The sequence below is a fragment of the Microbacterium sp. WCS2018Hpa-9 genome, from assembly GCF_031843745.1.
GTDB lineage: Bacteria > Actinomycetota > Actinomycetes > Actinomycetales > Microbacteriaceae > Microbacterium.
On sequence record NZ_JAVTIY010000003.1, the window covers coordinates 393,835 to 449,767 of the forward strand.

Here is a 55,933-nt window from a genome sequence, read left to right on the forward strand (position 1 = left end):
GACGGCATGAGCGCCCACTCGCTCGTGCACTGGGCGCCCCGCGATCGAGCCGATCTCGCCCGCCGCACCCTCTCCGCGGTGCTCGATGTTCCGGTGCGAGATGTCCCGATGCCAGCCACTCCCGTGCCCGACGCGGCACAGCCCGCTGAACACCCCGCTGAACACCCCGCTGAACACCCCGCACAGCCGGCAGAAACCCTCAGGTAAGGACAGCTCATGGGAGCAGAACGCATGCACGCGGCCTCGGCCGAATCGACGGCGATCGTCGACGCGGTGCTCGACTACTCACGACGACGGATGCTCGCGGCCGATGTGCCTCTCGACAAGCCCCAGTCGCCGGCCGAACTCGATCGTCTGGTCGGAACGACGATCACCGACGCCGGTCTCGGTTCGCAGCGGGCGCTCAGCGTGTTCGAGCACATCCTCGCTCCGGCCTGCCTGACGACGAGCCACCCGTCGTATCTGTCGTTCATCCCGACCGCCCCGACGATCGCATCGATCGCATTCGACCTCGTGGTCTCGGCATCCGGCCTCTACGGAGGCAGCTGGCTCGAAGGCGCAGGCGCCGTGCACGCCGAGAACGAGGTGCTGTCGTTCCTGGCCGCCGAGTTCGGCCTCCCCGACACCGCCGGTGGCGTGTTCGTGCAGGGCGGCACGATCGGCAATCTGTCGGCGCTCGTCGCCGCACGCGAGGCGGCGAAGACGAAGCTGCTCGAGGCGGGCAAAGAGCTCCCTCGTCGGTGGAAGATCGTGTGCAGCGTCGAGGCGCATTCCTCGAACAAGTCGGCGGCGAAGGTCATGGATGCCGACGTGCTGCTCGTGCCCGCGGGTGACGACGGCATGCTGAGGGCGGATGCCGTGCGTGAGGCGCTCGCCGAGCACGGCGACGAGATCTGCGCGGTGGTGGCCACTGGCGGGTCGACCAATTTCGGCATCGTCGACGACATCGCCGGCATCGCCGCCCTGAAAGACGAGTTCGACTTCTGGCTGCACATCGACGGCGCCTACGGGCTCACCGCGATGCTGGCGCCCGAGGCCCGCGGCATCTTTGCGGGCGTGGAGCGCGCCGACTCGGTGATCGTCGATCCGCACAAATGGCTGTTCGCACCCTTCGACTGCTGCGCGCTGCTCTATCGCGACCCCGATGCGGGGCGTCGAGCGCACACGCAGCACGCCGAATACCTCGACACCCTGACCGACGCCGGTGACTTCAGCCCGTCGGACTACTCGATCCAGCTCACTCGCCGCCCTCGGGGGCTGCCGCTGTGGTTCTCGCTCGCGACCTACGGCGTGACCGCCTATCGCGAGGCCGTGAGCGCGACGCTCGCCCTGACTCAGCGGATCGCCGCCGAGATCGCCGCCCGCCCCGAGCTGAGGCTCGTGCGTGACCCGCAGCTCTCGGTTGTCGTCTTCGAACGCGAGGGCTGGGAGCGCGCCGACTACGACCGCTGGTCAGACGAGCTGCTCCACTCGCAGCGGGCATTCGTGGTGCCGAGCTCGCACGCGGGGCGCCCGAACACCCGCTTCGCCATCCTCAACCCGCTCACGACGTTCGATGACCTCGTCGGCATCCTCGACACGATGAAGTAGATCGCCGCGCCCGATCTGCTGCTGAACGTGGCACTGTGTGCAGATCGGGACAAGGCGCCCTCATCGGTTGGTGTGGGCGTTCAAGAAGTCGATCGTCTGCTGCAGCGCCGTCTGGGCGTCGGGCATGTCGAGGTGGAACTGATACTCGTGCGGCAGGGCCGGCTCGTGCGGCGCCGGCCAGAACAGGGTCGTGACATCGACTCCCAGCTCATCGAGGCGCTTGGCCATCGGGATCGACTGCAGCCAGGTGAGTCCATCGCCGTTCCCGCCCGAGATGTACGTCGTCGGGAAGTCCTCGGTCACCCAGTCGATCGTCGACATCGTCGAGCCGGTCGAGTCCTCCGCCCAGGTCTTGGTTCCCGCATACGCCCACATCGACGTCTTCAGGCCCCAGCCGACGACACCGTCGAGCGCCGCGAGTGCCGCGAGGTCGTACACACCGCAGTTCAGCACGGTCGCCACGACCTGCTCGGCCTTCAGCGCCGGGGTGATGTCCATGATCTCGGCATAGTCGGAGCTCGTCATCAGAGTCGCCATCTGGCTGGCCAGCTGGCCGCCGGCGGAGTCGCCGGCGAGCACGATCTGGTTCGGATCGACGTTCAGCTCATCGGCGTGCGCGTCGATGTATGCGAGTGCGTCGTTGAGCTGGTGCACCGCGAGCGGATACACGCCCTCGGGCCCGATCGTGTAGTTCACCGCGATGGTTGTGTAGCCCTCGGCCGCAAGGATGCGCGTGTAGGGATCGACGTTCTCCTTCGACCCCGAGATCCAGGCGCCGCCGTGGATCCAGACGACCGTCGGCAGCGGCCCGGTGGCGGATGCCGGCGTGAAGACGTCCATGGTGGTGTCGGCGCCGCCGTCGGCATAGGCGACGTCGAGCTGCTCGGTGAGCTTCGTGTCGGGGACGTGCTTCTCCATCTCGGCGGCGGTCTCGTCGCCGCCCTTCGTGAACACCGAGCGGATGAGCATGGCAGAAGGCCACGGGGTGAGCGCGCCGATGATCGCCACCACGGCGGTGACAAGGAGGACCAGCCCTACCGCCACCTTCGTGCGGTGCCACGGACGGCGAGCCTTCTTCGGGCCGACGGATTCGTCTTCGTGCGCGCTCGTGGTCATGGAAACCCCTCTCCGCGCATCATCATGGCAGTATTCCGGTCGACATCGACATCGACATCGACATCGACATCGACATCGACATCGACATCGACATCGGCATCCGGCACCGCATCGGCATCCGCTCGCCCGCGTGGTCAGTCGGCCGTGAGCCCGGCGATGATGCGACCCATCGCATAGTCGAACGCCTGGTCGACGTCGCCGCCCAGACGGAACATGCCGGCGAGCTCCATCTGCAGGAACCCGGTCGCCCAGGCGGTGAAGAGGCGGGCGGCGTCGAGAGCATGGTCAGGCCCCACGAGGTCGGCGCAGGAGCGCAGCACGGGAGCGGAGGTGCGGTGCAGGGCGTCTTCGGGCGCGGATGCTGTGAACAGCAGGCGGAACGCCTGGGGGTGCTCGTGCGCGAAGGCGCGGTACGCGGCGGCGAGGAGGGGGAGTTCGTCGCCCGCGGTGTCGAGCCTGCTCGTCAGCGCATCGGCGGAGGCCTCCGCGACCGCCGACAGAAGGGCCTCGCGATCGCGGATCCGCTTGTAGAGAGAGGGCGCCCGCACGCCCACGCGCTCGGCGACAGCCTGCATCGTGAGTCCTGCCGGCCCGGCTGATTCGAGGATGTCGCGGCCGGCGTCGACGATGGCCGCGAGCGAGGTTCGTTCGGGGGTCGGCATCCGAGACTCCTTCATGGCTATTGACAATAGCTATGATAGCTACGTACTGTAGCCATCATAGACCACTGCGAAAGGGATGACCATGAAGCTCGCACCGCACCTGCATCGACTCGGCAACGACGTCGTCGCCTCCTATCTGGTCGACCTGCCCGAGGGGATCACGCTCGTCGACGCGGGTCTGCCCGGTCATTGGAACGATCTCCAGAGAAAGCTGACCGAGATCGGCCGCCCGCTCTCCGACATCCGCGGTCTGGTCCTCACCCACGGCGACGGCGACCACATCGGCTTCGCCGAGCGACTGCGCAGCGAAGCGGACGTGCCGGTCTTCGTGCACAGTGCCGATGCGCATCGGGTGCGCACGGGCGAGAAGCCGAAGACCCCGATGGGGCCGGCCCGCATCGGTCCGACGCTCGGGTTCTTCGCCTACAGCGTGCGCAAGAACGCACTGCGCACGCGGCACGTGTCAGAGGTCGTGACCGTCGCCGACGGCCAGGTGCTCGATCTCCCCGGATCTCCGATCGTCATCGGCATGCCGGGTCATTCGCCCGGCAGCATCGCGGTGCACATTCCTGCGGCGGACGCGGTCTTCGTCGGCGACGCGCTGACCACGCGCCACGTGCTGACGGGGCGTGTGGGCCCTCAGCCCGCGCCGTTCACGGACGAGCCGCAAGAGGCCGATGCCTCTCTCGACCGGCTGGCGGCCGTGTCGGCATCCTGGGTGCTTCCCGGACACGGAGCACCCTGGCGGGGGTCGCCCGCCGACATCGCCGCGGCCGTGCGCGCGATGGGCTAGCGCTCGGCGAGCACCGCGGCCGTGTCGGTGATCGTGATCTGCGGCGGGTAGAGACCCATGATCCGGATCGCGGCTGCGTGGTTCTCGGCCGTCGATCCGGCGCACGCGTCGGCCGCGATCGTCACGTGCGCCCCGGCATCCGCTGCGGCCAGCGCCGTCGAGATGACGCAGCAGTCGGTCGAGACTCCCGCCAGCACGACGTGCGGGCCCCGGCCCACGACCTCTTCGATGGCGGAGCCCCACTTGCCGAACGTCGGCAGATCGAGGGTCGCGTGCGGCGACAGGTCGACCGCATCGGGAACCAGGTCGAACAGTGGGTCGCCGGACGGCTGGTCTGCGAACGGCCACGCGGCGAAGTAGGCGCCCCACGACGTCGAGCGGTCGGCGGTCGGCATCCAGCGCGTCACGATCACGCGCTCGCCGAACGACTCGGCGAGCTCGCGGATGCGGGGCATCACATCGCCGAAGAACGGTGATGCCCAGGCCGAGTCGGGCGAGGCGAAGATCGCCTGCGGGTCGATCACGACCAGCCAGGACTCGGTGCTCACGCAGCGGCCTCCTGGGCGCGGATGCGTCCGGCGCGAGCGAACCAGGTGAAGACGAACGACAGCACCAGCGCGAAGAACACTCCGAGGTTCGCGTAGGCCCAGTCGCCGTCGACTCCGCCGACGAGGCCGAGCAGATAGCCCTGCCAGTTGTTCCACGGGGCGGCATCGGCGAAGCCGTTGAGCACGAAGCCCCAGCCGATGACGCTGGCGACGACCATCGTGCCGATCGAGATCCAGTCCCAAGCGCCGTATCGGCCGCGGCTGTCGAACAGCGCCTCGTCGTCGTAGTCCTTCTTGCGCCGGAGGATGTCGGCGATCAGGATGCCGGCCCACGAGGCCAGCGGCACTCCGAGCGTGATGAGGAAGCTCTGGAACGGACCGAGGAAGTCGGTGGCGAAGAACACCACGTAGATCGTGCCGATCGTGAGGATCACTCCGTCGATCGCCGCGGCCGACGGGCGGGGGATGCGGATGCCGAGGCTCAGCAAGGTGAGGCCCGACGAATAGATGCCCAGCACGGCGCCCGAGACGAGCGCGAGCACGGCGGTGAGCAGGAACGGCACGAGCACCCAGAGAGGCAGGAGCGTGGCGAGGGCGCCGATCGGGTCGGCGGCGATCGCGGCGCTGAGGTCGTCGTCGGATCCCGCGAGCAGCAGACCGAAGACGACGAGGATCACGGGCGCGACCGAGCCGCCGATCGTGTTCCAGGCGACGATCGCCCCATCGGATGCCGTGCGTTTCTGATAGCGCGACCAGTCGGCGGCGATGTTGATCCAGCCGAGACCGAAGCCGGTCATGACCATCACCAGTGCGCCGACGACCTGGCCGAGGCCGCCATCCGGGCGCGCCATGACGGCGGCGAGGTCGATGCTGGGCGCGGCGAGGACGATGTACAGGATCGTCACGGCGCCGGTGACCCAGGTGAGCACCGACTGCAGCTTCATGATCGTGTGATACCCGAGCACCGAGGCCACGACGATCAGAGCGGCGACGATGACGGTGGCGGTGATCTTGAGCGCGATGCTGTCGCCGTCACCGCCCAGCTGCGTGATGACGGTGGCTGTGGCGAGCACGGCCATGATCGCGAGGAAGGTCTCCCAGCCGATCGAGGTCAGCCACGAGACGATGCCCGGCACCTTCTGCCCCTGCACGCCGAAGGCGGCACGGGAGAGCACCATGGTCGGTGCAGAGCCGCGCTTGCCGGCGATCGCGATGAGTCCGCACAGCAGGAACGACACCACGATGCCGATGACCGACACGATCGTCGCCTGCCAGAACGAGATCCCGAAGCCCAGCACGAACGACCCGTACGACATGCCGAACACCGACACGTTGGCCGCGAACCACGGCCAGAACAGGTCGCGAGGCTTCGCCGTGCGCTCGGATTCGGGGATGATCTCGATGCCCGCGCGCTCGATGAGAGCAGGCTTGATGTCCGTCATGCCATCATCCTGGCACTGCGCAGGCCCGGTGAGGGCACTGCGAGGCTCAGCCGGCGAAGAAAGCCCCGGCGACTCGGGTGAGGTCGTGCAGGTCCGAGACACCGGCGAGCTCACGGGCCGAGTGCATCGACAGGATCGGGATGCCGACGTCGACCGTGCGGATGCCGAGACGCGTCGCCGTGATCGGGCCGATCGTCGACCCGCAGCGCACGTTGTTGTTCGACACGAACTCCTGCGTGACCACGTCGGCGCTGTCGCACCAGTCGCGCCAGGCGGCGGAGCCGATGGCATCCGTCGCGTATCGCTGGTTGGCGTTGAGCTTGAGGATCGGGCCTGACCCGAGCACCGGCTGCACCACGGGGTCGTGCTTGTGCACGTAGTTGGGGTGCACCGAATGGCCGACGTCGCTCGACAGGCACCACGACGACGACAGGGCGCGGCGACGCTCGGAGGCGTCGGCGCCGAGCGCGTCGTACACGCGTCCGAGGATGTCCTCGAGCAGAGGGCCGGCCGCGCCGGAGCGCGAGTTCGAGCCGAGCTCCTCGTGGTCGAATGCCGCCAGGATCGCGATCGGTCCGGATGCCGCGGTGTCGATCGTCTCGAGTGCGACCACCCCGGCGTGCACCGACGCGAGGTCGTCGAGACGACCGGAGGCGAAGAACGCGCGATCCTTGCCGAACACCGCCCCGCGTGCCGTGTCGGCGATCACGACGTCGTACCCGCGGATGTCGGATGCCGTGACTCCGGCCGACTCGGCGAGCTCGGCGAGGATGTCCGCCTGCGTCGGGTCGCCGAGGCCCCAGACGGGCTGCGTCTGGAACTGCTTGTCGAGCGCGAGGCTCGTGTTCGCGTCACGGTCGAGGTGGATCGCGAGCTGGGGGAGGCGCAGCAGCGCTCCCGTGTCGGCGAGCACCACCCGTCCGTCGGCGAGGGCCAAGCGTCCCGCGAGGCGCAGTTCGCGATCGAGCCAGGAGGTGAGCAAAGGACCGCCGTACACCTCCACGGCAACCTGCAGCCAGCCCTTCGACCCCGTCGTCGGCTGCGGCTTGAGCTTGAAGCCGGGGGAGTCGGTGTGAGCGCCGAGGATGTGTGCGGGTGTGGTGGCGGTGGCATCCGCCGGCACCGTCCACGCGATCGCGGCGCCGTCCCTGACGACGACGTAGCGTCCGCCAGGGGTCACCTCCCAGGCCTGTTCCTCTTCGAGGCGCGCGAACCCGGCATCCTCGAGTCGCCTGGCCACCTCTGCGGCGGCGTGATAGCTCGAGGGCGAGGCGGCGACGAAGTCGGCGAGATCCTCGGCGTGGGCGAGAGCGTCCGGGGTGACGGGCATGGGGGCCTTCCTGCAGGGGCGGTCCTTCGATCGTAATCGCCGTGCGGACGACGACGATCCCGTCGCGTGGAAGGGGCGTGCCGTTCACCTCCCGGACACTCACGGCGGTTACTGTCGCTCTCGATAGCGCCTAGGGTTCCGGGGTTCGTCCCGTCTGGTCCGAGCGGCGCCACGGCGCCCCTCCGCAGGGGTGCCGTCATCTGACAGGACAAAAGCCCGGAGGACCCTGTTCGTCGCGCCCGCGATGAACGGAAGGGTCTCTCATGTCTCCTCTCGCTTTCGCTCTCGTCATCGCCGCAGCGATCACCCACGCCGCCTGGAACATCGTCGCCCACGGCGTGAGCAAGGCCGGAACGCCGTTCCTGTGGTGGGGCGCCGTCGGCGGAACCGTCGTGTGGATCGGAGTCATCCCCTTCACGGGCGGTCTCGGCACCGATGACCTGCTGGCTTTCACCCTGGGGGTCGGCGTGTCCGGGGTGCTCCATGTGGCATACATGGCGGTGCTGCAGCGGGGATACCGCGAGGGCAACCTCTCGACCGTCTACGCGACAGCCCGGGGAACCGGTCCGTTCCTCTCGGTGATCGTCGCCATCCTGCTGTTCGGTGAGCGGCCGTCCGCCGTCGCCCTGGTGGGCGTCGCCGCGATCATCGTCGGAGTCGTCGCGATCGGGCTCGTCGACCGGGGGCGCCCCGAGCGGGGCCGCTCGCTGGATCTCGGGCTCGTCTTCGGGCTTCTCACGGGTGTGGCGATCGCGATCTACACGATCTGGGACGCGCATGCCGTGCGCACCTGGAACCTGTCACCCGTCGCCTTCATGGTCGGCACGATGCTGCTCGAGATCCCGTTCTACTCGCTGGGCGTTCGCGGCCGGTGGGCGGCAGTCCGCTCGCTCGGCCGCACGCAGTGGCGCCGCATCGTGGCCTTCAGCATCCTGTCGCCGCTGTCGTACATCCTGGTGCTCACGGCCATCCGGATCGCTCCGGTGGCCCTGGTCGCGCCGCTGCGCGAGGTCAGTGTCGTGCTGGTCAGCCTCTTCGGGGTGTTCGCGCTCAAGGAGAGCAGGCCGGGGTGGCGTCTGGCGGCTTCCGCGGTCGTCGCCGGCGGCATCGTGCTGCTCGCCCTCTAGACGCGGATGCGGTGCGCGGTGCGGATGTGTGCGCAGGCTGTGCCCGGCCGGGCGTGCGGGGAGCGGATGCTGCGGATGCCGGTCGTGGTTGGGCTGCTGTGCGGGGTGCGTCGGGTTCTGCGCGTTGCAGGGTGTGCCGCCCGGCTGGGCCCGCTGCGCCTGATGGTTGGATGGATGCTGTGTCAGCGGGATGGAGTCTTCGAGCGAGCGGCCTTTCTGATGCCTCCTGGATGGCGGAGCTGCGAGCGGTCGTGATGAGACCTGACCTCGAGCGACTGGGCCGATATGACCCGGTGCGCGTGCGGCAGCGCTTCCTCGACGCGTTCGTTGCCGAGAACACCCGCGTGATCGTCGTCGACGGCGAAGACGTCGGTCTGGTGGCGGTGAGGAGCGAACCCGACGCGCTCTGGATCGAGCACTTCTATCTCGCGCCGCACTCGCAGGGCCGCGGGATCGGGGCAGCCGTGCTCGCCCATCTGCTCACAGACACCGACGGCACGCGACCCTTTCGGCTCAACGTGCTGCAGGCCAGCGCGGCACGTCGTCTCTACGAGCGGCACGGCTTCGTTTTGGAGAGCGAAGACGCTGTCGACGTCTTCATGAAAGCAGAGCCCTCTCGCCGGTGATGGTGATGGTGACGGTGGCGATGGTGCTCCTCCTTCTCGGCTGTCCTGTTTTCTCTGGCTCTTTCGCCGTTTCGTGACCGCTGGCTGCACGGGGGTGGTGCACTGTGCTGGGAGATCGGAATATCGCTTTCAACTGGGGTAAATACGACCGGTTTCGGGTGCTGGATGTCGGTGGTGGCGGGTTGACTGAGGGGTATGAACAGCACCGCGGACATCCTGGATCGGGTCATCGCCAACCTCGATTCGGTGCTGTCCGACGACAGGTTGGCGGGATTGTCGGATGCCGAGCGAGTGGGAGTTCTCGTGGCGGCGGGGGCGGCGTTTCGGCGGGTGGAGGCGGTGGTCGTCGAGACCGTCGCGACCGGCGAGGTGGGCGGTTTCCCGCACTCCGCGGGCTGTCGCGGTGAGAACGAGCTGTTGCAGCGGACGGTGCTCCTGGATGCGCGGGGTGCGACCCGGGTGGGGAAGGTCGTCGACCGGGTCCGGCGGGACGTGAGTCTGGTGTCGGGGGAGCGGCTTCCCGCAAGGTGGCCGGAGTTGCGGACGGCGCTGCTCGACGGGGTGATCGGGGTGGACGGGTTTCTTGCCGCGACAGGCCCGATCGAGCGGGTGTGGGACCGGCTCAGTGTGGATCAGCGGCTGGCGGCGGATGTGGCGTTGGCGGGGGCCGCACGCGGGCACGGCCTCGAGGTCGACCCCGATCTGGAGGTCGGCCCCGAAGTCGACCCGGACGAGCCGGGTCCGTCGCCGACGACGGAGGATCTGAGAGCTCTGGCCGAGGATCTCGCGTCGATGTTCGACCCCGATGGGGAAGAACCCAAAGATGAGGACGCGAGGCGGCGGCGGGGCATCACGATCGGCCGTCTGAAGGATGGTGTGCACGCGATCCGCGGGTATCTGACCCCGGATGTCGCTGCCCAGTTCCAGCTCATCATCGACGCGTTCCTCAACCCCAAAGGCGACGGCCCGCCCATGCCGGGAGTGTTCTTCACCCCCAGCAGCGGCACGGATTCGCGTGCGGATGCCAGGGCGGATGCGCGTGCTGACGCCGATATGGATGCCGATGCCGATGCGGGCTCAGGAGGGTTCGCCGAGGGCTTCGACGCGGATGCCGGGTCGGACACCTTTCCGAACGCAGGAGGTGACGATGCCGGCGATCCGTTCAACTCGGATGAGCGGAGCGTGCTCGACGACCGCACTGCGGCGCAGAAACGCCATGACGCTCTCGCTGCGGCGCTCGCGATCGCGGCTCGACACAAAGACATGCCCACCCTGGGCGGGGCCTCACCCGTGCTCGTCGTCACCGTCGACGCGAAAGACCTCGCGCACGGGTCAGCCTTCGGTGCAGGTGCAGGTGCAGGTGCAGGTGCAGGTGCAGGTGCAGGTGCAGGTGCAGGTGCAGGTGGTGTTGGTGGCATGGCTGCTGACAACGGCGGGTGGGCGACGATTCTCGGTTCCGGCGCGCACGTCCCCGTGTCCGTCGCGGCCCAGGCCGCGTGCAGCGGGGTGATCCAGCGGGTCTTGTTCGATGAGGGCAGGATCATCGGGATCACGACCACGGACAGGGTGTTCACCGTGCACCACCGGCGGGCGATCATCGCGCGTGACAAAGAATGCCTGATCCCCGGCTGCCACGTCCCCGCGTCCTGGTGTGAGATCCACCACGTCACCGAGCACGCCAGGGGTGGGCCGACGCATACGGATAACGGTGTGCCGTTGTGCTGGTGGCATCACCGAAGTCTCGACACCTCCCAGTGGGAGATCCGCATGACCGACGGACTCCCAGAGATTCGCGGGCCGAGGTGGTGGGACCCCGCACAACGCTGGCGCACCCCGAAACTCAGCCTCCCCGCCGATCGGCTACCGACACGCCTCGCCCGAACGGGTTGACGAGCGACCTGGCCGCTGGCTGTCTCGCGCGCCTGCGGTCCGGTCGAACTTACAGCGGGATCCGAGCAGCGAACAGGTCCCAGCGCAATCCGGCCTAGCGGGACGCGACCGTCGAGTCCGATTTCAGCGCGAGCCTGATCTCAGCAGACCCTGACCTCAGCGGAAGTCGACCAGGCCGGCGTGCGCTGCCGTGACCAGGATCTGCACGCGATCGCGAACGTGCCACTTCGACATGATGCGGCCGAGGTGCGCTTTCACGGTTCCCTCCGACACGATCAGCGTGCGTGCGATCTCAGCGTTCGACATGCCCTGCGCGAGGCGCTGCAGCACTTCCTGCTCGCGATCCGTGAGCGCCTCGAGCGAGTCGTCGCCACCCACCGGCTCGGTGTCGCGCACGTGCTTGATCAGCAGCGAAGCGATGCGTGGTGACAGTGAGCTCGCCCCGCTGTACACCTCCCGCACACCCTCGAGAATGCTCGCCGCGCTGGAGTCCTTCAGCAGATACCCCGACGCACCGGCACTCAGCATCGGAAGCACGGTATCGCTGCCGTCGAGCGTCGTGACGGCCAGGATCTTGACCTCGGGCCAACGCTCACTGATGACGGCAGTCGCCTCGATGCCGTTCATCTCGGGCATCTGCACGTCCATCATCACGACATCAGGATGCTCGCGCCCCACGACCTCGATGCCCTCGAGCCCGGACTCCGCTTCAGCGACCACCGTGATCTCCGGGTCTCGTGAGACGAAGTGAGAGAGCGCGGAGCGCACCAGGGGATCGTCATCGACGATCACGACGCGGATTTGGGACATGGAGGAAGCCTAACCGGGGTGCACCAGCGGTGCGATCCATTAGACCTTTGGCTATCGAGGTCTAGACGTGCGACAGATGTGGTGCGTGAAGATCACCGAGAAGATGAGTACATCGCTAGTCAAAAGTGCAATAAAGGAGGTGAATCTCTATGTCTTTCTGGAACCAGGTTGGACTCTTCTTCGGCTTCTACCGTTAATCTATATGGCGGAAAGGAGATACTGAAGTATGGCCTCAAGTCTTCCGGCGGGTGAACGCGCAGACGTCACCCGACTCGGAAAGGGCGAGAAGCTCAGCACGATCGAACGGATCGCCGTACTGGCGGTCGTCGGAACGATCGTCACCTTCGACATCGTCGGACTGTTCCTTCCTCCGGGATTGGATCCTCTGACGGCGGCACTCGGGATCGCATCCACCGCGGTCTTGGCCCTGTATCTCTGGTCGCCACTGATCGCGACATACGCCCTCGGCGTGGTGTTCGCACTCTCCTTCATCCCCGGCATCGAAGCCCAGGTGCTCACAACCGCCGCTTTCGCGGCAGGCTTGATCGTGCGTCTGGGATGGACCTCCTTGGTTCTGTCCTATGCCGGAGTTTTCCTCCTCGCATCCGCACTGGTCGTCACTGGCGACTCGAGGGATGCCTTCAATATCGCGATCTTCCTGGTCGGCGCTGCAGTATCCGGTGCCGTCGGCTATGCGCTTCGCATGGCGTTCGCTCGAGGGCGGACTCTGGAAGTGCAGCTGGCCGAGAAAGCAGAGCAGGAACGTCAGGCCGTACTCGCTGAGCGACGTTGGATCGCCGGCGAGTTGCACGACAGCATCGCGCACCACCTCACCGTGGTGGCGCTGCACGTGCAGATGCTCGACGACGATCGCACCAGCAGCGAATCGCAGGAGGCGATCCGCATCGCCGCACGCAAGGCGATGACCGACCTCCGCTTCGTGATCGATCTCGCAGACGACGGACCCCGCTCAGAGGGCATGCCCTCGGGTGACCTGGCAGCCTCCGTCGACGAAGCTCAGCAGGAGTTCGAATCCGCGGGCCACGCGGTGGTCGTCGACGGCGACCCCTCTGATGAGCGCATCCCGCGCGCAGCTGAGATCATCCTCGCGCGCATCCTGCGAGAGTCTGCGACCAACGTCCTCAAATACGCGGGCGAGGGCGAAGTCGCCATCCGATTCGACATCGATGACGACGCCGCGAAGTTGACGGTGAGCAGCCCCCTCTCGGCGACGCCGCGTCGCGAGCTCTCATCCAGCCGCACCGGAGTCGGGCGCATGGCCGAACGCGTCCTCGGCGCCAGCGGCGAGTTCAGCGCCGGCGAAGTGGACGGACGCTGGGTCGTGTCAGCGCTCCTGCCGATCGTCTGAACGAACCGATATTCCAGCATCTCGGGGGCGAGATTCACTCGGATTCCCCGACCGGTATTCCGATACTCTGGGAGCAGAACCGCGGAATTCCGCGGTTTTGGAAGCAATGAGTAGACGAAAGTCTAGGGTAGGTCTCGACTATAGACCGTGTTCCATGGTGTAGCCGGGAGCATACATTGGGTATACCCCAGAAATAGCGCATCCCCAGCGCTGTGATCGCGAGCGCGGTCTTGGAATCTGATCCCCAACGCGCTCGCGATCGGCTTCTTCCCTTGAGGAATCGAAGTCGACCGGCAGGCTCCTAGCCGCCCACCGCACGCATGTAGTGCCCGTCCGTCGAGATCCCGGATGCCGCGACGGTGAATCGCACCACCTCACTGAGGTAGCGGTCTTCGGACGCTTCGAAGATGCGTCCGCTCGCATCGCGGGACATGCGGCTGAGCCGAAGGATCGGCGTTCCCTGCGGCACCCGCAGCAGCGCGGCATCCTGATCATCGGCCGCGACCGCGTCGATCTGGTGCTCGAGCCCGACGATCGGGTGTCCGACCGACCCCAGATACTCGGTGATCGAGATCTCGTCGGTGTCGACGTCGAACAGCCGGCGCCCGACGGCCTCGGTGTAGAAGAGGCGTTCGAGCATCGTCGGCCGACCGTCGAGCAGCCGCAGCCGCACGACGCTGACGATCGTGTCGTCGGGGGAGACTCCGAGAAGATCGGCCCGGTCGCCTGCCCGACGAAGGCTCAGCTCCTGCGTCTGTGCGCCGGGAGTGACGCCGAGATCTCGGGCCCACCGCGTGAACGGCACCGACATGTCGACAGCCTGGCTCGCCTTGCGGGAGACGACCCGTGCGGGTCGGCCTCGTCCTGTCTCGATCAGGCCCTCGCTGCGCAAGGCAGCCAGCGCGTTTCGGATGGGACCACGAGACGTGTGCCAGCGTTCGGCGAGCTCTGACTCGGTGGGCACGTCATCGCCGGGGCGCAGAGTGCCTGCCGCGATCTGAGCGCGCAGGTCGTCTGCGATCTGGGTGTATACAGCTTCGGCCACATAGGCATACTACTTGGCTGCCAGGAGGGGAGGTCCAGCGTTCTGTTGACGTTCATTCCAGGAACGTCCGGGTGAACGAAGCTTGAACTCTTGCAAGTTAGGTATATATCTCGGCCAGTGCCCTGTCAGAGTTGCTCGTGGATCACCCCCCTCCCACTCTGAAAGGTCCTCATGAAGCTCCGCGCTCTCCCCGTACTCGCCGGTGCCGCGATCCTCGCGCTCGGCCTCGCCGCCTGTTCCGGCACCGCAGAGGCCACCGGCGCGTCCGGTGCCGACGCATCGTCGACCGCGAGCGGCTTCGCAGTCGACGAGAACACGCTCGTCTTCGGCGTCGTGCCCGACTCGGTCGACACCGAGACGAACTACCAGCCGCTGATGGACTACATCGCCGAGATCACCGGCAAGTCGGTCGAGTATCACGAGTCCACCGACTACGCCGCCCTCATCGAGGCCGCTGTCGCGGGCAAGGTCGACGTCGCCTCGTTCTCGGGCTTCACCTACGTCACCGCCACCAACAACGGCGCCGAGCTCACCCCGATCTCGTCGATCGTCACGGAAGAGGGTCAGGAGCCCGGATACTTCTCGCAGGCGATCGTGCCGGTCGACAGCGACATCTCGAGCATCGAAGACTTCAAGGGCAAGAAGGTCTGCTTCGTCGACCCGTCGTCGACGTCGGGATACCTGTTCCCCTCGTACAACCTGCTCGAGGCGGGCATCGACCCCAAGACCGACATCACCCCGGTCTTCGCGGGAAAGCATGACGTGAGCGTGCAGAAGGTCGGCGAAGGCGTCGAGTGCGAGGTCGGCTTCGCCGAGGACTCCGAGGTCGAGAAGTCGGATGCCGTCAAGGTCATCGACGAGACGATGGTGCCGGGTGCGCCGCTCGTCTACTCGTCGACCCTGCCTGACGACGTCGCGCAGCAGCTCATCGACGGCCTGTCGGAGATCACGATCGACGACATCATCGCCGCCGGCATCGACGGCGCAGACACCGACGCGTTCCGCAGCGTCTTCTTCGCCACGAAGCCGGTCGATGACGCGTACTACGACCTGATCCGCGACATCTGCAAGGAGACCGAAGCGGAGCAGTGCCAGGGCTGACCCCCGGTCGCTGACCCCCAGTCGGCCGAGCGCCCTTCGTCTCATCGCCTCGCTCCAGGCGAGCCCCGAGACGAAGGGCGCTCACCCGCAGACATCGCACCCCACCATCTCCCGAAGCACGCAAGCCCCCCCCAGCACGACCGGCTCCCCCCGAGCACGCAAGCCCCAGCACGACCAGCCCCCCAGCACGACCAGCCCCGAGCACGAAGCGAAGACACTGGAGAACTGACATGAACACGGCATCCGATGCCCTCATCCGCCTGAACGGCGTGACGAAGAACTTCGGCTCGACGACGGCGCTCAAGAACGCGTCGCTGCAGGTCTCGCGCGGCGAGATCGTCGTGCTGCTGGGGCTCTCCGGCTCGGGCAAGTCCACGCTCCTGCGCCACCTCGACGGACTCGAGGTTCCGACCTCGGGTGACATCGAGGTGCTCGGATCCCAGGTGCCGACGCTCAAGGGCAAGGCGCTGCGCCGCCTGCGCAGTCGGGTGGGATTCATCTTCCAGCAGTTCGAGCTCGTGCCCTCGCTCACCGTGCTCGAGAACGTGCTCACCGGATCGCTGTCGGAGGTTCGCGGACCGCGACTCGGGCTCTGGGGCTATTCGAAGGCCGCGAAGCTGCGCGCCCTCGAGCACCTCGACCGCGTCGGACTCCTCGACCGCGCCTACCAGCGCAGCGACACCCTTTCGGGCGGTCAGCAGCAGCGCGTCGCCATCGCCCGCGCCCTGATGCAGAAGCCCGACATCCTGCTCGCCGACGAGCCTGTCGCCTCGCTCGACCCCGAATCGAGCGATCAGGTGATGGCGCTGATCCGCGAGATCGCTGCCGACGAGGGCCTCACCGTCGTCTGCAGCCTGCACCAGGTCGACCTCGCGATCTCGTGGGCCGACCGCATCGTCGGTCTGCGCCACGGCGAGATCGTGCTCGACACCCCCACCGGCGACCTCACCAAGGCCGAGGTCATGGAGATCTACGGCCGAGTGGCCACGACCACCGCAGAGATCCGCGCCGTTCAGGACGAGCTCACCGAGATCGCGGTCGACATCGCCGACATCGACAAGGCCCGAGTCTCGTGACCGTGCTCTCGGACGCACCCTCGGCGCCCGCGGCCCCAGGACGCTCCACCGTCTCCGATCGCGCGCCGCGGCGCCCGATCTCGGCCGAGCGCATCGCCGCCGGACTCACCCTGGTGGCTCTCCTGGTGCTCGGCATCCTCGCGGTCGAAGAGGTCGGCATCTCGATCCCCGCGATGGTGCAGAGCTGGGGCAACGCCGAGAACTTCATGGCCCGTGTCGGCGGACTCTCGTTCCCCGAGCCTGCCGACCTCGCGTGGCTGATCGCCCTCACCGTGGGGCTCGTGCTCGTCGGCACCCTGCTCGCCGCCGTGCTCTCGGTGCCGATCGCGTATCTCGCAGCCTCCAACACGACCCCCGGCGACGGCTGGCGGGCCGCGGCCCGATTCGTGGGAGTGCTCACCCGCGCGCTGCCGGACGTCGTGCTCGCCATGGCGTTCGTGCTCATGTTCTCGCTCGGCACTCTCCCCGGCATCCTCGCCATCGGCATCCACTCGATCGGGATGATCTCGAAGATGTTCGCCGACGCGATCGAGCAGATCGACGAGGGACCCCGGCTCGCGATCCGCGCCGCCGGGGGATCGAAGATGCAGGAGTTCGCCTCGGGGATCCTTCCCCAGGTGCTGCCGAGCTGGGTCGCGACGGTGCTGCACCGCAACGACATCAACCTGCGCGGCAGCGTCGTGCTCGGCTACGTCGGCGTCGCGGGCCTCGGACTCGAGATGTCGTATGCGTTCAAGTCGCTGAACTACGGCAAGGGCCTCGGCATCGCACTGGTCATCTTCATCCTGTGCGTCGCGATGGAGATCGTGTCGAGCCTGGTGCGCGGGGCGATGCTCGGACAGCAGAAGCAGACCCGGTCGTGGATCGATCGCATCATCCACCCTCGGCTCAGCGGCTCGTCGAGCACGAGCACGACCGCACGCCCCGAGTGGGCCGCCAGCCCAGAGACTGCGGTGCGGCGCCCGTGGACGGCAGAGCGCGTGCGCAACACGAGCGGCATCATCGTGGCGGTGCTCGTCGTGATCGGCAGCGTCGTGGTCAGCCAGATCAACTGGCTCGACTTCTTCACCTTCTGGGCCAAGCTCCCCGAGGTCGCCGCGAAGTTCTGGCCGCCGTCGTTCGGCAGCTACGAGGCATCGGCGATGTTCGCCGCCATGCGCGACACCGTTGCGATCGCACTCGCCGCGACCGTGCTCACCCTGCTGCCGTCGCTGATCCTCGGCTCGCTCGCGGCGAGCAACGTCGCACTCAGCCCTGGTGCACGCGGCGTCGCGCGGTTCCTGCTCGTCGGCATCCGCGGCATCCCCGAGCTGATCCTCGCGATCGTGCTCGTCGTGATCACCGGGCTCGGTGCGCAGGCGGGCGTCATCGCGCTCGCCATCGGCGGCATCGGACTGCTCGGCAAGCTGATCGCCGACTCTCTCGAAGAGGTCGACCGCGGCCCCGAGCGGGCGCTGCGCGCGGTCGGCGCCACTCGCCTGCAGACCTACACCTCGGCGACCGTGCCGCAGGGCATGCAGGCGCTGATCGGGCACAGCTTCTACATGCTCGACACGAACATCCGCGCGGCGACGATCCTCGGCATCGTCGGCGGCGGCGGAGTCGGCTACTACCTGCTCAACGCCAGCCAGGGATCGCGCTACGAGACGGTCACCGCGATCGTGCTGATGATCCTCGTCACCGTGCTCGTCGTCGAAGGACTCGCGATGTGGATGCGCAAGGTGTTCCGATGAACGGCACGCAGCACAGCAGCACGCAGCGCAGCGGACTCACCGACAGCGCTGATCTCGTCGTCGTCGGCTCTGGCATCATCGGCCTCGGCGCGGCCTACGCCGCGGTTCGACGGGGCCTCACGGTGATCGTCGTCGACAGGGCGGATGCCCCGGTGGGGGCGACGATCCGCAACTTCGGCCATCTCTGCATCGGCGCGCAGACCGGCGAGGCGCGCCGCTATGCCGACCGCTCTCGCGACCTGTGGCTGCGCCTCGCTCACGACGCGGACTTCTGGCTGCGCGAATCCGGCACGCTGGTCGCCGCCCGTCACGCAGACGAGATCGCGGTGCTCGAACAGGCGGCGGCCGACGGCGGCATCCGGATGCTGGAGACGGACGAGCTGCTGCGTCTCGCCCCGCTCCGTGCCGAGGCGATCGTCGGCGGCGCGCACATCGAGACCGACCTGCAGACCGATCCGCGCACCGCCGCGGCAGCGATCGTTCGGCACCTCGCAGCGCACGGAGTCGACTTCCGCTTCCGCACAGCGGTGACCTCGGTCGCCGGGCGACGCGTCGAGACGACGAGGGGCGCCCTCACGGCCGGCGTCGTGGTCGTCGCGGTCAATCACGACGTCGACCAGCTGCTGCCCGAGGTGGCAGAGCGCGTCGGTGCCGAGCGATGCGCGCTCGACATGATGCGAGCGGCGGTGACGTTGCGGCATCCGCTCGCCGCCCCGCTGCTGACCGGCTGGTCGCTCGTGCGGTACGGACGCTTCGCCGACGGAGCGGCGGCCGTCGCGCTGCGTGAGCGCCTGCATTCCGAGCGCCCCGACCTCGCGGCACTCGACCTCAACCAGATGTACACGCAGCTGCCCGACGGCACGCTCATCATCGGCGACTCGCACGCCACGTCGAGCGCGCCAGAGCCGTTCCAGCCGGAGGCGGCGTTCGCCGCGTTCCTCGCCGAGGCCGAGGCGCTGTTCGACATGCCGGCACCGCGGGTGCTGGAGCGCTGGCAGGGCGTCTATGCGAAGGCGCAGCACGAATTCCTCATCGACAGGGTCGAAGAGGGGGTGCTGGTGCTCGCCGCGACCACCGGCATCGGAATGACCACGGGTCTGGGGCTCGCCGAAGAGAATCTCACCGCCGCCTTCGGGTGGGCACCCGCAATGGAAGGAACCTCATGACCACGCAACTCTCCGCACCTCCGGCACTCGAACTCGTCGTGCTCGACATGGCCGGCACGACCGTGCTCGACGACGGGGTCGTCGAGACGGCGTTCCAGCGCGCCGCCGAGCGCACCGGAGTCGCAGATCGGATGCCGTGGGACGACGCTCTCGCCCACGTGCGCGCGACCATGGGGCAGTCCAAGATCGACGTCTTCACGCACCTCGCGGGTGGCGACCGGGCCGCAGCCGAACGGGCGACGGCGGCGTTCGAGCGCGCCTACGCCGAGATCGTGGCCGAACAGGGCGTCACCGAGATCCCCGGGGCGGCGGATGCGATTCAGGGCCTGAAGGATGCCGGTCTGACCGTCGTGCTCACGACTGGGTTCGCTCCGTTCACCCGCGACGCGCTGATCGACGGTCTCGGCTGGAACGACCTCGTCGACCTGGCGCTCTCGCCGGTCGATGCCGGACGGGGCCGCCCTGCGCCCGACCTCGTGCTCACAGCGCTGATCCGCACGCAGACCTCGTCGGTCGCGTCGGTCGCCGTCGCAGGAGACACCGTCAGCGATGTCGAATCAGGGCGCCGCGCCGGTGCCGGCTTCGTGGCCGGTGTGCTCACGGGCGCCCACGACTCGAGTGCCCTCGAACTCGCCGGCGCCGACGTCGTGCTCGCAGACGTGACGCGTCTTCGCAGCGCGCTGGCCGAGCGCGGGCTGCTTCCGCTCGTGCCCACCGCCTGAGGTCTGACATGGGAACCCTGCTGATCCGACCTCCAGGCCATCGCCGCGACGTCACTCTGCGCCCCGCGGCCATAGCGATGGTGTGGATCGGCGAAGGCCACCCGCACGAGACCATCGCGGTGCCCGGCGTCGCTCTCGGCGAGAACGACGTGCTCATCGCGGTCGAGATGTCGACCATCTGCGGGTCCGACATGCACACGGTGCAGGGTCGCCGATCGGCTCCGGTGCCCCTGGTGCTCGGCCATGAGAGCGTCGGCCGCGTGATCGCCATGGGCGATGCCGGGGCGGTCGCCGTCGACGGCACACCGGTGCGCATCGGTGACCGGGTCGTCTGGTCGGTGACCATCTCCTGCGGCACCTGCGACCGGTGCGCACAGGGCATGTCGCAGAAGTGCCGCACGCTGGGCAAATACGGCCACGACCGCATCGGCGTGCACGGCGATCTCACCGGAGCCTTCGGCACGCACGTCCAGGTGCGAGCGGGCACCGCGATCGTGCGGGTGCCCGAGTCGCTGCCCGCCTCGGTGCTCGCGCCGGCATCCTGCGCGACCGCGACCGCCTGGGCTGCCGTCGCCAGAGCGGCACGCGATCACGACCTCGAGGGCGCAACCGTGCGCATCCATGGGGCAGGACTCGTCGGACTCTCGGCCGCCGCGATCGCCGTCGAACTGGGCGCGACGGTCGAGGTGCTCGACCCCGCGCCCGCACGGCTCGCTCTGGCGGCGCGTTTCGGTGCCGGCCGCATCGATCGCGACCCGGACGTCGTGATCGAGGCCTCGGGACATGCCGTGTCGGAGGCGCTTGCGGGCGTCGGCACCGGGGGCACGGTCGTGCTCGTCGGAAGCGTCTTCCCTGCCGAGCCCGTGCCGCTCGACGCCGAGAGCATCGTGCGTCGGCTGGTGACCGTCACCGGCGTGCACAACTACACCGGAGCCGAACTGGCCGAGGCTGTCGGGTTCCTCGCCGGACGAGGACGCGCCTACCCGTTCGCGGATGCGGTCGGCGAGGTGCGGCAGCTCGCGGCCATCGACGAGGCGATCGCCGCGGCATCCGCTCCCGGTGCGCCGCTGCGCATCGGCCTCGTGCCGGGGCGCTGAATTCGGAGCGATTCGCGGGAGCGCCTCAGCTGACTGCCTCGTCCTGCACGGTCGACGCCGACCGTGAGCGGCGAGGGCCCGCGGGCCTGATCCCCTCGGCATGGAAGGCGAGCAGCCGCATCGCGGTGTCGACCGTCTCGTCGAGCACGTCCTGCGGATCGCCGGTGAGCGCCAGCATCCGATGACCGACTCCGTCGCCCGTCGCCCACCCGATGAAGACGGTGCCGGGGTCGTGCCCGCCCTCGGCATCGGGGCCTCCGACGCCGGTGGTCGAGATGCAGACGTCGGCGTCGAAGAGCCGTCGCGCGCTCTCGGCGAGATGCTCGGCGCACTCGGCCGAGCACGGGTCGGTTCCCGGTGTGAGACCGAGCAGGCTCTCTTTGACATCGGTGAGGTAGGCGACGATGCCGCCGGCGAACCAGTCGCCAGCATTGTTACCCGCGCCGATCGTGCTCGCCAGACGGCCCGAGGTCAGAGACTCGACGACGCAGATGCGCAGCCCGCGCTCAGCGGCGACCTCGCTCAGGTGATCCAGCGACGACTGCTCGGCCGTCACTTCTCCTCAGCGGAGTCGGCGTGCGTCGGCGCGTCCGATTCGATGTTCGCCTCGTCGGAGTAGTCGGGCCGCGGCGGCTGCAGGGGCTGATCGGAGTACTCCCCGCCGAGGCGTCCGCCGAAGGGGCGACCGTGATCGGCGAACTCGTCGCGGGCGTAGACGAGCTCCCACTCGCCGACAGTGAAGCGCGCACCCGTGCGCAGTGTCTGCGATCGGTCACCCGGGTGCGTGGCGGTGGCGTCGGGGTTGCTGTTCATCTCGCCCGCGCCGTGCAGCTCGAGCACGTACTCGTCGCGGTCGTCGTGCGTGATGGTCGCGTGCACGGGGTCGGCGCCCTCGAGTCGCAGCTCGTTGTCGGCGGCCGAGCCGATGCGCACCACGTCGATCTCGAGCGCGAACTCGGAGCGCTCTCCGTCGCGGGTGACCCGCAGGCGGGGGTTGCCCTCGCCGAACTCGGCGTGAGTGGTCGTGGGGGTGTAGCCCTCGTCGGAACGGTCGTCGATGTGTCGTGCGTTCATGGTGGGTCTCCTCGCAGTCCCTGTCAGGATATGCGACCGACGATTCGCACGCAGGGGGTTGACTTCGGTGCCGGTTTCCGCGACGTGATGAGCCCGTCCGTTGACATAATATTCAGGGCGAAGACCCGGACACCTGAGGAGACGCGGAATGGGCAAGTTCATCTACGAGGGCAGCGTGAAGACCGAGATCGAGGACCGCGCTCTCACTCACCTGCAGCTCGTGATGACCGCCAAGCTGCGCCGCGCGGAGCCTTTCCCGTTCAGCTGGCGCGAGGACGCCAGCGTCGGAGGCGGCCGCACGACCGTGTGGGTTCAGCCGGGCAGTTCGCTCGTCTTCAAGTACTTCGGCAGCCGGCAGCCGTCGATCAACCGGGCCTGGATCGAAGCGCTCGCATTCACGGCCAACGCTCCGAGCGGTCTGTATCTGGTTCCCGAGCCGCAGGAGACTCCCGCCGCCACCGGCGAAGACGCGCCGCCCGCTCCCACGGCCTGAGCGGGTCGAGACACCCGTTCGCCTGCCACGCCGCGATCCTCGATCGCGGCGAAGATTGTCAACCCCCTGCCGAGGGCGTCGGGAGGCCGCGAGTCTCGATTGACGCCCGACCCACGCCACGAACGGTGGCCGCGAGTCGCGAGGAAGAGGAGACACCATGGCAGACAGCACGCCCGACCCCCGCAGCCAGCACCGCCAGGAGGAGTTCCCCGCGCAGCAGCAGGACCAGCCGGGGCTGACCGACCAGATGCGCCCGGTTCCCGACCACGGCGAGAAGTCGTACGTGGGTCACGCGCGGCTCGAGGGTCGTCGAGCCCTGATCACCGGCGGCGACTCGGGAATCGGCCGGGCCGTCGCGATCGCCTTCGCCCGCGAGGGAGCCGACGTGGCGATCGTGCACATGCCTGAGGAGCAGTCGGATGCCGATGAGACGATCGAACTCGTCCGCGCCGAAGGCAGGCAGGGGCTGAGCCTCGCCGGGGATCTGCGCGACGAAGCGTTCGCGACGGAGGTGGTCGCAGAGACGAGGAGCAGCCTCGGCGGGTTGGACATCCTGGTGCTCAACGCCGCATATCAGCACGACATCGACGGCTTCGAGAACCTCGAGACCGACAGGATGCGGCGCGTGTTCGAGACGAACCTGTTCGCTCTGCTGTACTCGGCGAGGGCCGCGTACCCGCATCTGGAGCCGGGCTCGAGCATCATCGTGACGTCGTCCGTGCAGGCCTTCGAGCCCTCGCCCAACCTCATCGACTACGCGATGACGAAGGCGGCGCAGGTCGCGTTCGTGAAGGCGCTCGCCGAGGAGGCTGGCGAGCGTGGTATCCGCGTGAACGCCGTCGCTCCCGGGCCCATCTGGACGCCGCTGATCCCGGCCACCGGATGGAGCGACGAGCGTGTGAAGACCTTCGGCTCCGACACGCCTCTCGGCCGCGCCGGGCAGCCGGCGGAGCTCGCCGGCGCGTATGTGTACCTCGCCTCGGCCGAGTCGTCGTTCACCTCCGGCGCGGTGCTCGCGGTCACCGGAGGCAAGCACCTCTGATCGCCCGAATTCGCGGCCACCTCCCTGCGCCGTAGGCTGGCGGGGTGAAGCAGTCCGCGTCGTCTCGCCCGCTCGTGGGCGTGGCACTCGTCGTCTGCTCCTGCCTGTCCCTGCCGTTCGGGGCGGCGGTCGCGGCACAGCTGTTCCCGGTGCTCGGCCCGTGGGGAGTGACCTCCCTGCGCGTCGCGATCGCGGCGTTGCTGCTGGTCGCCATCGTGCGCCCGCGACCGGTGCGCTGGACGAAGGCCCAGTGGCTCGCCGCCTTGCTGTTCGGAGTCTCGCTCGCCGCGATGAACGGCTTCTTCTACGCGGCCATCGACCGCATCCCGCTCGGACCGGCCGTCGCGATCGAGTTCCTCGGACCGCTGGTGCTGGCGGCCGTGCTGACCCGACGCCTCGCCGATGCCGCCTGGGTGGGCGTCGCGTTGCTCGGCATGGTGCTGCTATTCGTCGACGGACTGATCGGCGCCGAGCCGCTCGACCCTCTGGGCGTCATCTTCATCCTCATCGCGGCGGCTTTCTGGGCCATGTACATCCGCATGAGCGCCCGAGTCGGAGCGATCATCCCCGGCACCAGCGGGCTCGCGGTCGGGCTCGTCGTGGCTGCGGTGCTGCTGATCCCGGTCGGGGTGCCGGCGGCCGTCACCGTCGCGGGTGACATGCAGCTGCTCCTGCTCGCCGCGGTCACGGCTGTGCTGTCGTCGGTGATTCCCTACAGCTTCGAGCTCGCGGCACTCCGCCGTCTGCCGCAGCGCGTGTTCGGCGTGCTGCTGAGCCTGGAGCCCGCGTTCGCGACGCTCGCAGGGTGGCTGATCCTCGGGCAGTCGGCGACGCCGCTGAGGATGCTCGCGATCGCGCTGGTCGTCGCTGCGAGCATCGGCACGACTCTCGGCGTGCGGCGTCAGCGCCGCCGCGCCGATGCCGCCGCACGAGACGACGACACCAGCGCGGACGGTGAGGGCCGCGGCGACGAGACCGGGCCGTTCACGGCGCCGATCCCGCTGCCCGAGTGAGCGTCGAACGTCAGGCGCTGACCCCGGCCGGCACGGGCAGGGGATAACGACGCCGCAGCAGCATGCGCTGCACCAGCGTCCAGACGACGGTGACCGTGAGGTAGAGCGCGGCTGCCAGTGGCACGAACACGGCGAACACGGCCGTCAGATAGTGCAGCGCGCTCGTCACCCTCAGCATCGTCGGGGAGTTCAGCGGTGAATCGTCATCGACCGGCGCCGGCCGGAAGACCCGCCGCGTGATCTCGGCCACCGCGATCATCACGACGATCAGGGCGCCGAACACCAGCAGCGTCTCAGGCGTCGCGGTGCCGCCGAAGACGGCCGAGACGAGGCTCGTGCCCAGCGGCGCACCGAACAGGTCGTGTGTGAGCAGGTCGTTGGCGTGCCCCGCGATGTCGGGGCGGATGAACAGCGTGTACAGGATGCCGACGACCGGCGCCTGGGCGAGGACGGGCAGCATGCCGGCGAACGGAGACGTGTTCTCGGAGCGATAGAGCTCGAGCATCTCCTTCTGCAATCGTTCGGGGTTCTTCTTGTGGCGGCGCTGCAGCTCGCGCAGTCGGGGCGCGAGGCGCGCCCTGGTCTGCTCGGCCTTCGCCTGTGAGACGCCGACGGGAATCAGCAGGGCGCGCACGAGAAGCGTCACGAGCACCACAGCGAGGGCTGCGGCGGATGCCCCGGCGAGAGGTTCGAGCAGCGAGGAGAGCCCGGCGAGGGCGCCGTACGCCGCATCGAGGAGGAAGGTCAGGGGTGGGAAGGCGAAGATGTCCATGGAAGTCCGTTCGTGTGTCGGGAAGGGTCGGCGAAAGCCGCGCAGTCCCGTACGAGGACGGACTACGCGGGAACGGCGACTCCCGGCGCACGAGGGCGCGGGTGACCGGCGGCATCAGGATCGCTCTGCGCGAGCAGCGTCGAGACGTCGATCGCGCGAAGCGGATGCGGAGCGGTGCCCGGCGAGGGCGGTGCCAGGCTCAACGCGACGACGATCGTGAGCGTCGTGAGGGCGATCAGCGCGATCGCCACACCGAGGGCAGCGGCATCGGGCACCGCGATGATCCCGAGCGCGGCCGCGACGAAGCCGAGCATCTGCCCGAACCACTCGCTCACGCGCGCCTCCCTGATCCCTCACGCCGAGAATATCACCGGCATCCGAGCACGGGATCGGTCGTCCCCGATCGCCTCGGAGCGGGGGAGCGGGGATAGCCTCGACACATGACTGATCTGCGTGCGCTGCTCGGCATCGAACACCCCGTCTTCCTCGGTCCGTTCGGCGGGCTCTCGTCGGTCGCGCTCGCCGCAGCCGTCAGCGAAGCAGGTGGGCTCGGCGGCTTCGGGCTGTACGGCTACGACGGCGACCGCATCCGCTCGATCGTCTCGTCGTTGCGAGAGGCGACCTCGCGCCCGTTCGCCGTGAACATCTGGCTGCCGACCGGCGACGAGGTCGAGCCGAACCCGCAGCACACCGTGTTCGCGCAGGCGCTGCAGCCGTTCTACGACGCAGTCGGCCTCGAGGTGCCGGCACGCCCCGAGCGATACGTGCCCCCGCTCGACGAGCAGCTCGACGCGATCTGGGAGTCGGCGCCGCCCGTGCTCAGCACGGTCTTCGGCATCCCCTCCGGCGAACTCGTCGAGGAGGCGCATCGGCGCGGCATCCGCGTCGTGGCGACAGCGACGACGGTCTCCGAAGCCGCAGCTCTCGACGAGGCGGGGGTCGACGCCGTCATCGCGACCGGCTTCGAGGCCGGAGGTCACCGCGTGTCGTTCCTGCGACCGGCCGAGGAGTCGCTCGTCGGCACCTTCTCCCTCGTGCCGCAGGTCGTCGACGCCGTCGATGTGCCGGTCATCGCGGCCGGCGGCATCGCTGATCGGCGCGGCGTCGCAGCCGCCTTCGCGCTCGGTGCTTCGGGCGTGCAGGTCGGCACGGCCTTTCTGGCGACCGCCGAGTCGGCTGTGAACCAGGCGCATCGCGACGCCATCCGTTCGACACCCGCCGACGGCACCGTTCTCACGCGGGCGATGAGCGGCCGCCTCGCCCGCGGGGCGCGCAACCGTGCGGTGCGGGCGATCGAGGCGAGTGGAACCATCGCCCCGTTCCCGATGCAGAACTGGCTCACCGGGCGATTCCGGGCTGCGGCGGGCGAGCAGAACCTCGGCGAGCTGCAGTCGCTCTGGATGGGTCAGGGCGCACCGCTCGCCCGCTATGCGACCGCTGCGGAGGCCTTCGCCGAGCTGGTCGCCGGGGTGCCGCAGAAGCCCTGAATCAGAGGATGACGGTCGAGCGGCCGTGCACGATCACACGGTCCTCGGCATGCCACTGCACGGCGCGCGCGAGCACGAGGCGCTCGACATCGGCGCCGCGGCGCTGCAGCTCGGCCGCCGACTCGGAGTGCGTGACGCGCGTGACGTCCTGCTCGATGATCGGTCCCTCGTCGAGGTCGGCCGTCGCGTAGTGGGCGGTCGCCCCGATCAGTTTGACGCCGCGGTCCTTCGCCCTGGCATACGGGTTGGCCCCGATGAAGGCGGGCAGGAACGAGTGGTGGATGTTGATGACGGGGGCGCCGAGACCCGTGATGAAGTCGTCGCTCAGGATCTGCATGTATCGGGCGAGGACGACGAGATCGACGTTGCCGCGGAGCATCTCGAGCTGACGCTGCTCCATCGCCTGCTTGTCGCCCGAGGGGATGTGCACGAACGGCACTCCGAACGAGCGCACCGACTCGGCGAGGTCGGGGTGGTTCGAGACCACCATCGTCACGTCGATGTCGAGCTGGCCGCGCTGCGTGCGCCACAGCAGCTCCATCAAGCAGTGGTCGTACTTCGACACGAAGATCGCGACCCGCTTGCGGCGGGCGGTGTCGTGCAGCGACCACTCCATGCCGAAGCGCTCGGCGATCGGCGCGATGTCGGCCTCCAGCGCCGTGCGGGCGGCTGAGAGCCCGGGCAGGTGGATCACGGTGCGCTGGAAGAACCGACCACCCTCGGAGTCGGTGGAGTGCTGGTCGAGGGAGATGATGTTCGCGCCGTGGGCGGAGAGCACTCCGGCGACGGCGGCGACGATGCCGGGCTGATCGTCGCAGGCGATCAGCAGGCGGGCGGTGTCGGGCTGAGACATGGGGGGCTCCTCGGGGGTGTGCATCGATTCTGCCGTGGATGCGACCACCGGGCGAATCGTCGCTGCCGGGTCGCTACTCTGGGAGCGTGGACGCGGGCGATCTCGGACTGGTGCTGATCCCGCTGCTCGCCGTGGCAGCGCCGCTGCTCGCGCGCGGCATCCGACCGGTCATCCGGGTGCCGATCATCGTGTTCGAGCTCGTGTTGGGGATTCTCGCGGGGCCGGCCGTGCTGGGCTGGGTCGAGCCGACGCCCATCCTCGAGAAGCTCAGCGACTTCGGTCTCGCGATGCTCTTCTTCATGGCCGGGTCCGAGATCGACTTCCGCGCCGTCTCAGGGCGCCCGCTCGCGCGGGCCTCGATCGGCTGGGGCATCAGCGTCGTGCTCGGCATAGCGATCGGCTTCTTCCTCGCACCCGGCGAGGGGATGGTCGTGATCGCCATCGCCCTCAGCTCCACCGCACTGGGCACGCTGATGCCGATCCTGCGGGACGCGAAGGAGACGGACACCCCGTTCGGCCGTGCGGTCACCGTGATCGGGGCCGTCGGCGAGTTCCTGCCGCTGATCGCGATCTCGCTCTTCCTCAGCACCCGCACCACGCCGCTCGCCACCGCGGTGCTGCTGGCCTTCGTGGCGCTGGCCGGGTTCGCCGTGCTGATGGCCCATCGGATGCAGCACGGGCGTCTGCACGCGTTCGTGCGCGCCACACTGCACACCTCAGACCAGTTCGGCGTGCGCTTCGTGCTGCTGCTCATCGCGTCGCTGGTCGGTCTCAGCGTCATGCTCGATCTCGACATGCTGCTCGGTGCGTTCGTCGCGGGAGCGATCTGGCGCATCATCATGGCGCGGGCGCCCGAGAAGGACGCAGCGGCGATGGAGACCAAACTCGAGGCCATCGCGTTCGGCCTCTTCGTGCCGATCTTCTTCCTGTACACCGGCGTGAACTTCGACCTCGAGGCGCTCACCAGCTCGTCGTCGGCGATGCTGATGCTGCCGCTGTTCCTCGTCGCGCTGCTCGCACTGCGCGGCACCACCGCGCAGCTCTCCGCCCCGCCGGGCGCGAGCGTCAGGGACCGCACGGCGCTCGGGCTGCTGGCCGCCACGGGCCTGCCCATCATCGTCGCCGTGACGGCCATCGGGGTGGATCAGAAGATGATCGACACCGGCACGGCCGCAGCGCTCGTCGGGGCGGGGATGCTGTCGGTGCTGCTGTTCCCGCTGCTCGGCATGCTGCTCCGCGGTGACGCAGCGCGCCTGGTCGACCCCACACTGGTTCGCGCGACACCCCAGGGCGAGCTGTGACGACGGCATCCGCGCTGATCGCCGAGGCGGTGCGCGCGCTCTCTGGCCTGCCGCAGGAGGGGCTCGGCGAAGAGCGCGAGTCGCGGTGGCGCGGGCGCCGCATCGTGCGCGTGGGTGCGGCTTGGCACATCGGAGTGCTGCTGCTCACCGATACGCATGCTCTGGCGACCGCCGAGGTGCTGCGCGCTGCGGACCCCGGCCGCCGCGGCTACACGGCCGAGTCCGCGCGTGAGCGCGCCGAGCGACGCGCGCTGGCGCTGAAGGGCGGGTTCGACGAGGGCGACGTCGTGCACGTCGGGTGGTCGGTGATCGACCTCGACGCGGTGGATGCAGGTGGGTCATCGGGCCCGCTCGCGATGATCGACGAGGTTCCTTCGGTGCGGTGGAGCAGCGCCGGAGGATGGATGCCGTTGGAGGCATACCTTCGCGAACGTGTGGAGCTGCTGCGCGGCTGAGGCCGCAGGCCGTCTGGCGCGGGTCGCCTGACGCTGATCCGCTCGGTGTCAGGCTGCGGCGAACGTCTGCGCGAAGCGGCGCAGCAGAGCCGCGCCCTCTGTGACCGATGCCGAGAGCACCTGCCCCTGCACGGCGTCGAACTCGTCGGGGTCGAAGTATCCGGTGGTGCGGTAGAACGTCATCCGATCGGCGAAGTCCCTGGGGGTCGGCTCAGGGTGGAACTGCGCCGTGTAGAGGTGAGTACCGACCCGATAGGCCTGCACCGGGCAGGTGTCGTTCGTCGCGAGCAGCACTGCACCCTGCGGCAGAGCGGCGGCACTCTCCTTGTGGGCGGTGAAGACGGTGAGGGCGGGGGAGCTCGGGCCGAACACCGGATCCGCTGCGCCGGCCTCGGTCGTCTCGATCACGGTGGCGCTGGCCCTCTCAGGGGTGTCCGTGGTGACCTCGCCACCCAGCATCCGCGTCACCACGCCGATGCTGAAGCAGGTGAAGAAGACCGCGATCCGGCCCTCGATGGCTCGTCGAGCGATGTGCTCGAGATCTGCTTCGACGCGGAGCTGCACTGCAGACTTCTCGGCGTCGCTCACGTTGAAGGGCGAGCCGCCGACCACGACACCGCTGTACCGTGCGAGGCGGGCAGGGTCGAGGGGTTCGGTGAGCAGGTCGAGGCGGTCGACGACGTCGACGCCGAGCGCCCGCCGGAACGAGGCGTGCTCGGCATCCGCCGCCCCGAGCTCGGGGCGCACACAGACGTAGAGAAGCGAGACCACCACGAGAGTCTAACGACGACGGGAGGGGGCCGCCGTCACCGTGGTCATCGAGACGTCACGCTCGAGTCATCGTGACGAGTTGGATGTGCGACCGCGCACGATTCCGATGAACGTCTCGACATCGGGGGTCGTGTGGTCGCGGTGCCAGGCCAGGGCGACCGTCGACGTCGGACCGTCGACCAGAGGCCGGTGGTCGACATCCTTGCGATGGTGCATCCGCGCGAGCGACATGGGGACGATCAGGATCCCGGTTCCGGTGGCAGCGGTCGCGATGGCTTCTTCGACCGGCAGCGACGCGAACGACGGTGAGACGGCACCGGGGATGTCGATCGGACCCAGCGGGCCGTCGGTGGGGATCATCACGATCTCACCGGCGAGGTCGGCGATGGTCAGCTCGTCGGCCACGAGCAGGTGCGAATCGATCGAGGCGACCACGACGGGCACTTCGTCATACAGGGTGATGACGTGCAGGGGCTCGTCGGCCAGCGGCAGGCGCACCAGCGCCGCGTCGAGGCCGTCGAGCGCCTCGCGCTGATCGGCGACCTCGATCGGCACGAGTTCGACCGGCACGTGCGGCATGCGCTGCTTCCAGGCGTCGATCCACTTGCCTGGCGTGGCGCCCGGGATGACTCCGAGCCGGAACGTGCGCGGCTCGTCGGATTCGGGTTCCGGCGCATCGAACACGACCTTGGCGGTCTTCTTCGGCGGCTTGGGCGGCGGGAATCGCTGTGCCGGTGCCGCCCTGTTGCGTCGCACGGGCGAGCCTTTGCCGGCACGCCCTGCCGGTCGTCGTCCCTGAGTCGCCATGTGCTCCAGGATACCCGGCGCAGGCGGTGAGACGGTCTGAGATCGCGGCCGTGATCAGGCCGCGAGCCACAGCCCCTTCGGGTCGGTGGCGACCGTCAGTCCGGCGGCGACCGTCTCGTCGTCGCCGATGCGAGCGCCGCGCACGATGCGGGCACCTGCCCCGACTTCGGTGCGGACCCCGATGTGCGCGCCGTCTCCGACGGCAGCGCCCTGGCCGATGTGTGCGTGCGCGTCGACGTGCGCACCCTCGCCGATCACGGCATCCGGTTCGATCCATGCGCCGCGGGCGATGGTCGCTCCCGCGCCGATACGCGCGCCGGGTTCGATGTAAGCGCCCGCCTCAACATGCGCCTTCGGATGGACCTTCGCGCCATGCGCGACGAGACCGCGACCGTTGGCGTGCTTGCGATACCGCAGCGTCGCGCCCTGGTCGTTCTCGATGTCGACGTAGTTCTTGCCCACGATTCCTCCCCGTGTTCCGGAGTGCTCCGGATATATCAATAACCACGGGTGTGCCAGATTCATTCCCGAGCATGGATGCGGGTCATCGCTGACACGCGGGGCACCAGAAGGTGATGCGCTCACGGGTCGGATCCGCACCCAGTTCGCCCCGCTTGATGAGGGTTCCGCAGCGACGGCAGGGCTTGCCGGCACGGCCGTAGACCCACGTTCCCTGGCCGGGTCGATCGACTCCGGTGAAGGTCCGGTGCCGACGGTCGCGGTTTGCTCGGATCGTGCGCACGCCGAGGTCGAGCAGCGCGGGCACGTCGACCTCCGGCGCGGGGGTGGTCGGCAGGATCCCGCGCAGGAACAGGAGTTCGGCGGCGTACTCGTTGCCGAACCCTGCGACGTTGCGCTGGTCGAGCAGGGCGACGTGGATGCTGCGGGAGTCGGCGCTCACGCGTCTGGCGGCTTCGGCGGCGTCCCAGTCGGGGCCGAGGGGATCGGGCCCGAGGTATCCGACGAGCTCGTCTTCGTCGCGGGTCGGCACCACCTCGATCTCGGCGAGGTCGATGCCCACCGCCTCTCGCTGCGCGGTGCCGACGATCGCGCGCACCTTGAACGCCGGATGCCGCCACTTCTCACCCGCCCGGTAGACCAGCCAGGCCCCATCCATGCGCAGATGGGAATGCAGTGTGCTGTCGCCGATGCGCAGCAGCAGGTGCTTGCCGCGGGCGATCGAGGAGACGATCGGCTGACCCGTCGGATCGAGGGTCGCGAAGCGCGGGACGCGGAGGTCGAAGCGCGCCACCTCGGCGCCGACCAGCGCCTCGTCGAGACGTCTGGCCGTGCGGAAGACGGTGTCGCCCTCCGGCATCAGACGTGCCCTGATCCGGCGGGCGGCGGCAGGGGCGCGGAGACGCTGCCCGGTGCGGGCGGTGCGGGCGGTGCGGGCGGTGCGGGCGGTGCGGACTGAGGCTGTGCGGGCTGAGGCTGTGCGGGCTGAGGCGGTGCGGACTGAGGCGGTGCGGGCTGCAGCGGGGTCTGCTGCGGCAGGGGAGTGCGCTCCAGCATGGTGCGGGCGAGAGTCGTGGCGCCTGCGACGGCGGCGGGCATGACGGCGACCGCACCGCCGGGAATCAGGAAGCACAGCTGCGTCGCGACGCCGAAGCCGAGCACCCGCGCGCGATTGCCGCGGAACAGCACCGCACGGTCGGCAGGAGTGAGTTCGCGGGCGTCGAAGGCCCGTTGCGTGAGCTCGCGTGCGAGCATCCGCCCCGACAGCACGACGCCGCCGACCGCCGCGAGGATGCCTCCCACGAGCGGGACGAGCCCGAGCAGCAGCACGAAGATCGCGATCAGGATGCCGAGGAGCACCAACCGCAGTCCCTCACCGACCGCCATCCAGAATCCGCCGCCGTCGGAGGGCGGCGCGTCGCCGAGGTCAGCCTCGACCGCACGCCAGATGCGCTGATAGAACGGGTCGCCGATGGCCAGGGCGAGGGCGCTGAACACGGCGCTCGCGAGAGCGAGGGCAGCGGCGAAGATCACGATGCCGACAGCGGCTCTGAAGACGGATCGCCAGGCGGGGATCCAGCCGTCTGCGAAGGGTGTGATGGCGTCGGAGATCGGCGCGAGCGACAGGGCGAGCGGCACGAGACCGGCGAGCAGCACCACCGCCGCGATGAGTCCCGGCACGAGTCCGAGGGCCATCAGGCCGGGGCGCCGTCGCCAGGTGCCGAAGCCGCGCAGCAGAGTGCGGATGCCGTAGACGAACTCCCCGATCATGCGTCCAGCCTAGGAGGGCATCGTTCCTCTGGCGACCGCGCGCAGCATCCGAACATCCACCGCGACCAGCGATGCGACGTGAAGAGTGGCCGGAACGCGGGTGCCGTCTCCGACGACGACGGTCGTGCAGCCGGCGGCCATGGCGGATGTCGCGCCGACGACGGAATCCTCGAGTGCGACGCATCGGTGCGCCGGAAGGCCGAGAGCCTCGGCGGCGCGCAGGTAGGGATCCGGCGCGGGTTTCGTGCGCGGGGTGTCGTCTGCCGTCACGATCACGTCGAACACCGAGAGGTCGACGGTCTGCGCGAATCGCTCCACCCAGTGCCGGGGGGAGGAGGTCACGAGAGCCAGCGGCACCTGTGCGGCTGCGAGTGCGACCAGCAACGGTCGAGCGCCGGGTGTCCAGGAGACGCCGCCGGCATACGCCTCGAGCGACCGTCGATCGAGCTCCTCAGCGACCGCCGACGTTGTCATCTCGAGCGACAGGCGGCTGCGCAGGGTGGCCGCCGCGCGGTGGAGGTCGAGGCCCTCCAGGGCTGAGACGAGAGCGGGGTCGTTCGCCCCGCTGTGCCGACGCACGAACTCTTCGACGACGACCAGCCAGGTGCTCTCGGTGTCGAGAAGCGTGCCGTCCATGTCGCTGAGCACTGCCCACTCGGCTCGTGGCGCATCAGCTGAGCGCGGCGTTCGGTCGAGCATGGGGCGTCCTCCGGTCTGCGACCTCGAGGGACCGCTCAGCCCATCCGACCGGACGAGGCGAGCGGCACGGCGTCCGTCCGAGAACTCCCGGTGAACGCCCGTCGGCCGGCGGCTGAAGTCCGATGGACAGGTGCGTGCACGTGTGCAGCGCGCTGGTCGGCAGAGGACTTTCCACCCGCCGAGCGCGGATACGCTGACGGCGGCGTGCCAGCCCTGTTCCGGGCGGCGAGGTCGGGAGGAGACGTCACATGCATCGCTATCGACAGATCGCGCGCGATCTGAGCATCCAGATCATCGACGGGGCGTTCGACGAGGGCGGGATGCTGCCGCCCGAGGAACAGCTCTCCCGCACCTACGGAGTCTCCCGCGGCACGGTGCGCAACGCGCTCGTGCTGCTCGCCCGTCAGGGAGCGATCGCGCCCCGCCGCGGATCGGGATGGCTCGTGCGCACCACCGTGCAGAGTCAGCGCCTCTCGGAGATGCGGTCGTTCGCGCAGTGGGCGCGGAGCCGCGGGATGGAGCCAGGGGGACGAGTGGTGTCGCAGCGCCGCAGAGCCCCCACAGCCCTCGAGCTGAGGCAGCTGCGCGGTGGGTCCCGCGCCGGTGACGTGCTCGAGGTCGTGCGACTGCGCCTGCTCAACCGACGCGTCGTGATGCTCGAGCGCACGGCCTATCCCGCGTGGATCGCGCCGATGATCGAAGCGCTGTCGCCTGAGGAGTCGTCGGTCGTCGGCGCGCTCGAAGAGCGCCACGGCGTGCGCATGGTGCACGGGGAGCACTCGATCGATGCGATCGCCGCGTCCAGCGAAGACGCGCGGCTGCTCGAGGTGCGGCGCTCGAGCCCCCTGCTCCGCGTGAATCGGGTCAGCTACGCGGCAGACGGTCGCGCCATCGAAGCGGGGGACGACCGGTATCTGGCAGACACCATGTCGTTCCAGGTGCAGGCATCTCTGCAGGGCACCTCTCTGACGAGACAGGCCAACTGAGGCGAGCCGACGACCCGCCTATCGAACCGGCCGGGTCCTCTGCGGTGGACTGCTGTGCGCACGCGTCCAGCAGGATCCGGCCGAGGAGTCCGGATGTGGCCGTCCGTTCACCTTCCGTGCATCCGCGGTTGGGTGTCCGCGGCGACGCTCGAGACATCAGCCCATTCGTCTCGAAAGGACGACACCCATGCATCCCTTCCGACCTCAGACCCGAACCAGGGGTGTCGCCCTGGTCGGCGTCGCACTGTCCGCCGTGCTGGTCGCCAGCCCGATCGCCGCGAGTGCGCAGGTGCCGACCCCGGTGCCCCACGAGGTGGTCGCGGCCGCCGAATCGTCGTTCCAGATCCCGACCGGCGCTCTCGTCGCCGGCAGCACGGTGCGCATCGAGTACGCGACCGACAGCCCCGACGACACGAACTGGATCGGGTTCTACCGCGACGGCGAGGTTCCCGGTGGTGACGGTCAGACCTCGGTCACCTGGATGTATGCGCCCGGTGCGTCGGGATCTGTCGAGCTCGAGGTTCCTGCCGCGGCCGGCGTCTACACGGTCTGGTACCTCGCCGCAGACGGCTATGAGTCCCTTGCGCCGCAGCAGACCGCGACCGTGAGCGCTGCCGACGGCGAGCTGATCCCCGGCGACCCTGCGGCCGTCGTCGACATCGCGCCGGTGACCACGGTCGTCACGACCGATGGCGTTCTGCTGCGCGAGGGCTTCGACGCGGGACTGCCCGAGAGCTGGTCGGTGGAGTCCGCCTCGACGATGGACGGCGTCGGCACCGCCGACTACCGAGGCTGGTCCGCCACGACGCGTGACGAGTGGACGGCGGATGTCGACGAGATGCGCGCACGTTTCGCCCGCCCGCTCGCAGGCTTCGCAGTCGCCGATGCGCAGCAGTTCGGTGCGCAGCCGTTCTCGTCGACGATGACCAGCGCCGCCGTCGACGTCGAGTACCTGCGGTCGCTGGAACTCTCGTTCGACAGTCACTACCGCGGTGCCCCCGCGCAGACAGGTGTCGTCCGCGCGAGCTTCGACGGAGGCGACTGGGCGGAGGTGCTGCGCCTCGACTCCGCATCCGTGGCCGACGGCTACGACCCGCTGCAGCTGAACTACATGCAGGAGATCGGGATCGACGTTCCGGTCGGTGCCGCCGAGGTGCGATTCCAGTGGCAGCTCGACGCACCGGATGCGGGCTCGCGCTACTGGGCGATCGACTCGGTGACCGTGCGTCAGGGTGCGCTCGCGACCGAGCAGGCGGCGACGACGCTGTGGACGGTGTCGGACATCCAGGGGCACCCTCAGGACTTCGAACACGGCCTCAACGATCTGCACGAGCTCGCTCCCGACCCCGCGGGTCTGCTGATCGTCGGAGACCTCGTGAACTCCGGCACGCCGACCGAATGGGACGAGATCTACCAGGTCATGGAGAACACGATCGCGATCCGGCCCGAAACCACCGTCGCGTCGATCGGCAACCACGAGCGCTATGCGAGTGGAGGTTTCGCGGCGAACTTCGAGCGTTTCCTCGCGTTCGCCGAGCGCGACAAGGCGTATGCCGAGTACGTGCTCAGCGGCCCGGGTGGGCAGGTCCCGGTGATCACGATCGGTCAGGAGATCAGCGGGCCGTCGGACGTCGCGATGACCGACGAGCAGGTGGACTTCCTCGAGGAGCGCCTCGCGCACTGGACGGCACAGGGCTCGCAGGTGATCGTCAACACGCACTTCCCGCTCGGAGACACCGTCTCGGCCTCGTGGATCCCCTGGTATCACGACCATCACCTGATGAACGATCGCCTCACGAGCATCCTCGGCAACTACCCGAACGCGGTCGTCTTCAGCGGCCACACCCACTACCCCGCGACGCTGGGTGACTGGGCGGTGCAGCGCCGCACGGCGGACGGCCACCCCGACGGCTTCTGGTCGGTCAACACGGTGGCGATGCACGTGGGCTGGGATGCTCGCGGCGAGAACACCGAGGGCATCAGCGAGGTCACGATCGGCGACGTCAACAACGGCCTGATCGTGGAGTCTTACGGCGATCGCATCGTGGTCAAGGCGCTCGATTTCTTCGCCGATGAGCAGATCCGCGAGGTCACCATTCACAACCCGCTCACGCCGTATGCGGCTGACGTCGTCCCGGTCTCCGAGCGGCCCGCGGACTACTCCGCTGTCGACGAGGCTCTCGCAGAGGTGCCGGCCGACCTCAGTCCCTTCACCGCTGACAGCGTCGCCGCGCTGAACCGCGCGATCTCCGCTGTCGAGCGGGAGCTGACCGCAGCCGACCAGCCCGAGGTGGATGCGATGGCAGCGGCGATCCGCGCCGCGATCGACGGACTGGTGCGCATCGAGGACGAAGGACCCGGCGCTGATCCCGGTTCTGGCCCTGACTCCGGCTCGGGGTCGGGCGCTGGTTCTGGTTCTGGTTCCGGTTCCGACGAGGGGGCGGCCGACGGCGACCTTGCGACCACCGGCTATGACCCCGGTGTCACCTGGGTCCTCGCACTCGGGCTGCTCGGTCTGGGCGGAGTGATCCTCCTGGTGAGACGCCTCGTCGCGCGTCGCTCATCGTCAGATGCTGCGGAATCTAAGCTGCTGAGCTGACGCTCTGCGTTGCAGTCGCGACGCCGTCGGTCCGTGCCTCGAGGTGCGGATCGGCGGCGTCGTCGTGCAAGTGGCAGGTGGCAAGTGGCAAGTGGCACGTGGCAAGTGCCGCGGGGTCAGATCGCCTTGCGCAGCGTGTAGCCGCGGGGGGTCGCGACGAACCCCGCCTCTTGCAGGGCGAGGGCGAGCTCAGTGCCGTAGACGCCTTCTCCGTTGACCTTCTCGACCGTGAGAGTGTCGAGACGACGGGCGCGCGCCGTCGCGGCGAGGTCGGTTGCCGCGGCCCGCAGCACCTCGGCGTCGTCGGTGAAGCACAGCACAGTGCGGCCGCCCCGTTCGAGGTAGAGCACGAGCGAACCGTCGACGAGCACGACCAGGCCCCCGGCCTTGCGTCCGGGGCGATGCGAGACGTCGTCGCGCTTGGGCCATCCGAGGGCCGCGCCATAGGGATTGGCCGGGTCGGTCGCGGCGAGCGTGACGGCCTTGCGCGGTGCCGGGTCGGCGAGTCCGGCGAACGTGCGCAGGCGATCGACTGTGGCAGATGCCGCGAACTGCGCGGCGCCGAGCCTCTCGATCACGTAGCCGCGACGACAGTGCCCGGCCTCTTCGAAGCCGGCGAGCACGCGGTAGGTCTGAGCGAAGCCGCCGGGCACGCCCTCGGCCTGCACCGCGCCTCGGGTGACGACGCCGTATCGGTCGAGCAGCAGCCCCGCGGTGACGGTCGCGCGCCGAGCGGCATCGGTGTCGACGGAGGGGAGCAGCGACCAGCGTCCGCCGATCGACGAGGGGCGCGCCGCCGTGCGCGCGAGCGACATGCCCCGGTAGGTGCGGGTGCGCGGGGCGCGTCGCGTCACGCGGTGGGCCTGCGACCCCCCGGCCAGCAGCGACCGGATCGGGGCGAAGGTGTCGTTCGTCACGCGCCCCGCCCAGGTCAGCGACCACAGTGCCTCGAGCACGGACTGCTCGTTCTCGGCCCCGGCCATCTCTTTCAGCTGGGCGGCGAAGTACGCTCCGCCCGCCTCGAGGGCGGCGAGCACCCGGGCCTCGAGCGAATCGGTGGCGATCTCGTCGTCGGGCTCTGGGAGTGTGAAGGGCGCGAGATCGGCAGGGTGCAGCGAGACCCAGCCGTCACGGCCGGGCAGCGTGCCGTGACCCGACCAGATCACCTCGCCCGCCGCAGTGAGCTCGTCGAGCAGGGCGGGGGAGTAGTCGCGCACTCGAGAGGGCAGCACGAGTGACTCCCAGGCGCTCGCGGGAATGGGCACCCCGGCGAACTGCTCGATCACGGCGAGCACGCCGTCGAGTCCTTCGAGCGGACGGCCGAGGTGCTGCCAGTCGGGCAGGAAGCGCGCATACGCCTCGGGTGACACCGGTTCGACGCTGCCTCGGATCGCGGCGAGCGACCGCATCCGCAGTCGGCGCAGCACCTCGGTGTCGCACCATTCGGTCTCGTTGCCCGTGCCGGAGGCCTCGGGCAGGAAGTAGCCGCTGGTCAGTCGGCCCGAATGCTCCAGCCGCTGCAGGGTGTGTCGCGCTACGGCCGCGCCGAGGCCGAAGCGCGTCGCGATGGCATCGGTCGTGAAAGGGCCGTGCGTGCGGGCGTACCGCGCGACGAGGTCGCCGAGCGGATCGGCGAGGGGTTCGAGAAAGGCGACGGGGATGCCGGTGGGCAGCGCCGCACCGAGTGCGTCGCGCAGGCGGCCAGCGTCTTCGATCGCGGCGACGCACGTGGTGCCGGCGACCGTGACCGGGATCGCGCGACGGGCGGCGATCAGCGCGTCGAGGTGTTCAGATGCCGAACCTGTCTCGGGGTCGAGTCGCGCGTCGATCTCGGCCGCATCCATCGGACCGAGCATCCGCAGCAGATCGGCGACGCCCTCGAGGCCTCGCGCGTGCCGCTCGGGGTCGAGGCGCTGCGCCTCGCGCTCGAACTGCGTGATGACGTCGGGGTCGAGGAGCTCGCGGAGCTCGACCGTGCCGAGCAGCTCGCCGAGCAGCGCGGGGTCGACCGAGAGAGCGGCCGCCCGACGCTCGGCCAGCGGCGAGTCGCCCTCGTACATGAACGCGCCCACGTAGCCGAAGAGCAGGTCGCGCGCGAACGGCGAGGGCTGAGACGGCTGGGTCTCGACGAGTCGGATGCGCCGGTCGGCGATCGACACCGCGAGCTTGCGCAGCGACGGCAGGTCGTAGACGTCCTGCAGAACCTCGCGCAGGGTCTCGAGGATCACCGGGAACGTCGGATGCCGGCGGGCCACTTCGAGCAGCTGCGCCGAGCGCTGGCGCTGCTGCCACAGCGGCGTGCGCTTGTTCGGGTTCATCCGAGGCATCAGCAGCGCACGGGCCGCGCACTCGCGGAAGCGGGAGGCGAACAGCGCCGACCCGCCGACCTCCTGCGTGACCAGCTGTTCGAGCTCGTCGGGGTCGAACACGAAGAGCTCTGCTCCGGGCGGCTCCGCCTCGGCATCCGGGATGCGCACGATGATGCCGTCGTCGCTCGCGACCGCCGAGCCCTCGACTCCGAGGCGTTCGCGGATGCGGGCGTTGATCGCCAGGGCCCACGGGGCGTGCACCTTCATGCCGTACGGAGAATGAAGGATGACCCGCCAGTCGCCGACCTCGTCGCGCCCCCGCTCGACCGTGAGCGTGCGGTCGGTCGGCAGCGTGCCTGTCGCCTCCCGCTGCTCGGTGAGGTGCGCCATCAGGTTCATCCTGGCCTGCGGGTCGAGACCGGCGTCGATGAGCCGCTGCGCCGCCTTCTCGGGGGTCGCCGCCGACACCTCGCGCGAGAACTCTCCGAGCGCCTCGCCGAGTTCGAACGGGCGGCCGATTCCGTCACCGTGCCAGAACGGCACCTTGCCCGGCTGGCCGTATGCCGGGATCACATTGACCCGGTCATGCGTGATCTCGGCGATGCGCCAGCTCGTCGTGCCGAGAGTGAACACGTCGCCGACGCGCGACTCGTAGACCATCTCCTCATCGAGCTCGCCGACGCGGGCACCGGTCGACTCGCCGGCGACGAAGACGCCGAAGAGTCCGCGGTCGGGGATCGTGCCGCCGCTGGTGACGGCGATGCGCTGGGCGCCGGGGCGGCCGGTGAGTGTGCCGGCGTCTCTGTCCCACACCAGACGAGGGCGCAGCTCGGCGAACTCGTCGGAGGGATAGCGACCGGCGAGCAGGTCGAGTGTCGCCTCGTAGGCCGACCGGGGGAGGGACTGGAACGGCGCCGACCGGCGCACGGTCTCGAACCACTCCTCGACGCTGATCTCACCGAGGGCACTCGCCGCGACCGTCTGCTGCGCGAGGATGTCGAGCGGATTGCGCGGCACCTGGATCGCCTCGATCTTGCCGGCCAGCATCCGCTCTGTGACGATCGCGGTGTGCAGCACGTCGCCCCGGTGCTTGGGGAACAGCGCAGCGCGGCTGATCTCGCCGACCTGGTGGCCCGCTCGACCGACCCGCTGCAGGCCGGAGGCCGCCGACGGTGGCGCCTCGACCTGGATGACCAGGTCGACCGCACCCATGTCGATGCCGAGTTCGAGGCTGCTCGTCGCGACGACGCAGCGCAGGACGCCGGACTTCAGCTCCTCCTCGACCTGAGCGCGCTGCTCTTTCGAGACCGAGCCGTGGTGAGCCTTGGCGAGCACGGGATCGGCTCCGGCTGTCGCGCCCGCTTGCGCCATCATGGCCGCCGGCACGGATGCCTCGGGCAGGGCGACGCCGATGCGCTCGGAGTAGATCTCGTTCAGGCGCCCGGTGAGCCGCTCGGCCAGCCGCCGCGAGTTCGAGAACACGATGGTCGACTTGTTCTGCAGGATGCGGTCGACGATCGCCTCCTCCACATGCGGCCAGACGGAGCCGGTGACCTCGGTGTACTCGGCACCCGTCGCATCACCCGCGTCTTTCGGCGCGCCGGGAGGCGGTGGCGGGTTGGTCATGTCGTCCATCGGGACGATGACGCCGAGCTCGAACGTCTTCGATGCGGGCGGGGCGACGATCTCGACCGGAGCGGCGCCGCCGAGGAACCGCGCGACCTCGTCGATGGGACGCACGGTCGCCGACAGCCCGATCCGCTGGGCCGGCTCATCGTGGCCGTGCAAGCGACGCAGCGCGTCGAGACGCTCGAGGCTCACCGCGAGGTGGGCTCCGCGTTTGGTGGCGGCGACCGCGTGAACCTCATCGATGATCACGGTGTGCACGTCGCGCAGAGTCTCGCCGGCGCGACTGGTGAGCATCAGGTAGAGCGACTCGGGGGTGGTGATCAGGATGTCTGGCGGGTCGGAGACCAGCTTGCGACGGTCGCTCGACGTCGTGTCGCCCGAGCGCACGCCGACTGTCACGGAGGGGGCCTCGACGCCGAGGCGCCTGGCCGACTGCCCGATGCCGATCAGCGGAGAGCGCAGGTTGCGCTCGACGTCGACGCCGAGGGCCTTCAGCGGCGAGATGTAGAGGATGCGCGTGCGCGAGCTGTCTTTGGCTCGCGCGGGCTGCTCGGTGCGCTCGCGGAAGACACTGTCGATCGCCCAGAGGAACGCAGAGAGGGTCTTGCCCGACCCGGTGGGCGCCACCACGAGCGCGTGCTTGTGCGCGGAGATCGCCGTCCAGGCGCCCGCCTGTGCCGGCGTGGGCGCGGGAAAGGCACCCCGGAACCAGTCTTGGGTGGCGGGGGTGAACCGGTCGAGCACATCACCCATCAGTCCATCTTCGCCGAGGCCACCGACATCGGGGTCGGCGAGGACGAGATCCGCGCCGTGGCGCCCGCCGCTCGGCAGGCGCCACGGGCGTCACCGTACCTCGTGCACCGCACCCTCGGCGTCGATCTCCAGCGTGAGCCCCAGGCCGAGACGGGCGAGGAACGCGTCGTCGTGACTCACGACCAGCACGGCCCCGCGGTAGGCCCGCAGTGCCTCGACGAGCTGGTCGACGGTGTCGATGTCGAGGTTGTTCGTCGGCTCGTCGAGCACCACGAGGTGCGGCGCGGGGTCGGAGAGCAGCAGCTTCGCGAGCGCCACCCGGAAGCGCTCGCCGCCCGACAGAGCCGCGACAGGCCGCTCCGCCGTGGCTCCTCGGATGAGGAACCTCGCGAGACGGTTGCGCAGCTCCTTCTCAGGCACGTGAGGCGCGGCATCCGCGATGTTCTCGAACACCGACCGGTTCTCATCCAGCCCGTCGACCCGCTGCGGCAGGTAGCCGATGCGGTCGGTGAGCGCCGTCGCCGTCAGCACCGGCTGTTCCGTATTCAGGAGAGATTCCTCGGCAACGCTCGCCGAGCCGCCGTCCGGAGGGATCGACGGCATCTGTGCTGAATCGTGAACACCGCCGGCGGCATCCGCCACCAGCCGCTCGAGCAGCGTCGTCTTGCCGGCCCCGTTGCGACCGATCAGCGCGACGCGATCGGGGCCCTGGATGATCCACGACCTCACGCCGTCGCCGATCATCGCGATGCGCCGCGAGCGGGACACCTGCGGATCCGGAAGCTCGATCTTCATCGACGCATCCGAGCGCAGACGTCGCCCCGCCTCGTCGAGCGCGGTGCGAGCGGCATCCTCTTTCGCGCCGACCTCGGTGCGCAGCTTTCCCGCCGACACCTCGGCGGCCATCTTGCGACCGTGCGCGATGATCTTCGGCACGCGCTTCTCGACCTCTGCCTTCTTCGCCGTGCGGGCGCGGTGCGCGAGCTTGACCTCGGCCTCGATGCGCTGACGCTTCTCTTTGCGGAACTCCTGCTTCGCGGTGACCTCGGCCTGCCTGGCGGCCTCCTGTTCGGCATCCAGCCAGGCTCGCCATTCGGAATACGGTCCGCCGAACACGCTCAGAGTCTGGGCGTAGAGCTCGGCGGTGTCGTCCATCAGCTCGAGCAGGGAGAGGTCGTGGCTGACCACGATGAGAGTGCCCTTCCATGACCTGACCATGGCCGCCAGCTTCGCGCGGGCGTCACGATCGAGGTTGTTGGTCGGCTCATCGAACAGGGTGATCGGAGCCCGGCGCAGACGGATGCCGGCGATCGCGACGAGCACCGCCTCACCGCCGGACAGCTCGCCGACGCGTCGGTCGAGGAACTCGGGGGCGAGCCCCGCCTCGGCCAGGGACAGCTCGGCTCGGGCCTCGATGTCCCAGTCGTCGCCGACCGCGTCGAAGTGCGCCTGATCGACATCGCCCGCGGTGATCGCGCGGACGGCATCGAGGGTTTCGGCGAGTCCGAGCAGCTCGGACACCCGGCGGTCGACGTCGAGTGTGAGCTGCTGCGGCAGGTATGCGACCTCACCTGTCGTGGTGAGGATTCCGGTCGTGGGGCTCAGCTCGCCCGCCATGAGGCGGAGCAGCGTCGACTTGCCGGCGCCGTTGCGGCCGACCAGCCCGGTGCGACCGGATCCGAAGGATCCCGAGACCGATTCGAGCGCGGTCGTGCCGTCCGGCCAGGTGAAGGTGAGTCGGTCGAGGGTGACCGACGCGTGAAGGGTGGGTACTGACATGGTGTCTCCTGTCGAGTGCGAGGGTGCACTGACACCGGTCGCCCGAGGGCCCCGTCTGAGCGGGGCGCTGTCGAAGGACAGCGGGCGTGGTCTGCCGTGGAGTCGGCGATCGTCGGGTCAGCGCGCGGAAAGATGAGCGCGGAGGCGACGGATCAGATCAAAGGACTTCCAGACACGGCGGACAGGACTCCACGACGATACCCGGGCGTGTCGGCGTTTCGCAACCCCGGGCGTGTCGCGGTGGCGGACCCGCTCTGTCAGGGCTTGGCAGCCCGCTCGAGCCACTTCGTGAGGAAGACGTGCACGTCGCGGAGCTCTTCCTCCGAGATGCTGTGCGTGAGTCCGGTGTAGACGCGCCCAGACAGCTCGGAGTGCCCGGGCAGCCACTCGGCGGTGTGCGCGACCAGCGCCTCGGGGATCACCTGGTCGTTCGTGCCTCGGCCCCAGAAGACGTGCGGTCGCGACTCGGTCAGCGCTGCGTCGCCCGGCAGCTCACCGGCGGCGGCATAGCCGCTGAGCGCCACCACGGTGTCGATGCTCTGCGGGGCGAGACGCATGGCCTGCAGGGCGACGGCTGCCCCCTGCGAGAAGCCGAGCAGAGCCACCGCGGGAGCATCGGCCCGAGCATCGTCGAGCCAGCGCAGGAACGCCTCTGCCGCGAGAGTCACCGACGCGGCGCTGCGGCCGTCGAGTCCCTCGATGGCATACCAGGAGCGCCCCGGCATCGGCCACGGGGGTGCGAGCGGGGCGGCGACGGATGCCACGGCGATGCCCTCGGGCAGATACGGCACCAAGCCGAACAGGTCGTGCTCGTCTGCGCCGTATCCGTGCAACAGCACCAGCAGTGGCATCCCCGCGCGGTCGTCGGTCGACCAGCGCGTGAGGAGCCCGTCGATCATCAGTTCTTCGCTCACCCGTCCATCCTGCCAGCGCCCTCCGACACGCGCAGGTGCTGATCGTCGGATCGTATGCCGGTCATGGCCGCAAGTCGGTGTTCGGTCGAGGATGCGGCTGGTAGAAAGGAGACATGGCCGTCCGCACACCTGATCCCGAACCCGAGCCCGATGACGGCATGGAGGGCTTCGGCGCCGCACAGCCGTCGCGCGATTCCAACCCGGGGTGGTTGAGCGAATACGAGCTCGCAGAGGCGAGACGCCATCTGCCGATGCTCTACGTAGAGGCGATCCCGGTGCGCACCGACGGTTCAGGACAGGTGACCGAGATCGGCATCCTGCTGAGGTCGACGCCCATGGGCGAGATGACGCGCACCATCGTGTCGGGCCGAGTCCGGTTCGGCGAGACGATCCGCGATGCGCTGTTCCGCCACGTCGAGAACGACCTGGGTCCGATGGCGTTCCCGCTGCTCCCGCCCCAGCCGCTGCCCTTCACCGTCGCCGAGTACTTCCCGATGCCGGGTGTCAGCGCCTACCACGATGACCGTCAGCACGCCGTCTCGCTCGCGTTCGTGGTGCCGGTCACCGGCACGTGCGAGCCGCGACAGGACGCGCTCGAGGTCACCTGGTTCTCGCCGGAGGCCGCGGCGTCGGACACCGTCGCCGCCGAGATGGAGGGTGGGCGCGGCACGCTCATCCGTCTGGCGCTCGCGAACCTCGGTCTGCTTCGCTGAGCGAGATCAGCTGAGCGCGCTCAGCTGACAGCGCTCCGCTGCCAGCTGAGCGGCGCGATCCTCAGCGCGTGGTGAGGCGCGCGAGCTCTGCGACGAACTCGTCGACGTCGGATTCCTCGGTGTCGAAGCCGCACATCCAGCGGACCTCGTTGCGCGCGGCATCCCAGTCGTAGAAGCGGAACTTCTCGCGCAGCTGGTCGGCGATTCCGTCGGGAAGCGTCGCGAAGACGCCGTTCGACTGGGTCGGCTGCGTGAACGAGACGCCGGTGATCTCGCCGGCGGTGATGCCGGCCTCGATCTCACCGCGCAGCCGCTGGGCCATGGCGTTCGCGTGCTGGGCGTTGCGCAGCCACAGGTCGCCCTCGAGCAGAGCGATGAGCTGCGCCGAGACGAACCGCATCTTCGACGAGAGCTGCATGTTGAACTTGCGGGAGTACTGCAGACCCGTCGACGCCTCGGGGTTCAGCACAACGATGGCCTCGCCGAGCATGGCTCCGTTCTTCGTGCCGCCGAAGCTGAGCACGTCGACACCGGCGTCGCGGGTGAAGGCGCGCAGCGGAACGTCGAGGGCCGCTGCCGCGTTCGAGATGCGAGCGCCGTCGAGGTGCAGCATCATGCCGCGTTCGTGCGCGTGGTCCGCGAGCGTGCGGATCTCATCGACGGAGTACAGCGTGCCGAGCTCGGTCGACTGCGTGATCGAGACCACGAGCGGCTGTGCGCGGTGCTCGTCTCCCCAGCCCCAGGCCTCGCGGTCGACGAGCTCGGGGGTGAGCTTGCCGTCGTCCGTCGGCACGGCGAGGATCTTGAACCCGCCGATCTTCTCGGGGGCACCGCCCTCGTCGACGTTGATGTGGGCGGTGGATGCCGAGATCACGGCGCCCCAGCGGGGCAGCATCGACTGCAGACCGGTGACGTTCGCCCCGGTGCCGTTGAACACCGGGTACGCCTGCACGCCCTCGCCGAAGTGGGAGCGGAACACCTCCTGCAGACGCGCGGTGTAGGCGTCCTCGCCGTAGGCGACCTGGTGGCCGCCGTTCGCCGCCGCGATGGCCGCGAGGACCTCGGGGTGGACTCCGGAATAGTTGTCGCTGGCGAAGCCCCGAACGGCGGGGTCATGCTGAATACTCACCGCACAAGCCTACGGGCCGGCGCCGATGTCGGAAGCCGCGCTGCGGAACCCGCTCTACCGAATGTCCGAGGCCCCGCCTACCCTCTAAAGCATGGAGCGCACCGCAGCGAAGACCGCCTTCGCCAACGTCCTCGTCAACACGCTCATCGCGAACGTGACGACGAGCTTCCTGTGGTTCGCGCTGACGTTCTGGGTGTACATCGAGACGCAATCGGTGCTGGCGACCGGCATCATCGGCGGTGCCTACATGTTGTTCGTCGCCTTCTTCGCGATGATCTTCGGCACGATCGTCGATCGCAACCGCAAGCACACGGTCATGCTGCTCTCGAGCGTCATCTCGGCGGTCGCGTTCCTGATCGCGGGGGTGCTCTACGTCTGGCAGCCCGAGTCTGCGCTGCTCGACCTCGGCGGCCCCTGGTTCTGGCTGTTCTCGGCGATCATCCTGTTCGGCGGGGTCATCGAGCAGCTGCGCAACATCGCGCTCTCGACGACGGTCACGCTGCTGGTGCCCGAAGATCGGCGGGCCAACGCCAACGGCCTGGTCGGCACGGTGCAGGGGCTGGCCTTCCTCGTGACGAGCGTGTTCTCAGGACTCTCGATCGGCTTCCTCGGCATGGGGTGGACGCTGGCGATCGCGATCGGCGCGATGGCGCTGACCTTCGTGCACCTGCTCTTCATCCGCATCCCCGAGGGCGCATCTCAGCCCGACCCCGATGCCAAGAGCGCTCTCGACTTCCGCGGCAGCGTGGCGGCCATCAGGCTGGCGCCCGGACTGTTCGCGCTGATCATCTTCTCGACCTTCAACAACCTCATCGGCGGCGTGTACATGGCGCTGATGGACCCCTACGGTCTCACCCTCTTCGACGCCCAGATGTGGGGGTTCGCTCTGGCGTTCGCGTCGACCGGATTCCTGATCGGCGGCGGGCTCGTGGCCAAGTTCGGCCTCGGCGTGAAGCCGATGCGCACGCTGTTGCTGGTCGTGATCGCGATGGGCATCCTCGGCTCGGTCTTCATGCTGCGCGAGTGGTGGCCGCTCTACGTGATCGGCATGTGGATCTACATGGCTCTCGTGCCTCCTGTCGAGGCGGCAGAGCAGACGATCATCCAGAAGGTGGTCCGCTACGACCGGCAGGGGCGCGTGTTCGGCGTCGCCGCCGCGATGGAGGCCGCAGCCGCTCCCATCACGGCGTTCCTGATCGCGCCGATCGCCGAGTTCCTGATCATCCCGTACATGAAGACCTCCGAGGGGCAGCAGCAGTGGGAGTGGCTGCTCGGCACGGGGGATGCTCGGGGCATCGCGCTGATCTGCCTGTTCGCGGGCATCATCATGGTGGTCGCTGCCACACTCGCGTTCTTCACGAAGTCGTATCGCAAGCTCACCGAGCTCTATGCGAACGCACCTGAGCAAGATCCGAACGGCGAGGATGCCGACGTCGATGCCAGCGACGCTGCAGGGGCAGACGCGGTCGCGAATCGCAGCGTCGACGACCGCATCGCAGATTCCCCGCCGCCGCTGCGGGGGCTGCCGCCCGAAGTGCCCGAGGCGCGTCGCTAGCCGCGGTCGACCGGATCAGTCGAGCGTGATGATCTGGTCGTTGAGATCGGCGGGGTCGCCGTCCCACAGCGCCAGGACACGCGGTACGAGAGACTCCGGATCCAGCGCCTTCGCCCGGAACACGACGGATGCCGCACGCAGCTGCTCCCCGGCATCCCGCGCCGCTTTGGCGAAGCCCTGCGCCACCGCGCGCGTCCACGCCTCGCTCGCGGCCTTGATGGCCGCGTAGTTCGCGCCACCCGCCAGAGGGCGTCCCACCGCGGTCGACGAGACGATCGCGAACCGTCCGGCATTCGACGTGCGCAAGGCGCTGTCGAACGCACGGCTGGTCGCGCGCACCGCTTCGAGCGCGGGCAGAAGGGCGCGGAAGTCATCATCGGACTGCCCGGCGAGCCCGCCGCCCCCACGCCAGCCGCCGACCAGCGGGATCACGGCGTCGACCGCGTCGAGCCGCGACGCCAGCTCAGCCATCGCCTCCACCGAGGTCGCATCAGCCACCTCGACCCGCGCTCCGATCGCCCCCAGCGACTCCAGGCGCTCGGCGGAGCGACCGGTGGTGATCACCCGTGCCCCGGCGTCGACGAGCGCCCGGGCGAGCGCGAGCCCTGAAGGACTGGTGGCTCCGGCGAGAAGGATGGTTCGATCGGTGACGCTCATGTGCTCAACTCTCGTATAGAGACAGTTCTGCGGCCACCCCGGGCGGGAATGGCCGCAGACGCTGCGTCCGATCGCCCCCGCGACCGGACCCCAGAAATGCGCGGGTCAGTCGTCGGTGCCCCGGATGCCGACGGTCGACTCGATGACCGGCTTCATCTTCTTGTCGAGGGCTTCGAAGAACATGGACAGGGGGAACTCGTCGTCCAGCACCGCATCCGTGAAGCCCTTGGGGGCTCCGGCGAGGATCTCGTCCGGCAGACCGCGGGCCCACCGAGAGGCAGGGTTCGGAGTGAGGACGGAGCGGACGAGGTCGTAGGCGGCCAGCCAGTGCGCCGTCTTCGGGCGATCGATCGAGCGCCAGTAGAGCTCGTCGATCGCGTCGCCGAGGGCGACGACCGCATCGGGCACCGCGGCCCAGTCGAACGCGAGGGCGGTGTCGGTCCAGTGCAGCACGCCGCGCTGGTGCAGCCAGGCGAACAGCAGCTGTCCACCGAGACCGTCGTAGTTGCGCACACGCGATCCCGTGATCGCGAAGCGGAAGATCCGGTCGAAGATCACGGCGTACTGCACGAGATCCGCGTGGTCGAGCATCTCCTGCTCGGAGTCGGAAAGGCTGTCACCGGCCTCGGTACGCGCACGCAGGGACCGCTCGATCTTCACCGACTCGCGGAACGCGGTGAGGTCGCACCGCAGCTCTTCGAGCGAGTACAGGAAGAACGGCATCCGCTGCTTGATCATGAACGGGTCGAACGGCAGGTCACCGCGCATGTGGGTGCGGTCGTGGATGATGTCCCACATCACGAACGCGCGCTCGGTCAGCGCCTGGTCGTCGAGCATCGCTGCGGCACGCTCGGGAAGCTCGAGCTTGGTGATCTCGGCAGCCGCGCGGGTGACCCGGCGGTATCGGGCCGCTTCGCGGTCCTGGAAGATCGCGCCCCACGTGAACGAGGGGATCTCGCGCATCGCGACGGTCTCGGGGAACAGCACGGCCGAGTTGGTGTCGTACCCGGGCGTGAAGTCGACGAGCCTCAGCGAGACGAACAGCTTGTTGCCGTATTCGCCGGCCTCGAGGGCCGCGATGAACTCGGGCCAGATCGTCTCGACGATGAGCGCCTCGACGAGTCGGTCGTTCGAGCCGTTCTGCGTGTACATGGGGAAGATGACCAGGTGACGGATGCCGTCGACCCGGTGCTGTTGAGGCTGGAAGGCCATGAGCGAATCCAGGAAGTCCGGCACGCCGAATCCTTCGGAGACCCAGCGGTCAAAGTCGACGATCGACGCGGCGAGGTACTCGGCGTCGTGCGGGAAGGCAGGGGCGAGAGCGCGAATGCCTGCGGTGACCGCGCCGACGAGATCGCGGGCGGCGGCGTGGTGCGCGGCATCCGGGATCGAGCCGTCCTTGATCTGCATCTCGCGGATCGCGATCGCGGCATCCTTGAGCTGTGCCCACGCTGCCGAAGACTCGGCGATCGATGCGTCCTCGACGACCTCGGGTTCGCCGACGATGGCCTGTACAGCGGAGCTGTTGGCGGAAATGATGGACATCGGGACCTCCGATCGGAGACTTTCACGGAAAGATTCCGGCATATACGGAATCCTGACGATAATATTACATCTATGGATGACTCCGTCGACCGCGCGATCCTGGCCGAGATCTCACGAGACGGACGCGCGACGCTGTCTCAGCTCTCCGACGCCGTCGGCCTCTCGGTCTCGGCTGTGCAGTCGCGACTGCGCCGTCTCGAGACCCGAGGCGTGATCACCGGATACCGGGCGATCCTCGACCCCGAGCTGGTCGGAACCCCGCTCTCGGCGTTCATCGAGATCACCCCGCTCGACCCCGCGCAGCCCGACAACGCCCCCGAGCTGCTCGAGCACCTCGACGCGATCGAGGCATGTCACTCGATCGCGGGTGACGCGAGCTACATGCTGTTCGTGCGTGTCGCGTCGCCGCGCGCACTGGAAGAGCTCGTGCGTGACATCCGGCTCGCGGCGAACGTCAGCACCCGCACCACGGTCGTGCTGCAGACCTACTACGAGCACCGGCCGATCATCTCGGTCGCCCCCGAAGGCGAGTAGACAACGCGCGCTCCGATCACAGCACCGCGGTGATCACAGCACCGCGCCGACCATCGCTTCGCCGAGGGGCGTGCGCAGATGCAGCATCCTGGCGCCGTCGCGTTCGCTTGAGAGCAGGCCAGCGTCCCGCAGCACGGTGAGGTGATGGGATGCCGTCGATACGGCGATTCCCGCGTCCTGTGCCACCTGCGACGTGGTGCGGGCGACGCCTGCCTCGAGCAGGATCTTCGCGCGAGCCGGGCCGAGGAGCGCACCGAGTGATCCTGCGATCTCGCTCGCCTCGCGGGACCAGCCGGCGGTCACGCCCCGCGCAGGATAGAACAGTGTCGGCTGTGCCGGCGGTTCGGTGAGCACCATGCATCCCCACGACGACATCACCGACGGCACGAGCACCAGTCCGCTGCCGTGGCAGTCGACGAGCTCGCTGTGCCGACGAAGCGAGACTCGCACGGCTCCGTCGCCCCAGCTCACCGTCGGATGCAGCCCACCGGCCATCCCCCTGATCCCCGAGGTGGCGATCACCCGCGACCGGACGGCGATGTCGGCACGCAGCAGACGTTCGAGCTGCGGCCAGACGGGAGCGAGTGCGGCATCCCACACCTCCGACCACGCGTCGGCGATCATCTCGCGAGCACGAGCCGGCTGCTCCTGCATCTCGCGAAGCGCCCGCTGGCGCGCCCCCGTCGAGCGCAGCACCATCTTGCCGAAGTCGATCCGCATCGGGTCCAGCGGCGTGATGCGCAGGGCCGCGAGCTCTGCCTCGGGTGTCATGTCCCACCCCGGCGCAGCCGTGAGGAAGTCGGGCATGTAGCCGTCGTCGCCGATCACTGCGCCGAGCAGCTGGAAGCTCTCTCGCGGAAGCCGATCGCGCACGGCGCGCAGCCATCCCCATTGCAGCGGATGCTGTGCCGGACGCAACAGCACCCGCACGGCATGGGCGAGCTCATGCCCGGGGGAGATCCCGAAGCGCACCGACTGGATGTCGCCGGGACTCAGGTGGAACTCGACCCGATGGTCGGGGTGCTCGACGCCTTCGACCGGCGCACCGGGTCGATGCGAGCTTGCATTTCGATCCACATCGAAACTCTAGGACGAGCGTCCTGGCCTGTCGAGACTGAGCTCATGAACACCACGTCATCCGCTCTCGCAGCCGTCGCCGCCGCGGACATCCGCATCGGCACCGGTCGCAGCCGCAGGTTCGTCGGAGCCGAGCACGGTGCGGGGATCTCATACTTCTACGTCGAGAACCGGCCCGGCGAAGGGCCGGGTCTCCACTGGCATCCCTATCCCGAGACCTGGGTGGTGCTCGAGGGCATGGCGCGGATCACGGTCGGCGACGAGACGATCGTCGCCTCGGCAGGCGACACCGCGACAGGCCCGGCCTTCGTGCCACACTGCTTCACGAACGTCGGCGAGGGGATGCTGCGCATCATCGGCATCCACGCGTCGGCGACGATCATCCAGACCTTCCTCTCCGACGACTGAACCACGACACACAGGAGCATCCATGTCCTTCCAGGCATACCTCGACAAGGTCGAGACCCAGACCGGCCTCACCCCTCGGCAGTTCATCGAACTCGCCAAGGAGCAGGGGTTCGACGAGACCACGAAATCGACCGTCGTGCTCAACTGGCTCAAGCAGGACTACAGCCTCGGCCACGGTCACGCCCAGGCGATGGTGCACGTGATCCTCAAGGGTCCGAAGATCAGCGACAAGCACGTCGGCAAGGCCGGTGCGCATGGCGACGCGTCGGACACGCTCTGGCTCGACGGCAAAGACAGCAACCCGAACGCCTGACCCGCACCCGACCTGACGAGCAAGGAGCACCCATGGCCGTTCGCGTCGATCTCAACGTCTCCCTCGATGGATTCGCGACCACCACCGACCAGACGCCCGAGAACCCGTTCGGCGACGACTGGCCGCGTCTGGTCGCCGCGTACGCGGCGACGCAGACCTTCCGCCGCCGCGTGCTCGGTGATCACTCGGGCGCAGGCACCACCGGCGTCGACGAGAAGTATGCGCACGCGTACTTCGAGAACATCGGCGCCGAGATCATGGGAGCCGGCATGTTCGGCCTGCACCTGCACCCGGACGACCCGGACTGGCGAGGGTGGTGGGGCGATGAGCCGCCGTTCGAAGCCCCGGTCTTCGTGCTCACGCACACGCCGCGACCGTCGATCGAGTTCGCCAATGGCACGGTCTTCCACTTCCTCGAGACGACGCCAGAAGATGCCCTCGCGCGAGCGACGGCCGAGGCGGGCGACCAGGACGTCCGGATCGGCGGCGGTGTCGATGTGGTGCGTCAGTTCTTGCGTGCCGGGCTGGTCGACCGCCTGCACCTCATGGTCAACCCGCTCGTCATCGGCAGCGGTGAGCGCATCTGGGACGGCCTGCGCGGCATCGAGAACGACTACGAACTGCACACCGAGCCGGCCGAGAGCGGCGTCATCCACCTGACGTTCCGCCGCGACTGACGGGTGCGGCTCGCGGGCGTCCATCGGCGCCCGCAGTAGGATTCCCTGCGTGGCAGCATCCTCGAAGCGCAAGAAGAACCAGACCCGTGTGAGCGGCAATCCCGCGAAGCGGGCGAGCGGCAACCCGGCGAGCCAGGCCGTCATCGACGCCGGGCCCGTGACGCTCGGCGACTGGATCGGCGCCGCTCGTCTGCGCACCCTTCCGCTCGCCGTCGCCCCGGTCGTCATCGGCACCGGCGCCGCACGCAGCACCGGTCCGGAGTTCCACTGGGTGATCGCGCTGGCGTGCCTCGCGGTCGCCGTGCTGCTGCAGATCGGCGTCAACTTCGCGAACGACTACAGCGACGGCATCCGCGGCACCGACGCCGTGCGCGTGGGGCCGGCACGACTGACGGCATCCGGGCGGGTGAAGCCGCGAACCGTGCTCGTCACGGCGCTCGTGTTCTTCGCGCTCGCCGCGGCGGTCGGCGTCGCCATCGTGATCCGCACCGAGCAGTGGTGGATGCTGGCGGTCGGTGCGGCCTGCATCATCGCCGCCTGGTTCTACACCGGCGGCAAGCGCCCTTACGGCTACTTCGGTCTGGGCGAGGTGTTCGTCTTCATCTTCTTCGGACTCGTCGCCACCCTCGGCACCACCTGGGTGCAGGTCTTCGAGCTGCCGCAGCAGGCCTGGCTCGGAGCCATCGCTGCCGGCCTCTTCGCCTGTGCGGTGCTGCTCGCCAACAACCTGCGCGACATCGACCAGGATCGCGTCGTCGGCAAGCGCACCCTGACGGTGCTGATCGGCAAGCGACCGACCCAGGTGCTCTTCACCCTGTTCGTGATCGCGCCCTTCGGCATCCTGGCGGTCATCGCGCTGCTGTACCCGATCGCGTGGATCGGCCTGCTCGCGCTGCTCGCCGGACTCCCGGCCGTTCTCATCGTCTGGACGTACCGTCAGGCGAAGGAGCTCGTCGTCGCGCTGGCGCTGACCTCGCTCACCGCACTGCTCTACGCCGGTGCGTTATTCTGGGCGCTCGCCGGCTGAGCCCCGCGTCCTGACGCGCGCCGACTGCTTTCGGCCCTCCCTCGCGAGCACAGTTTCGGATCTCGACGACAGCGCGCCGACGTCACCAGCGGATGCAGCGGCGCGCCCTCTCCGCGCTCCGAAGCTGTGCCCGGAGAGGCCTCGGGAAGGACGGTCGGGGAGGGGCAGTGCGGCGAGTAGAAAACCAGAAGGTCCGGGTCAGTCCTCGCGGCGCGTGGTGGTGCCGGCCTCGCCGGAGATCGCGTCGTCTTCGGCATCCGCATCGGCCTGCGCGGCAGAGCTGCGGCCGCCGCGGCGCTCGACGATCCGCGCTGAGGCGTCGGTGAGGGGCCTCCGCAGGAACAGCATCGAGATGCTCATGCCGATGAGGGCGGCGAAGATCGCGGCGAGCCACCAGTACTCGCGGAAGATCGGGAAGAAGAACCACATGATCGCGAGCGGCACGAGGAAAGCCAGCAGGCGCAGCACGGTGTAGACGAGGAAAGGTGCACGGTTCTTCACCCGAACAGTCTACGTTCGCGAGCTGGGGCGTCTGCTGTCAGTCGGCTTTGTCGAGCGCCTGGAACGGGATGCCGCGCACGACGCGCTTCCAGGGGTGCTCGCCGAGCGACCACAGCAGCTTCGCATCGAGGTCGAGGGCGAGATCCTCACAGCCGACGGGAAGCGGCACCCGATCGCGGGTCAGGGCATCGCGGCTGCCGGTCCACAGTGCGCCGGGGCGCATGCCGTCGGACTGTGACACGAAGTGCCGGTCGCCCCAGCGTGCCGCTCCCTGCATCTGCGTGATGCCGGGGGTGAAGCGGCTCGCTTCGCGGAAGTCATCGTCATCGGAGTCGGGCACCGTGAACTCCGCGATCCGCCCCGTGTCGTCTTTCGTGTATTCGCCGATGAGCACTCGCCGCAGGGGCGTGCCGTCGTCGTCGAACACGCGACCGAGATACGAGCAGCGCAGCTCGATCGGATGCACGCGAGTGCGCACCGCGACGAGCGCGGTGGCGCGAAGTCCTCGTCCGCCCGCACCGGCGACGCGTCGTGCCTCGGCGCCCCGCACCCGGCGGATGTCGGCGAGGTCGAACTCCCAGATGCCGCG

55 protein-coding genes (2 of these 55 running past the window's edge) are annotated in these 55,933 nt (G+C 68.9%); 28 read left to right on the forward strand and 27 right to left on the reverse strand.

Going from position 1 to position 55,933, the window contains the following annotated elements:
- Positions 1–207 carry the 3' end of a TetR/AcrR family transcriptional regulator gene (locus RQG82_RS08590; RefSeq protein ID WP_311258674.1) on the forward strand. Its footprint begins 525 nt before the window's first position, so only the last 207 of its 732 coding nucleotides appear in the window; its start codon lies off the left edge, out of view; its stop codon occupies positions 205–207.
- A gap of 9 nt (positions 208–216) precedes the next feature.
- Positions 217–1,590, forward strand: coding sequence for an aminotransferase class V-fold PLP-dependent enzyme (locus RQG82_RS08595; protein ID WP_311258675.1), 1,374 nt, complete (start codon positions 217–219; stop codon positions 1,588–1,590).
- 60 nt (positions 1,591–1,650) lie between these two features.
- Here the strand turns inward: RQG82_RS08595 and RQG82_RS08600 are convergent, their stop codons facing one another.
- Positions 1,651–2,706: an alpha/beta hydrolase gene (locus RQG82_RS08600; RefSeq protein WP_311258676.1), complete on the reverse strand. Its 1,056-nt coding sequence runs from the start codon at positions 2,704–2,706 to the stop codon at positions 1,651–1,653.
- Between the two features lie 134 nt (positions 2,707–2,840).
- A complete protein-coding gene (locus RQG82_RS08605) occupies positions 2,841–3,368 on the reverse strand; it encodes a TetR/AcrR family transcriptional regulator (protein WP_311258677.1) in 528 nt (175 codons plus the stop codon).
- An 82-nt stretch (positions 3,369–3,450) separates the two neighbouring features.
- On the opposite strand from RQG82_RS08605, the gene RQG82_RS08610 reads away from it, so the two are divergent.
- Positions 3,451–4,161, forward strand: a complete 711-nt coding sequence (locus RQG82_RS08610; RefSeq protein WP_311258678.1) for an MBL fold metallo-hydrolase — start codon at positions 3,451–3,453, stop codon at positions 4,159–4,161.
- Here the strand turns inward: RQG82_RS08610 and RQG82_RS08615 are convergent.
- From RQG82_RS08615 to RQG82_RS08625, 3 genes are read right to left on the reverse strand one after another with little or no spacing between them, the layout of a single operon-like run.
- The gene (locus RQG82_RS08615) at positions 4,158–4,709 is read right to left on the reverse strand and encodes an isochorismatase family protein (protein WP_311258679.1); all 552 of its coding nucleotides are present in this window, start codon (positions 4,707–4,709) and stop codon (positions 4,158–4,160) included. The two genes, RQG82_RS08610 and RQG82_RS08615, sit on opposite strands and share 4 nt — an antisense overlap.
- Complete coding sequence (locus RQG82_RS08620; protein ID WP_311258680.1) at positions 4,706–6,151, reverse strand: cytosine permease; 1,446 nt, start codon at positions 6,149–6,151, stop codon at positions 4,706–4,708. The genes RQG82_RS08615 and RQG82_RS08620 overlap by 4 nt, the downstream gene beginning before the upstream one ends.
- A gap of 46 nt (positions 6,152–6,197) precedes the next feature.
- Positions 6,198–7,481 (reverse strand): M18 family aminopeptidase, encoded by a 1,284-nt coding sequence (locus RQG82_RS08625; protein WP_311258681.1) that lies wholly within the window; start codon positions 7,479–7,481, stop codon positions 6,198–6,200.
- 263 nt (positions 7,482–7,744) lie between these two features.
- On the opposite strand from RQG82_RS08625, the gene RQG82_RS08630 reads away from it, so the two are divergent.
- The 3 genes from RQG82_RS08630 (at position 7,745) to RQG82_RS08640 (ending at position 11,124) form a co-directional block, all read left to right on the forward strand.
- A complete protein-coding gene (locus RQG82_RS08630; protein WP_311258682.1) occupies positions 7,745–8,608 on the forward strand; it encodes an EamA family transporter in 864 nt (287 codons plus the stop codon).
- A gap of 230 nt (positions 8,609–8,838) precedes the next feature.
- Positions 8,839–9,234: a GNAT family N-acetyltransferase gene (locus tag RQG82_RS08635; protein WP_311258683.1), complete on the forward strand. Its 396-nt coding sequence runs from the start codon at positions 8,839–8,841 to the stop codon at positions 9,232–9,234.
- A gap of 195 nt (positions 9,235–9,429) precedes the next feature.
- Positions 9,430–11,124: an HNH endonuclease signature motif containing protein gene (locus tag RQG82_RS08640; protein WP_311258684.1), complete on the forward strand. Its 1,695-nt coding sequence runs from the start codon at positions 9,430–9,432 to the stop codon at positions 11,122–11,124.
- Between the two features lie 156 nt (positions 11,125–11,280).
- On the opposite strand, the gene RQG82_RS08645 is transcribed toward RQG82_RS08640, so the two are convergent.
- Positions 11,281–11,934: a response regulator transcription factor gene (locus RQG82_RS08645; protein ID WP_258184287.1), complete on the reverse strand. Its 654-nt coding sequence runs from the start codon at positions 11,932–11,934 to the stop codon at positions 11,281–11,283.
- A 226-nt stretch (positions 11,935–12,160) separates the two neighbouring features.
- Here RQG82_RS08645 and RQG82_RS08650 point away from each other — a divergent pair, with 226 nt between their 5' ends.
- The gene (locus RQG82_RS08650; RefSeq protein WP_311258685.1) at positions 12,161–13,303 is read left to right on the forward strand and encodes a histidine kinase; all 1,143 of its coding nucleotides are present in this window, start codon (positions 12,161–12,163) and stop codon (positions 13,301–13,303) included.
- A 301-nt stretch (positions 13,304–13,604) separates the two neighbouring features.
- On the opposite strand, the gene RQG82_RS08655 is transcribed toward RQG82_RS08650, so the two are convergent.
- Positions 13,605–14,348: a GntR family transcriptional regulator gene (locus RQG82_RS08655; protein ID WP_311258686.1), complete on the reverse strand. Its 744-nt coding sequence runs from the start codon at positions 14,346–14,348 to the stop codon at positions 13,605–13,607.
- Between the two features lie 171 nt (positions 14,349–14,519).
- Here RQG82_RS08655 and RQG82_RS08660 point away from each other — a divergent pair, with 171 nt between their 5' ends.
- The 6 genes from RQG82_RS08660 (at position 14,520) to RQG82_RS08685 (ending at position 21,243) form a co-directional block, all read left to right on the forward strand.
- Positions 14,520–15,449: a phosphate/phosphite/phosphonate ABC transporter substrate-binding protein gene (locus RQG82_RS08660; RefSeq protein ID WP_311258687.1), complete on the forward strand. Its 930-nt coding sequence runs from the start codon at positions 14,520–14,522 to the stop codon at positions 15,447–15,449.
- A gap of 230 nt (positions 15,450–15,679) precedes the next feature.
- On the forward strand, positions 15,680–16,525 hold the full coding sequence (phnC, locus tag RQG82_RS08665; protein WP_311258688.1) for a phosphonate ABC transporter ATP-binding protein: 846 nt from the start codon (positions 15,680–15,682) through the stop codon (positions 16,523–16,525).
- Positions 16,522–18,258 (forward strand): phosphonate ABC transporter, permease protein PhnE, encoded by a 1,737-nt coding sequence (gene phnE, locus RQG82_RS08670; protein ID WP_311258689.1) that lies wholly within the window; start codon positions 16,522–16,524, stop codon positions 18,256–18,258. Before phnC ends, phnE begins: the two co-directional genes overlap by 4 nt.
- A complete protein-coding gene (locus RQG82_RS08675) occupies positions 18,255–19,424 on the forward strand; it encodes a TIGR03364 family FAD-dependent oxidoreductase (protein WP_311258690.1) in 1,170 nt (389 codons plus the stop codon). The genes phnE and RQG82_RS08675 overlap by 4 nt, the downstream gene beginning before the upstream one ends.
- Positions 19,421–20,146, forward strand: a complete 726-nt coding sequence (locus RQG82_RS08680; protein ID WP_311258691.1) for an HAD family hydrolase — start codon at positions 19,421–19,423, stop codon at positions 20,144–20,146. Before RQG82_RS08675 ends, RQG82_RS08680 begins: the two co-directional genes overlap by 4 nt.
- A gap of 8 nt (positions 20,147–20,154) precedes the next feature.
- Positions 20,155–21,243 (forward strand): alcohol dehydrogenase catalytic domain-containing protein, encoded by a 1,089-nt coding sequence (locus tag RQG82_RS08685; RefSeq protein ID WP_311258692.1) that lies wholly within the window; start codon positions 20,155–20,157, stop codon positions 21,241–21,243.
- A 25-nt stretch (positions 21,244–21,268) separates the two neighbouring features.
- Here RQG82_RS08685 and RQG82_RS08690 read toward each other — a convergent pair whose 3' ends face one another.
- Together RQG82_RS08690 and RQG82_RS08695 are read right to left on the reverse strand one after the other, a co-directional pair.
- Complete coding sequence (locus RQG82_RS08690) at positions 21,269–21,799, reverse strand: CinA family protein (RefSeq protein WP_311258693.1); 531 nt, start codon at positions 21,797–21,799, stop codon at positions 21,269–21,271.
- On the reverse strand, positions 21,796–22,317 hold the full coding sequence (locus RQG82_RS08695) for an FHA domain-containing protein (RefSeq protein ID WP_311258694.1): 522 nt from the start codon (positions 22,315–22,317) through the stop codon (positions 21,796–21,798). The genes RQG82_RS08690 and RQG82_RS08695 overlap by 4 nt, the downstream gene beginning before the upstream one ends.
- Positions 22,318–22,465: 148 nt before the next feature.
- Here RQG82_RS08695 and RQG82_RS08700 point away from each other — a divergent pair, with 148 nt between their 5' ends.
- The 3 genes from RQG82_RS08700 to RQG82_RS08710 all read left to right on the forward strand — a co-directional run bounded on the left by RQG82_RS08700 (position 22,466) and on the right by RQG82_RS08710 (position 24,865).
- The gene (locus RQG82_RS08700) at positions 22,466–22,810 is read left to right on the forward strand and encodes an ATP-dependent DNA ligase (RefSeq protein ID WP_311258695.1); all 345 of its coding nucleotides are present in this window, start codon (positions 22,466–22,468) and stop codon (positions 22,808–22,810) included.
- A gap of 157 nt (positions 22,811–22,967) precedes the next feature.
- Positions 22,968–23,852 (forward strand): SDR family oxidoreductase, encoded by an 885-nt coding sequence (locus RQG82_RS08705; protein WP_311258696.1) that lies wholly within the window; start codon positions 22,968–22,970, stop codon positions 23,850–23,852.
- Positions 23,853–23,896: 44 nt separating this feature from the next.
- Positions 23,897–24,865, forward strand: a complete 969-nt coding sequence (locus RQG82_RS08710) for an EamA family transporter (RefSeq protein ID WP_311258697.1) — start codon at positions 23,897–23,899, stop codon at positions 24,863–24,865.
- 10 nt (positions 24,866–24,875) lie between these two features.
- Here the strand turns inward: RQG82_RS08710 and RQG82_RS08715 are convergent, their stop codons facing one another.
- Positions 24,876–25,637, reverse strand: a complete 762-nt coding sequence (locus RQG82_RS08715) for a membrane protein insertase YidC (RefSeq protein ID WP_311258698.1) — start codon at positions 25,635–25,637, stop codon at positions 24,876–24,878.
- Positions 25,638–25,699: 62 nt separating this feature from the next.
- On the reverse strand, positions 25,700–25,972 hold the full coding sequence (locus RQG82_RS08720; RefSeq protein ID WP_311258699.1) for a DUF6412 domain-containing protein: 273 nt from the start codon (positions 25,970–25,972) through the stop codon (positions 25,700–25,702).
- A 105-nt stretch (positions 25,973–26,077) separates the two neighbouring features.
- Between RQG82_RS08720 and RQG82_RS08725 the strand changes: the two genes are divergently transcribed.
- Positions 26,078–27,124, forward strand: coding sequence for a DUF561 domain-containing protein (locus RQG82_RS08725; protein WP_311258700.1), 1,047 nt, complete (start codon positions 26,078–26,080; stop codon positions 27,122–27,124).
- Between the two features lies 1 nt (position 27,125).
- Here the strand turns inward: RQG82_RS08725 and purU are convergent, their stop codons facing one another.
- The gene (purU, locus tag RQG82_RS08730; RefSeq protein ID WP_311258701.1) at positions 27,126–27,977 is read right to left on the reverse strand and encodes a formyltetrahydrofolate deformylase; all 852 of its coding nucleotides are present in this window, start codon (positions 27,975–27,977) and stop codon (positions 27,126–27,128) included.
- Positions 27,978–28,063: 86 nt separating this feature from the next.
- Between purU and RQG82_RS08735 the strand changes: the two genes are divergently transcribed.
- Positions 28,064–29,278 (forward strand): cation:proton antiporter, encoded by a 1,215-nt coding sequence (locus RQG82_RS08735; protein ID WP_311258702.1) that lies wholly within the window; start codon positions 28,064–28,066, stop codon positions 29,276–29,278.
- Complete coding sequence (locus RQG82_RS08740; protein WP_311258703.1) at positions 29,275–29,733, forward strand: glutaminase; 459 nt, start codon at positions 29,275–29,277, stop codon at positions 29,731–29,733. The genes RQG82_RS08735 and RQG82_RS08740 overlap by 4 nt, the downstream gene beginning before the upstream one ends.
- 48 nt (positions 29,734–29,781) lie before the next feature.
- Here RQG82_RS08740 and RQG82_RS08745 read toward each other — a convergent pair whose 3' ends face one another.
- The 6 genes from RQG82_RS08745 to RQG82_RS08770 form a co-directional block, all read right to left on the reverse strand.
- On the reverse strand, positions 29,782–30,504 hold the full coding sequence (locus RQG82_RS08745) for a glutamine amidotransferase-related protein (protein WP_311258704.1): 723 nt from the start codon (positions 30,502–30,504) through the stop codon (positions 29,782–29,784).
- A gap of 66 nt (positions 30,505–30,570) precedes the next feature.
- Positions 30,571–31,311, reverse strand: coding sequence for a LysR substrate-binding domain-containing protein (locus RQG82_RS08750; protein WP_311258705.1), 741 nt, complete (start codon positions 31,309–31,311; stop codon positions 30,571–30,573).
- A 54-nt stretch (positions 31,312–31,365) separates the two neighbouring features.
- A complete protein-coding gene (locus RQG82_RS08755; RefSeq protein WP_042540126.1) occupies positions 31,366–31,773 on the reverse strand; it encodes a DapH/DapD/GlmU-related protein in 408 nt (135 codons plus the stop codon).
- 82 nt (positions 31,774–31,855) lie between these two features.
- The gene (locus RQG82_RS08760) at positions 31,856–32,629 is read right to left on the reverse strand and encodes a DNA-formamidopyrimidine glycosylase family protein (RefSeq protein WP_311258706.1); all 774 of its coding nucleotides are present in this window, start codon (positions 32,627–32,629) and stop codon (positions 31,856–31,858) included.
- Complete coding sequence (locus RQG82_RS08765) at positions 32,629–33,540, reverse strand: EI24 domain-containing protein (protein WP_311258707.1); 912 nt, start codon at positions 33,538–33,540, stop codon at positions 32,629–32,631. The genes RQG82_RS08760 and RQG82_RS08765 overlap by 1 nt, the downstream gene beginning before the upstream one ends.
- Positions 33,541–33,549: 9 nt before the next feature.
- On the reverse strand, positions 33,550–34,239 hold the full coding sequence (locus tag RQG82_RS08770) for an HAD family phosphatase (protein ID WP_311258708.1): 690 nt from the start codon (positions 34,237–34,239) through the stop codon (positions 33,550–33,552).
- A 248-nt stretch (positions 34,240–34,487) separates the two neighbouring features.
- Between RQG82_RS08770 and RQG82_RS08775 the strand changes: the two genes are divergently transcribed.
- Both RQG82_RS08775 and RQG82_RS08780 read left to right on the forward strand, forming a co-directional pair.
- A complete protein-coding gene (locus RQG82_RS08775) occupies positions 34,488–35,225 on the forward strand; it encodes a GntR family transcriptional regulator (RefSeq protein ID WP_311258709.1) in 738 nt (245 codons plus the stop codon).
- Positions 35,226–35,412: 187 nt separating this feature from the next.
- Positions 35,413–37,824, forward strand: coding sequence for a DUF4073 domain-containing protein (locus RQG82_RS08780; RefSeq protein WP_311258710.1), 2,412 nt, complete (start codon positions 35,413–35,415; stop codon positions 37,822–37,824).
- 116 nt (positions 37,825–37,940) lie between these two features.
- On the opposite strand, the gene RQG82_RS08785 is transcribed toward RQG82_RS08780, so the two are convergent.
- The 3 genes from RQG82_RS08785 to RQG82_RS08795 all read right to left on the reverse strand — a co-directional run bounded on the left by RQG82_RS08785 (position 37,941) and on the right by RQG82_RS08795 (position 45,208).
- Positions 37,941–42,515: an ATP-dependent helicase gene (locus tag RQG82_RS08785; RefSeq protein WP_311258711.1), complete on the reverse strand. Its 4,575-nt coding sequence runs from the start codon at positions 42,513–42,515 to the stop codon at positions 37,941–37,943.
- A gap of 90 nt (positions 42,516–42,605) precedes the next feature.
- The gene (locus tag RQG82_RS08790; protein ID WP_311258712.1) at positions 42,606–44,294 is read right to left on the reverse strand and encodes an ABC-F family ATP-binding cassette domain-containing protein; all 1,689 of its coding nucleotides are present in this window, start codon (positions 44,292–44,294) and stop codon (positions 42,606–42,608) included.
- Between the two features lie 257 nt (positions 44,295–44,551).
- Positions 44,552–45,208, reverse strand: a complete 657-nt coding sequence (locus RQG82_RS08795; RefSeq protein ID WP_396653586.1) for an alpha/beta hydrolase — start codon at positions 45,206–45,208, stop codon at positions 44,552–44,554.
- Positions 45,209–45,321: 113 nt separating this feature from the next.
- On the opposite strand from RQG82_RS08795, the gene RQG82_RS08800 reads away from it, so the two are divergent.
- Positions 45,322–45,921, forward strand: a complete 600-nt coding sequence (locus RQG82_RS08800) for a DUF4916 domain-containing protein (RefSeq protein ID WP_311258713.1) — start codon at positions 45,322–45,324, stop codon at positions 45,919–45,921.
- 61 nt (positions 45,922–45,982) lie between these two features.
- Here the strand turns inward: RQG82_RS08800 and RQG82_RS08805 are convergent, their stop codons facing one another.
- Positions 45,983–47,050, reverse strand: a complete 1,068-nt coding sequence (locus RQG82_RS08805) for a low specificity L-threonine aldolase (protein ID WP_311258714.1) — start codon at positions 47,048–47,050, stop codon at positions 45,983–45,985.
- Positions 47,051–47,141: 91 nt separating this feature from the next.
- On the opposite strand from RQG82_RS08805, the gene RQG82_RS08810 reads away from it, so the two are divergent.
- Positions 47,142–48,605 carry an MFS transporter gene (locus RQG82_RS08810; protein WP_311258715.1) on the forward strand — a complete coding sequence of 488 codons (1,464 nt, stop codon included), beginning with the start codon at positions 47,142–47,144 and terminating at the stop codon, positions 48,603–48,605.
- A 15-nt stretch (positions 48,606–48,620) separates the two neighbouring features.
- Here RQG82_RS08810 and RQG82_RS08815 read toward each other — a convergent pair whose 3' ends face one another.
- A complete protein-coding gene (locus tag RQG82_RS08815) occupies positions 48,621–49,262 on the reverse strand; it encodes an SDR family NAD(P)-dependent oxidoreductase (protein WP_311258716.1) in 642 nt (213 codons plus the stop codon).
- Between the two features lie 105 nt (positions 49,263–49,367).
- Positions 49,368–50,807: a DUF6421 family protein gene (locus RQG82_RS08820; RefSeq protein ID WP_311258717.1), complete on the reverse strand. Its 1,440-nt coding sequence runs from the start codon at positions 50,805–50,807 to the stop codon at positions 49,368–49,370.
- A 72-nt stretch (positions 50,808–50,879) separates the two neighbouring features.
- Between RQG82_RS08820 and RQG82_RS08825 the strand changes: the two genes are divergently transcribed.
- Positions 50,880–51,341, forward strand: coding sequence for an Lrp/AsnC family transcriptional regulator (locus RQG82_RS08825; RefSeq protein WP_140037960.1), 462 nt, complete (start codon positions 50,880–50,882; stop codon positions 51,339–51,341).
- A 33-nt stretch (positions 51,342–51,374) separates the two neighbouring features.
- Here RQG82_RS08825 and RQG82_RS08830 read toward each other — a convergent pair whose 3' ends face one another.
- A complete protein-coding gene (locus RQG82_RS08830; protein ID WP_311258718.1) occupies positions 51,375–52,418 on the reverse strand; it encodes a DUF5937 family protein in 1,044 nt (347 codons plus the stop codon).
- 45 nt (positions 52,419–52,463) lie between these two features.
- On the opposite strand from RQG82_RS08830, the gene RQG82_RS08835 reads away from it, so the two are divergent.
- From RQG82_RS08835 to RQG82_RS08850, 4 genes are read left to right on the forward strand one after another with little or no spacing between them, the layout of a single operon-like run.
- On the forward strand, positions 52,464–52,826 hold the full coding sequence (locus tag RQG82_RS08835) for a cupin domain-containing protein (protein ID WP_311258719.1): 363 nt from the start codon (positions 52,464–52,466) through the stop codon (positions 52,824–52,826).
- A gap of 22 nt (positions 52,827–52,848) precedes the next feature.
- Complete coding sequence (locus RQG82_RS08840) at positions 52,849–53,139, forward strand: DUF4287 domain-containing protein (RefSeq protein ID WP_311258720.1); 291 nt, start codon at positions 52,849–52,851, stop codon at positions 53,137–53,139.
- Between the two features lie 32 nt (positions 53,140–53,171).
- Positions 53,172–53,816, forward strand: a complete 645-nt coding sequence (locus RQG82_RS08845) for a dihydrofolate reductase family protein (protein ID WP_311258721.1) — start codon at positions 53,172–53,174, stop codon at positions 53,814–53,816.
- Between the two features lie 49 nt (positions 53,817–53,865).
- The gene (locus RQG82_RS08850; protein WP_311258722.1) at positions 53,866–54,843 is read left to right on the forward strand and encodes a 1,4-dihydroxy-2-naphthoate polyprenyltransferase; all 978 of its coding nucleotides are present in this window, start codon (positions 53,866–53,868) and stop codon (positions 54,841–54,843) included.
- A 198-nt stretch (positions 54,844–55,041) separates the two neighbouring features.
- Here the strand turns inward: RQG82_RS08850 and RQG82_RS08855 are convergent, their stop codons facing one another.
- Positions 55,042–55,344 carry a DUF4229 domain-containing protein gene (locus RQG82_RS08855; RefSeq protein ID WP_311258723.1) on the reverse strand — a complete coding sequence of 101 codons (303 nt, stop codon included), beginning with the start codon at positions 55,342–55,344 and terminating at the stop codon, positions 55,042–55,044.
- 37 nt (positions 55,345–55,381) lie between these two features.
- Positions 55,382–55,933, reverse strand: the 3' portion of a protein-coding gene (locus RQG82_RS08860) for a hypothetical protein (protein WP_311258724.1). Its footprint extends 342 nt past the window's final position; the window shows 552 of its 894 coding nt (coding positions 343–894); its start codon lies off the right edge, out of view — the gene reads right to left on this strand; the stop codon is at positions 55,382–55,384.

Bases quoted from the DNA above. Each gene is read 5' to 3' on its own strand.
- RQG82_RS08595 (WP_311258675.1), top strand. From the start codon at position 217: ATGGGAGCAGAACGCATGCACGCGGCCTCGGCCGAATCGACGGCGATC.
- RQG82_RS08600 (WP_311258676.1), bottom strand. From the start codon at position 2,706: ATGACCACGAGCGCGCACGAAGACGAATCCGTCGGCCCGAAGAAGGCT.
- RQG82_RS08605 (WP_311258677.1), bottom strand. From the start codon at position 3,368: ATGCCGACCCCCGAACGAACCTCGCTCGCGGCCATCGTCGACGCCGGC.
- RQG82_RS08610 (WP_311258678.1), top strand. From the start codon at position 3,451: ATGAAGCTCGCACCGCACCTGCATCGACTCGGCAACGACGTCGTCGCC.
- RQG82_RS08620 (WP_311258680.1), bottom strand. From the start codon at position 6,151: ATGACGGACATCAAGCCTGCTCTCATCGAGCGCGCGGGCATCGAGATC.
- RQG82_RS08625 (WP_311258681.1), bottom strand. From the start codon at position 7,481: ATGCCCGTCACCCCGGACGCTCTCGCCCACGCCGAGGATCTCGCCGAC.
- RQG82_RS08630 (WP_311258682.1), top strand. From the start codon at position 7,745: ATGTCTCCTCTCGCTTTCGCTCTCGTCATCGCCGCAGCGATCACCCAC.
- RQG82_RS08635 (WP_311258683.1), top strand. From the start codon at position 8,839: ATGGCGGAGCTGCGAGCGGTCGTGATGAGACCTGACCTCGAGCGACTG.
- RQG82_RS08640 (WP_311258684.1), top strand. From the start codon at position 9,430: ATGAACAGCACCGCGGACATCCTGGATCGGGTCATCGCCAACCTCGAT.
- RQG82_RS08645 (WP_258184287.1), bottom strand. From the start codon at position 11,934: ATGTCCCAAATCCGCGTCGTGATCGTCGATGACGATCCCCTGGTGCGC.
- RQG82_RS08650 (WP_311258685.1), top strand. From the start codon at position 12,161: ATGGCCTCAAGTCTTCCGGCGGGTGAACGCGCAGACGTCACCCGACTC.
- RQG82_RS08660 (WP_311258687.1), top strand. From the start codon at position 14,520: ATGAAGCTCCGCGCTCTCCCCGTACTCGCCGGTGCCGCGATCCTCGCG.
- phnC (WP_311258688.1), top strand. From the start codon at position 15,680: ATGAACACGGCATCCGATGCCCTCATCCGCCTGAACGGCGTGACGAAG.
- RQG82_RS08675 (WP_311258690.1), top strand. From the start codon at position 18,255: ATGAACGGCACGCAGCACAGCAGCACGCAGCGCAGCGGACTCACCGAC.
- RQG82_RS08680 (WP_311258691.1), top strand. From the start codon at position 19,421: ATGACCACGCAACTCTCCGCACCTCCGGCACTCGAACTCGTCGTGCTC.
- RQG82_RS08685 (WP_311258692.1), top strand. From the start codon at position 20,155: ATGGGAACCCTGCTGATCCGACCTCCAGGCCATCGCCGCGACGTCACT.
- RQG82_RS08695 (WP_311258694.1), bottom strand. From the start codon at position 22,317: ATGAACGCACGACACATCGACGACCGTTCCGACGAGGGCTACACCCCC.
- RQG82_RS08700 (WP_311258695.1), top strand. From the start codon at position 22,466: ATGGGCAAGTTCATCTACGAGGGCAGCGTGAAGACCGAGATCGAGGAC.
- RQG82_RS08705 (WP_311258696.1), top strand. From the start codon at position 22,968: ATGGCAGACAGCACGCCCGACCCCCGCAGCCAGCACCGCCAGGAGGAG.
- RQG82_RS08715 (WP_311258698.1), bottom strand. From the start codon at position 25,637: ATGGACATCTTCGCCTTCCCACCCCTGACCTTCCTCCTCGATGCGGCG.
- RQG82_RS08725 (WP_311258700.1), top strand. From the start codon at position 26,078: ATGACTGATCTGCGTGCGCTGCTCGGCATCGAACACCCCGTCTTCCTC.
- purU (WP_311258701.1), bottom strand. From the start codon at position 27,977: ATGTCTCAGCCCGACACCGCCCGCCTGCTGATCGCCTGCGACGATCAG.
- RQG82_RS08750 (WP_311258705.1), bottom strand. From the start codon at position 31,311: ATGGCGACTCAGGGACGACGACCGGCAGGGCGTGCCGGCAAAGGCTCG.
- RQG82_RS08760 (WP_311258706.1), bottom strand. From the start codon at position 32,629: ATGCCGGAGGGCGACACCGTCTTCCGCACGGCCAGACGTCTCGACGAG.
- RQG82_RS08765 (WP_311258707.1), bottom strand. From the start codon at position 33,540: ATGATCGGGGAGTTCGTCTACGGCATCCGCACTCTGCTGCGCGGCTTC.
- RQG82_RS08770 (WP_311258708.1), bottom strand. From the start codon at position 34,239: ATGCTCGACCGAACGCCGCGCTCAGCTGATGCGCCACGAGCCGAGTGG.
- RQG82_RS08775 (WP_311258709.1), top strand. From the start codon at position 34,488: ATGCATCGCTATCGACAGATCGCGCGCGATCTGAGCATCCAGATCATC.
- RQG82_RS08780 (WP_311258710.1), top strand. From the start codon at position 35,413: ATGCATCCCTTCCGACCTCAGACCCGAACCAGGGGTGTCGCCCTGGTC.
- RQG82_RS08785 (WP_311258711.1), bottom strand. From the start codon at position 42,515: ATGGGTGATGTGCTCGACCGGTTCACCCCCGCCACCCAAGACTGGTTC.
- RQG82_RS08790 (WP_311258712.1), bottom strand. From the start codon at position 44,294: ATGTCAGTACCCACCCTTCACGCGTCGGTCACCCTCGACCGACTCACC.
- RQG82_RS08800 (WP_311258713.1), top strand. From the start codon at position 45,322: ATGGCCGTCCGCACACCTGATCCCGAACCCGAGCCCGATGACGGCATG.
- RQG82_RS08810 (WP_311258715.1), top strand. From the start codon at position 47,142: ATGGAGCGCACCGCAGCGAAGACCGCCTTCGCCAACGTCCTCGTCAAC.
- RQG82_RS08815 (WP_311258716.1), bottom strand. From the start codon at position 49,262: ATGAGCGTCACCGATCGAACCATCCTTCTCGCCGGAGCCACCAGTCCT.
- RQG82_RS08820 (WP_311258717.1), bottom strand. From the start codon at position 50,807: ATGTCCATCATTTCCGCCAACAGCTCCGCTGTACAGGCCATCGTCGGC.
- RQG82_RS08825 (WP_140037960.1), top strand. From the start codon at position 50,880: ATGGATGACTCCGTCGACCGCGCGATCCTGGCCGAGATCTCACGAGAC.
- RQG82_RS08835 (WP_311258719.1), top strand. From the start codon at position 52,464: ATGAACACCACGTCATCCGCTCTCGCAGCCGTCGCCGCCGCGGACATC.
- RQG82_RS08840 (WP_311258720.1), top strand. From the start codon at position 52,849: ATGTCCTTCCAGGCATACCTCGACAAGGTCGAGACCCAGACCGGCCTC.
- RQG82_RS08845 (WP_311258721.1), top strand. From the start codon at position 53,172: ATGGCCGTTCGCGTCGATCTCAACGTCTCCCTCGATGGATTCGCGACC.